This is a genomic window from Burkholderia sp. WSM2232, assembly GCF_000472545.1.
In the GTDB taxonomy this organism is placed as follows: Bacteria; Pseudomonadota; Gammaproteobacteria; order Burkholderiales; family Burkholderiaceae; genus Paraburkholderia.
On the sequence record NZ_AWZV01000022.1, the window covers coordinates 1 to 57,432 of the forward strand.

The 57,432-nt window shown below is 63.6% G+C and carries 50 protein-coding genes (1 of these 50 only partly in view); 22 read left to right on the forward strand and 28 right to left on the reverse strand.

The window, feature by feature from the left end; all coding sequences use genetic code 11:
• Both F757_RS0120225 and F757_RS0120230 read left to right on the forward strand, forming a co-directional pair.
• On the forward strand, positions 1-362 hold a 362-nt coding region (locus F757_RS0120225; RefSeq protein ID WP_027212980.1), incomplete at its 5' end, for a 4Fe-4S dicluster domain-containing protein.
• Between the two features lie 549 nt (positions 363-911).
• Positions 912-2,345: a sialidase family protein gene (locus F757_RS0120230; protein ID WP_027212981.1), complete on the forward strand. Its 1,434-nt coding sequence runs from the start codon at positions 912-914 to the stop codon at positions 2,343-2,345.
• 80 nt (positions 2,346-2,425) lie between these two features.
• On the opposite strand, the gene ppnP is transcribed toward F757_RS0120230, so the two are convergent.
• Positions 2,426-2,746, reverse strand: a complete 321-nt coding sequence (gene ppnP, locus F757_RS0120235; RefSeq protein ID WP_013341965.1) for a pyrimidine/purine nucleoside phosphorylase — start codon at positions 2,744-2,746, stop codon at positions 2,426-2,428.
• Positions 2,747-2,907: 161 nt separating this feature from the next.
• Entirely contained in the window at positions 2,908-3,612 is a 705-nt protein-coding gene (locus tag F757_RS0120240; protein WP_027212982.1) for a hypothetical protein, read from the reverse strand.
• A gap of 246 nt (positions 3,613-3,858) precedes the next feature.
• On the opposite strand from F757_RS0120240, the gene F757_RS0120245 reads away from it, so the two are divergent.
• The 7 genes from F757_RS0120245 to F757_RS0120275 all read left to right on the forward strand — a co-directional run bounded on the left by F757_RS0120245 (position 3,859) and on the right by F757_RS0120275 (position 9,259).
• A complete protein-coding gene (locus F757_RS0120245) occupies positions 3,859-4,320 on the forward strand; it encodes a GNAT family N-acetyltransferase (RefSeq protein WP_027212983.1) in 462 nt (153 codons plus the stop codon).
• Between the two features lie 275 nt (positions 4,321-4,595).
• Positions 4,596-4,883: a hypothetical protein gene (locus F757_RS0120250; protein WP_027212984.1), complete on the forward strand. Its 288-nt coding sequence runs from the start codon at positions 4,596-4,598 to the stop codon at positions 4,881-4,883.
• A gap of 145 nt (positions 4,884-5,028) precedes the next feature.
• On the forward strand, positions 5,029-6,738 hold the full coding sequence (locus F757_RS0120255) for an acid phosphatase (protein ID WP_027212985.1): 1,710 nt from the start codon (positions 5,029-5,031) through the stop codon (positions 6,736-6,738).
• Positions 6,739-6,921: 183 nt separating this feature from the next.
• Positions 6,922-7,281 carry a DUF3564 domain-containing protein gene (locus tag F757_RS0120260; protein ID WP_027212986.1) on the forward strand — a complete coding sequence of 120 codons (360 nt, stop codon included), beginning with the start codon at positions 6,922-6,924 and terminating at the stop codon, positions 7,279-7,281.
• Between the two features lie 378 nt (positions 7,282-7,659).
• Positions 7,660-8,409: a DNA/RNA non-specific endonuclease gene (locus tag F757_RS0120265; protein WP_027212987.1), complete on the forward strand. Its 750-nt coding sequence runs from the start codon at positions 7,660-7,662 to the stop codon at positions 8,407-8,409.
• Positions 8,402-8,662, forward strand: a complete 261-nt coding sequence (locus F757_RS0120270) for a hypothetical protein (protein WP_027212988.1) — start codon at positions 8,402-8,404, stop codon at positions 8,660-8,662. Before F757_RS0120265 ends, F757_RS0120270 begins: the two co-directional genes overlap by 8 nt.
• A 207-nt stretch (positions 8,663-8,869) precedes the next feature.
• A complete protein-coding gene (locus tag F757_RS0120275) occupies positions 8,870-9,259 on the forward strand; it encodes a hypothetical protein (protein ID WP_027212989.1) in 390 nt (129 codons plus the stop codon).
• A gap of 177 nt (positions 9,260-9,436) precedes the next feature.
• Here the strand turns inward: F757_RS0120275 and F757_RS0120280 are convergent, their stop codons facing one another.
• On the reverse strand, positions 9,437-10,150 hold the full coding sequence (locus F757_RS0120280; protein WP_027212990.1) for a Crp/Fnr family transcriptional regulator: 714 nt from the start codon (positions 10,148-10,150) through the stop codon (positions 9,437-9,439).
• A gap of 90 nt (positions 10,151-10,240) precedes the next feature.
• On the opposite strand from F757_RS0120280, the gene F757_RS0120285 reads away from it, so the two are divergent.
• Complete coding sequence (locus F757_RS0120285; RefSeq protein ID WP_027212991.1) at positions 10,241-10,783, forward strand: Mpo1 family 2-hydroxy fatty acid dioxygenase; 543 nt, start codon at positions 10,241-10,243, stop codon at positions 10,781-10,783.
• Between the two features lie 41 nt (positions 10,784-10,824).
• Here the strand turns inward: F757_RS0120285 and rarD are convergent, their stop codons facing one another.
• Positions 10,825-11,715, reverse strand: coding sequence for an EamA family transporter RarD (rarD, locus tag F757_RS0120290; RefSeq protein ID WP_027212992.1), 891 nt, complete (start codon positions 11,713-11,715; stop codon positions 10,825-10,827).
• 500 nt (positions 11,716-12,215) lie between these two features.
• Here rarD and egtD point away from each other — a divergent pair, with 500 nt between their 5' ends.
• Positions 12,216-13,196, forward strand: coding sequence for an L-histidine N(alpha)-methyltransferase (gene egtD / locus F757_RS0120300; protein ID WP_027212993.1), 981 nt, complete (start codon positions 12,216-12,218; stop codon positions 13,194-13,196).
• A gap of 269 nt (positions 13,197-13,465) precedes the next feature.
• On the opposite strand, the gene F757_RS0120305 is transcribed toward egtD, so the two are convergent.
• Positions 13,466-13,759, reverse strand: a complete 294-nt coding sequence (locus tag F757_RS0120305; RefSeq protein WP_027212994.1) for an acylphosphatase — start codon at positions 13,757-13,759, stop codon at positions 13,466-13,468.
• 215 nt (positions 13,760-13,974) lie between these two features.
• Here F757_RS0120305 and hpnA point away from each other — a divergent pair, with 215 nt between their 5' ends.
• The gene (gene hpnA / locus F757_RS0120310) at positions 13,975-14,985 is read left to right on the forward strand and encodes a hopanoid-associated sugar epimerase (RefSeq protein WP_027212995.1); all 1,011 of its coding nucleotides are present in this window, start codon (positions 13,975-13,977) and stop codon (positions 14,983-14,985) included.
• Positions 14,986-15,078: 93 nt separating this feature from the next.
• Positions 15,079-15,687, forward strand: a complete 609-nt coding sequence (locus tag F757_RS0120315; protein ID WP_027212996.1) for a hypothetical protein — start codon at positions 15,079-15,081, stop codon at positions 15,685-15,687.
• Positions 15,688-15,718: 31 nt separating this feature from the next.
• On the opposite strand, the gene F757_RS0120320 is transcribed toward F757_RS0120315, so the two are convergent.
• Positions 15,719-16,900 carry a glycosyltransferase gene (locus tag F757_RS0120320; RefSeq protein ID WP_027212997.1) on the reverse strand — a complete coding sequence of 394 codons (1,182 nt, stop codon included), beginning with the start codon at positions 16,898-16,900 and terminating at the stop codon, positions 15,719-15,721.
• A 338-nt stretch (positions 16,901-17,238) separates the two neighbouring features.
• Between F757_RS0120320 and ispH the strand changes: the two genes are divergently transcribed.
• Both ispH and hpnH read left to right on the forward strand, forming a co-directional pair.
• Complete coding sequence (gene ispH / locus F757_RS0120325; RefSeq protein WP_027212998.1) at positions 17,239-18,183, forward strand: 4-hydroxy-3-methylbut-2-enyl diphosphate reductase; 945 nt, start codon at positions 17,239-17,241, stop codon at positions 18,181-18,183.
• A gap of 10 nt (positions 18,184-18,193) precedes the next feature.
• The gene (gene hpnH, locus F757_RS0120330) at positions 18,194-19,348 is read left to right on the forward strand and encodes an adenosyl-hopene transferase HpnH (RefSeq protein WP_027212999.1); all 1,155 of its coding nucleotides are present in this window, start codon (positions 18,194-18,196) and stop codon (positions 19,346-19,348) included.
• A 159-nt stretch (positions 19,349-19,507) separates the two neighbouring features.
• Here the strand turns inward: hpnH and F757_RS0120335 are convergent, their stop codons facing one another.
• Complete coding sequence (locus tag F757_RS0120335) at positions 19,508-20,113, reverse strand: MlaC/ttg2D family ABC transporter substrate-binding protein (protein ID WP_027213000.1); 606 nt, start codon at positions 20,111-20,113, stop codon at positions 19,508-19,510.
• A gap of 343 nt (positions 20,114-20,456) precedes the next feature.
• On the opposite strand from F757_RS0120335, the gene F757_RS0120340 reads away from it, so the two are divergent.
• Together F757_RS0120340 and F757_RS0120345 are read left to right on the forward strand one after the other, a co-directional pair.
• The gene (locus F757_RS0120340; protein WP_027213001.1) at positions 20,457-23,072 is read left to right on the forward strand and encodes an MMPL family transporter; all 2,616 of its coding nucleotides are present in this window, start codon (positions 20,457-20,459) and stop codon (positions 23,070-23,072) included.
• 2 nt (positions 23,073-23,074) lie between these two features.
• Entirely contained in the window at positions 23,075-24,145 is a 1,071-nt protein-coding gene (locus F757_RS0120345) for an MlaA family lipoprotein (protein ID WP_027213002.1), read from the forward strand.
• Positions 24,146-24,255: 110 nt separating this feature from the next.
• Here F757_RS0120345 and F757_RS0120350 read toward each other — a convergent pair whose 3' ends face one another.
• The 7 genes from F757_RS0120350 to F757_RS0120380 form a co-directional block, all read right to left on the reverse strand.
• Positions 24,256-24,990 carry a phosphorylase gene (locus tag F757_RS0120350; protein WP_027213003.1) on the reverse strand — a complete coding sequence of 245 codons (735 nt, stop codon included), beginning with the start codon at positions 24,988-24,990 and terminating at the stop codon, positions 24,256-24,258.
• A gap of 3 nt (positions 24,991-24,993) precedes the next feature.
• Complete coding sequence (gene shc, locus F757_RS0120355) at positions 24,994-27,075, reverse strand: squalene--hopene cyclase (RefSeq protein ID WP_027213004.1); 2,082 nt, start codon at positions 27,073-27,075, stop codon at positions 24,994-24,996.
• The gene (hpnE, locus tag F757_RS0120360) at positions 27,075-28,382 is read right to left on the reverse strand and encodes a hydroxysqualene dehydroxylase HpnE (RefSeq protein WP_027213005.1); all 1,308 of its coding nucleotides are present in this window, start codon (positions 28,380-28,382) and stop codon (positions 27,075-27,077) included. The genes shc and hpnE overlap by 1 nt, the downstream gene beginning before the upstream one ends.
• 4 nt (positions 28,383-28,386) lie before the next feature.
• Positions 28,387-29,235 (reverse strand): presqualene diphosphate synthase HpnD, encoded by an 849-nt coding sequence (hpnD, locus tag F757_RS0120365; protein ID WP_027213006.1) that lies wholly within the window; start codon positions 29,233-29,235, stop codon positions 28,387-28,389.
• Positions 29,236-29,468: 233 nt separating this feature from the next.
• Positions 29,469-30,407, reverse strand: coding sequence for a sensor domain-containing diguanylate cyclase (locus tag F757_RS0120370; RefSeq protein WP_027213007.1), 939 nt, complete (start codon positions 30,405-30,407; stop codon positions 29,469-29,471).
• Positions 30,404-31,027 (reverse strand): chemotaxis protein CheC, encoded by a 624-nt coding sequence (locus tag F757_RS0120375; RefSeq protein WP_027213008.1) that lies wholly within the window; start codon positions 31,025-31,027, stop codon positions 30,404-30,406. Before F757_RS0120375 ends, F757_RS0120370 begins: the two co-directional genes overlap by 4 nt.
• The gene (locus F757_RS0120380; RefSeq protein WP_027213009.1) at positions 31,020-31,388 is read right to left on the reverse strand and encodes a response regulator; all 369 of its coding nucleotides are present in this window, start codon (positions 31,386-31,388) and stop codon (positions 31,020-31,022) included. The genes F757_RS0120375 and F757_RS0120380 overlap by 8 nt, the downstream gene beginning before the upstream one ends.
• A gap of 679 nt (positions 31,389-32,067) precedes the next feature.
• On the opposite strand from F757_RS0120380, the gene F757_RS0120390 reads away from it, so the two are divergent.
• Both F757_RS0120390 and F757_RS0120395 read left to right on the forward strand, forming a co-directional pair.
• The gene (locus F757_RS0120390; RefSeq protein WP_027213010.1) at positions 32,068-34,350 is read left to right on the forward strand and encodes a hybrid sensor histidine kinase/response regulator; all 2,283 of its coding nucleotides are present in this window, start codon (positions 32,068-32,070) and stop codon (positions 34,348-34,350) included.
• A 254-nt stretch (positions 34,351-34,604) separates the two neighbouring features.
• Positions 34,605-35,855: a hypothetical protein gene (locus tag F757_RS0120395; protein ID WP_027213011.1), complete on the forward strand. Its 1,251-nt coding sequence runs from the start codon at positions 34,605-34,607 to the stop codon at positions 35,853-35,855.
• Between the two features lie 142 nt (positions 35,856-35,997).
• Here the strand turns inward: F757_RS0120395 and F757_RS0120400 are convergent, their stop codons facing one another.
• From F757_RS0120400 to F757_RS0120430, 7 genes are all read right to left on the reverse strand, one after another.
• Positions 35,998-36,552: an NADPH-dependent FMN reductase gene (locus F757_RS0120400; protein WP_027213012.1), complete on the reverse strand. Its 555-nt coding sequence runs from the start codon at positions 36,550-36,552 to the stop codon at positions 35,998-36,000.
• A 374-nt stretch (positions 36,553-36,926) separates the two neighbouring features.
• Positions 36,927-37,058 carry a hypothetical protein gene (locus F757_RS36855; protein ID WP_269660386.1) on the reverse strand — a complete coding sequence of 44 codons (132 nt, stop codon included), beginning with the start codon at positions 37,056-37,058 and terminating at the stop codon, positions 36,927-36,929.
• Positions 37,059-38,061: 1,003 nt separating this feature from the next.
• Positions 38,062-40,473, reverse strand: a complete 2,412-nt coding sequence (gene rpoD, locus F757_RS0120410; protein WP_084530979.1) for an RNA polymerase sigma factor RpoD — start codon at positions 40,471-40,473, stop codon at positions 38,062-38,064.
• Positions 40,474-40,565: 92 nt separating this feature from the next.
• Positions 40,566-42,440 carry a DNA primase gene (gene dnaG / locus F757_RS0120415; RefSeq protein ID WP_027213014.1) on the reverse strand — a complete coding sequence of 625 codons (1,875 nt, stop codon included), beginning with the start codon at positions 42,438-42,440 and terminating at the stop codon, positions 40,566-40,568.
• A 175-nt stretch (positions 42,441-42,615) separates the two neighbouring features.
• A complete protein-coding gene (locus F757_RS0120420; protein WP_013342000.1) occupies positions 42,616-43,062 on the reverse strand; it encodes a GatB/YqeY domain-containing protein in 447 nt (148 codons plus the stop codon).
• A 240-nt stretch (positions 43,063-43,302) separates the two neighbouring features.
• Positions 43,303-43,515: a 30S ribosomal protein S21 gene (rpsU, locus tag F757_RS0120425; protein ID WP_013342001.1), complete on the reverse strand. Its 213-nt coding sequence runs from the start codon at positions 43,513-43,515 to the stop codon at positions 43,303-43,305.
• A 68-nt stretch (positions 43,516-43,583) separates the two neighbouring features.
• A complete protein-coding gene (locus tag F757_RS0120430; RefSeq protein WP_027213015.1) occupies positions 43,584-44,801 on the reverse strand; it encodes an NAD(P)/FAD-dependent oxidoreductase in 1,218 nt (405 codons plus the stop codon).
• Positions 44,802-44,912: 111 nt separating this feature from the next.
• Between F757_RS0120430 and tsaD the strand changes: the two genes are divergently transcribed.
• Entirely contained in the window at positions 44,913-45,941 is a 1,029-nt protein-coding gene (tsaD, locus tag F757_RS0120435) for a tRNA (adenosine(37)-N6)-threonylcarbamoyltransferase complex transferase subunit TsaD (RefSeq protein WP_035467252.1), read from the forward strand.
• Positions 45,942-46,052: 111 nt separating this feature from the next.
• Here tsaD and folE2 read toward each other — a convergent pair whose 3' ends face one another.
• The 4 genes from folE2 to F757_RS0120455 form a co-directional block, all read right to left on the reverse strand.
• Positions 46,053-46,859, reverse strand: a complete 807-nt coding sequence (folE2, locus tag F757_RS0120440; RefSeq protein ID WP_027213017.1) for a GTP cyclohydrolase FolE2 — start codon at positions 46,857-46,859, stop codon at positions 46,053-46,055.
• A 351-nt stretch (positions 46,860-47,210) separates the two neighbouring features.
• Entirely contained in the window at positions 47,211-49,118 is a 1,908-nt protein-coding gene (gene dxs, locus F757_RS0120445) for a 1-deoxy-D-xylulose-5-phosphate synthase (protein ID WP_027213018.1), read from the reverse strand.
• Positions 49,119-49,203: 85 nt separating this feature from the next.
• On the reverse strand, positions 49,204-50,085 hold the full coding sequence (locus tag F757_RS0120450; RefSeq protein ID WP_027213019.1) for a polyprenyl synthetase family protein: 882 nt from the start codon (positions 50,083-50,085) through the stop codon (positions 49,204-49,206).
• Positions 50,082-50,390: an exodeoxyribonuclease VII small subunit gene (locus tag F757_RS0120455; protein ID WP_027213020.1), complete on the reverse strand. Its 309-nt coding sequence runs from the start codon at positions 50,388-50,390 to the stop codon at positions 50,082-50,084. Before F757_RS0120455 ends, F757_RS0120450 begins: the two co-directional genes overlap by 4 nt.
• Positions 50,391-50,678: 288 nt before the next feature.
• On the opposite strand from F757_RS0120455, the gene F757_RS0120460 reads away from it, so the two are divergent.
• Both F757_RS0120460 and F757_RS0120465 read left to right on the forward strand, forming a co-directional pair.
• The gene (locus tag F757_RS0120460) at positions 50,679-51,785 is read left to right on the forward strand and encodes an aromatic ring-hydroxylating oxygenase subunit alpha (RefSeq protein ID WP_027213021.1); all 1,107 of its coding nucleotides are present in this window, start codon (positions 50,679-50,681) and stop codon (positions 51,783-51,785) included.
• 172 nt (positions 51,786-51,957) lie between these two features.
• Complete coding sequence (locus F757_RS0120465) at positions 51,958-52,827, forward strand: sulfurtransferase (protein ID WP_027213022.1); 870 nt, start codon at positions 51,958-51,960, stop codon at positions 52,825-52,827.
• Between the two features lie 106 nt (positions 52,828-52,933).
• Here F757_RS0120465 and F757_RS0120470 read toward each other — a convergent pair whose 3' ends face one another.
• The 3 genes from F757_RS0120470 to polA all read right to left on the reverse strand — a co-directional run.
• Positions 52,934-53,806, reverse strand: coding sequence for a dienelactone hydrolase family protein (locus F757_RS0120470; RefSeq protein WP_027213023.1), 873 nt, complete (start codon positions 53,804-53,806; stop codon positions 52,934-52,936).
• 87 nt (positions 53,807-53,893) lie between these two features.
• The gene (locus F757_RS0120475) at positions 53,894-55,240 is read right to left on the reverse strand and encodes an NAD(P)/FAD-dependent oxidoreductase (RefSeq protein WP_027213024.1); all 1,347 of its coding nucleotides are present in this window, start codon (positions 55,238-55,240) and stop codon (positions 53,894-53,896) included.
• Positions 55,241-55,394: 154 nt separating this feature from the next.
• Positions 55,395-57,432, reverse strand: partial view of a DNA polymerase I gene (polA, locus tag F757_RS0120480; RefSeq protein ID WP_027213025.1) — the 3' portion only. 704 nt of this gene lie beyond the right edge of the window; only the last 2,038 of its 2,742 coding nucleotides appear in the window; the start codon falls outside the window, past its right edge; its stop codon occupies positions 55,395-55,397.

Genomic DNA, 57,432 nt, shown 5'->3' on the forward strand with positions numbered 1-57,432 from the left:
AGCCGTACCTGATCAACGACACGCCGCCGCCGGAGAAGGAGCGTCTGCAGTCGCCGGAAGAGCGCGACGAGCTCGACGGGCTGTACGAGTGCATTCTGTGCGCGAGCTGCTCGACGTCGTGCCCGAGCTTCTGGTGGAATCCGGACAAGTTCGTGGGCCCGGCNGGTCTGCTGCAGGCGTACCGCTTCATCGCCGACAGCCGCGACCAGGCNACGGGCGAGCGGCTCGACAACCTGGAAGACCCGTACCGGCTGTTCCGCTGCCACACCATCATGAACTGCGTCGACGTCTGCCCGAAGGGATTGAACCCGACCAAGGCAATCGGCAAGATCAAGGAATTGATGGTTCGGCGTACTGTTTGACAGCAGCATTGCTGCTTCGGCTGGGGTCTCGTTCTGAGGCTCCAGCATCTTCTCTTCTGCATGACGTCCCCTAGCGCGGGACACATCTGCGTTTCATTCTCCTTCGCATTACCGTGACCCGCGTGCCGCGATTTTTTGATTCGCTTAATTAGTCGCCGCGCGTCGCGATATGTCACGACATGACCCAATCGGAATAGGCGCGTCCGCTGCCGCGTGACGTTGGCGGCAGGTCGAGTCACTGCGCATTCTCTGTTACAAAAAATTCCCGCCGACCGATTTGGTAAGACCTAAATTGCATGGGCATTCATGCTGCCGGTCGTGACCGGCAGCAGAGGGAAGTCGTAGCCGACGCGCTGGCGGTCTCCAGCGCTCGCGGCCTGCAATGGTCCAAGCGGTAGTAAGTCTGGCGAGTAGAACATGCTGAACAAGAAGCGCCGCTGCTGTCGTTGCCACACCTGCAAGCAGGCGCAATCTCCCCACGTCGCTTAGCAACCGCCAGCGTGCTATCGGTCTGCCCGTCACAGGCCGCCTATGGAAGAGGAGTGTTCTATGTCCTGCAACAAGCATGGTGTACTTCTGTTCGGCATCCCGCTCGCCATCGCATTGACGAGCACGACGGGCTGGGCCGCACCGGTTCTGGCGTCGGGTCCGAGTCCGTTTGCCAGTTGCAACATCGGCGGGCCCGGCACCAACTACGTGAATGCCGAGGTCGAGCCCTGGCTCGCCGTGAATCCGGCCAACCCTTCCAACCTGATTGCCGTGTGGCAACAGGACCGCTGGTCGAACGGCGGCGCGCACGGACTGGTGGCGGCCGCTTCGTTCGACGGCGGCCAAACGTGGAAACAAACTCCGCAGCCATTCACCATGTGCGCGAACGGCCTGCCGTACGAACGCGCGTCCGACCCGTGGGTCTCGATCGGACCAGACGGCACCGCGTACTCCGTGTCGATCTCATTCAATCAATCGAACAACAACAACGCAGTGGGTGCCGCGGTGTCGAAGGACGGAGGTCAAACGTGGGACAACCTGCGCGTGCTCATCGCGGATAACGAACCGTCACTGCAGTTCTTCAACGACAAGGAGTCGGTGACGGCGAATCCGGTCCGTGCCGGTGTCGCGTACGCGGTCTGGGACCGGCTCGAACTGCCGAACGGCAATCCGTACGCGAACCTGCACACGGCTGCTTTCCGCGGACCCTCCATGTTCTCGAAGACCACGGACGGCGGCCTTACCTGGAGCACGCCGTCAGTCATCGTGAACGTGCCTTCGCGGCAGCAGACCATCGGCAATCAGATCGTGGTCAACTCGCAGAACGGGACGCTTTATAACTTCTTCGACCTGATCAGCCCACCGTTCTCGAAAGCGGCGGGCAAGGTTGCGTTCATCAAATCGACGGACGACGGCCTCACGTGGACCAACCCGCAAATCATCTCCGGTCTGCAAACCGTGTCGGTTACCGACCCTAACACCGGCGAACCGGTGCGCACGGGAGACATCATTCCCGAGCCTGCAATCGACCCGGCGACGGGTCAGCTCTACGTCGTCTGGCAGGATTCGCGTTTCAACGGCGGCCAGTACGACGAGATCGCGCTGTCTACGTCCACGGACGGCGGCCAGACCTGGAGCGCGCCGGTGCGCGTCAATACGCCGTCTGGGAAGCCGGCGTTCAACCCGAGCGTTCGCGTCAATTCAGCGGGAACGGTGGCCGTTACTTACTACGATTTCCGCACACTCGAGGCAGGCAACACGTCGACGCTGCCAACCGACTATTGGCAAACCACTTCGACGGATGGCGGCAAGACTTTTGGCGGAGAACTGCATGTGGCCGGCCCGTTCGATATGAAGACGGCGCCGAACGCGGGGGGCTTTTTCGTGGGCGACTATCAAGGGCTGGACGCGCGGGGAACGGCCTTCGTGCCGCTGTTCGTGCAGACCAACTCGGGCAACACGGCCAACCGCACGGACGTGTTCGCGGCGCCGTAGTGCGTGAACCCAGTGCTCGCGCTTGCCACCTGAACGCCCCGGAATTTCCGGGCGTTCAGGCAAGGCGGGCCCAGCGGCGCTTACAGATAGCTGCACACGTAGTCGAGCGTCTCGATCACGTCAATGTCGAAGCGGCTCTTGCCGGGCACCGAAAACGACTCGCCCGCGCGATAGGTTTTCCACTCGTCGCTGCCTTCCAGACGGATGCGACATTGGCCCGCCTGCACTTCCATGAGTTCGGGCGCGTCGGTGCCGAAATTGAGCGTGCCCGGCAGGATCACGCCCAGCGTCTTGCGGCTGCCGTCGGCGAACAGGACGGTGTGCGAGACACACTTGCCGTCGAAGTAGACGTTCGCGCGTTTGATAACGGAAACCTGATCGAATTGCGTTGCAGCCGTCATGGCGGTGTTCCTATGAGTCGTCGTGAAGGGATGTGCGGGCGCCGCGGCGCGGCAGCCCCGCTGTAGGCGAGCGGCGCCGACCGATTATGGGAGCTGGCGGTCGGGCGCGAACCCGCCATGATACAGGCGAGCATGGCCGTGGCACGACAGCGGCGCGGCGCTCAATCTGCCGGCAGCCACCGCCCAGAACGCGGACACGTGGTCACCGCTTCGCCATTCAGCAGAACCTGCTCAATACCCGCTTGCAAGCTGCGTGGTGGAGCAACGTCGAATTCGATGTTGAGCGCGCGAGCCAGATGCGCGTCTTCGACTGGCAGTTCCCACGTCAGGAAGATCTGCACGCACTGCGGATTCAACGTGAAGTCGTCTGCGTTGAAACCGCTGCTGCCGCGCCGGACTACGCCGTGGGGTTGGCCGGTGTCGAAGATAACAGCCGTGCCGCGTCTTAACGGAATGCGCTCGCCCGTGGACGCGAAATGCAGGTCGAAGCCCTGGTCTTCAGTAAGAAAGAGATTGCAGAAGGCCGCGCCGCCATACTGTTGTGCGTCGTGGTGATACCTTGCGCCTCGGCAGGCCATCAAGGCCACGTCGCTCGTGACGAGCACTTCGGGCAGTCCGAGCGCGCGAGTCCAGTCCGACATTGCCTGCACGCAGCGGGTGTAATCCGGCCAACGCACGCGGGTTCGCGCAAAAGGCATCGCCTCGACGTCGCCAGCTTCGAGGTCCATTCGTGACGACGTTTCCCTGTCCCAATCCGACAGCACGCGCTGCGATGGCATGGGTATGTCGACGACGCCCGACAGCACGACCTCGCTCACGCGCCGGCTGCGGATGGCCTCGCCACTCGGGTAACAGGAGATCAGCATGTTTGACGCTTACGCACGTTCAGGACCGTTTGGAGGACGAATGATCTGCCATTGTAGTCGTTGCACACGATGCGCAGCATCGGCGCGCCAGCAGCCGGCGGCGTTCGTATCGACGCTCGCATTGCGCCGAGGCATGCATGGTTCCAAATTCGAGTCGCCCGGTGGAGCTAACAATGCAGGCGCAATTTTCTTATGCTGACGGTTTGCCCGCCGACATAACACTGCCGGCATAACAAGGAGCCGCGCATGTCCGACACGATTCAGGTCCGCCCCATCAAGCACGCCGATTTTGACGCATGGTTGCCGCTGTGGGACGCGTACAACGCGTTCTATGGCCGCTCCGGCGAGACCGCGTTGCCGCGGGATATCACGCAACTCACGTGGGGCCGCTTCTTCGACGCGTATGAGCCGATGCACGCGATGGTTGCCGAACGTGACGGCCAGTTGCTGGGCCTCGTCCATTTTCTGTATCACCGCCACACGACGCTCGCCGGGCCGATCTGCTATTTGCAGGATCTGTACACGCTGGAGACCGAGCGCGGCAAAGGCGTGGGCCGCGCGCTGATCGAAGCGGTCTATGCGCGCGCGAAAGCAGATGGCTCGCAGCGAGTCTACTGGCAGACGCATGAGACGAACCATACCGCTATGAAGCTGTACGACGCGGTGGCGGACAAGTCCGGGTTCGTGGTTTATCGGAAGCAGGTCTGAGCTGAAGTCTCAACCCGCGAGGAGGGAGGCGGCAGAGGCAGTGCTTATGCATTGCGCAACGCCACAATTCGGCAGATCGCAACGGGCTTGCCGCGGCACTTTGCCGCCTCCGTAGGCGCCCATTATCCATCTAGCCCGCTCGCCACAGTATTTTGCAATTCATCAATTAGAGACCAGCGCGATAACGCTTCGCGGTGCTATGCTTTGATCCGGTCCGCTGCGCGAGGCCTCGCTGCCACGCCTTCGTTCCGCTCAAGCGTCCGGAGGCCACGCTCATGTCCAATGCCGTGCAGATTCAGGTTGCCGCTTCGCATCTCTACCCCGGTTGCGCCGTGCATATCGCGCACTTGCCCGAACCGGCGCGGGCGGCGTCCGCCACCGTCGAATTCGCCGATGGGTCCGGCGCTCACGCCACGTGCCATTTGCGGGCGCATGACGAACTTGAACTGACCGTAGACGGTTACGCAACGCAACAGCGTCACCCGGTCAACGCCAGACACTGGCTGCTGCTTGCCGTCGATGCAACGCACAACAGCTGGCGGGTCAAGCGCCGCTTGCCCTAGCTGCGCAAACGCCGCATTGCATTCCAACAGCAATCCGGTGCAATCTTGCGCCGGCAGTCCCAACAGAATCCCGTAACTTCAGCCGGCGTCTCGTGCGCCGCCCGAGCCGCATCTCGCGCTCGCCATCCCCACTCGGAACCCACCGATGACAGACCACGACTCCTCCCTGCCGCCCGATGCCGACCGCGCCGATCAAGCCACCAATGCCGCGGACGATCCCCACAACCCCGAGCGCCGCCGTGTGCTCACGGGCCTGGCGGCCGTCGGCCTGGGACTCGCACTGAGCGGCTGCAAGACCGACGACCTCGCAGGCGGCGGCGCACCGCGCAGCGCGGCGGACCTGCGGCTCGACGCCGCGCTGCGCGATCAGGTCAAGCAGATCGTGGTGATCTACGCGGAAAACCGTAGTTTTACGAACCTGTTCGGCAATTTCCCAGGGCTCCAATATCCGCTGGATTCGGTCAGCGCCGAGCGCTATCTGCAACTCGACCGCGACGGCAAGACGCCGCTGCCGCGCTTGCCGGCAATCTGGGGCGGCCTCGTGCCACAGGCGCAGGAAGTGGATGGCAAACGCTACATGATCGGCCAGAAGGACATCGGCAATCTGCGCAACGGGCCATTTCATCTCGCCGACGCGCACGGCGCGCCGCTGCCCACCGGCGTCATCACACGCGACCTCGTGCATCGCTTCTATCAGAATCAGATGCAGATCAACGCGGGGCGCAACAACCAGTTCGCCGCATGGGGCGATTCAGGCGGCCTCGTCATGGGCCATTACCGCAATTCCGCCGACACGCTCAAGCTCTGGAGCCTCGCGCAGCAATACACGCTGTGCGACACCTTCTTCATGGCCGCCTTCGGCGGCTCGTGGCTGAACCACATTTTTCTGATTTCGGCGCAGGCGCCGTTCTATCCCGACATTAACAACAGCCCGGCGAAAAAGCTCGTGTCGGTGGTGGAAGGCGACGATCCAACGGGCGCCCGGCTGAAGCTCGCAGCGGACTCGCCGGCCTCGGCGCTCGACGGCCCGCCGAAGTTCGTCAACGACGGCGCCTTCACTGCCGACGGCTACGCCGTCAACACCATGGCGGCACCGTATCAGCCGAGCAATGTGCGCCCGGCCGAAGGCGGCAACCCTGCATTCGCGGATGCGTCGAATCCGCGCGTGTTGCCGCCGCAAACCTACGCGACCATCGGCGACCGTCTATCGGACAAAAGTGTGGACTGGGCCTGGTACAGCGGCGCGTGGCAATACGCGCTGGAGCATCAGGACACGGGCGCCATCCCCGACTTCCAGTATCACCATCAGCCGTTCAACTACTTCGCCAACTACGCGCCCGGCACGGCCGCGCGGCGCAAATATCTGCGCGACGCCGGGCTGGGCGAAGACGCTTCGACCAGCCATCTGATTGCCGACATCGACGCGGGACGTCTGCCCGCCGTCACCTTCTACAAGCCACAGGGCAATCTGAACATGCACGCCGGCTATGCGGACGTCGAATCGGGCGACCGGCATATCGCGCGCGTAATCGAGCATATTCAGCGCGGCCCACAGTGGGCCAACACCGTGGTGATCGTCACCGTGGACGAAAACGGCGGCTGGTGGGATCCGGTCGCGCCGCCGCTGGGCGACCGCTGGGGTCCGGGCTCGCGCATTCCGGCGCTGGTCATTTCGCCGCTCGCGAAAAAAGGCTTCGTCGATCACACGGTGTACGACACCAACTCCATTCTTCGCCTGATCAGCCGTGTGCACGGACTCGCACCGCTCCCCGGCGTGGTGGCGCGCGACCGTGCGTTCGCACGCAACGGTCTGGCGCCGCTTGGGGATTTGACGGCGCCGCTGGACCTCGCGTGAAGTTCATCGCAACGGGCGACGAAGAACGGTAGGGAGAACGTGCCGGCCAGCGGTGCGTTCCCGACATGGGCCGGCGCCTTTGCATCGACTTTTGCAGCGCGAAAAGTCATACCTTGGTCTTGATTAACCGGCGCTTCGACATAGACTGATAAGGCAATTCTTCGCACTTCGCACGGAACTGATATGCGCCTGACTATCCTGATTAACGGTTCCGATCCCACCGTCAGTCATGACTACGCTGTGCTGTGGCTCGACACCGACGAACATCGGTGGTCGAGAGAAGCGCACCAGGGGATCGATCTGCCTCCTTGGGGCGAACTACGCGACGACAACGGCGTGACGACGCTGTGCGGGCCCAGTAACGAAGCGCCGCTGTGCACGCTGCGCGGCCTGCATGTGGATCGGAAACAGCGCGTGAGCGCGGCTCAGGGCGACGCCGCCTGGACCACGCTGCGCAACCATGCGCCCACCAGCGGTTTCTGGCGTTTGCAAGCGGTCGATCGTCAAAAAGTGAACGCGGAAAACAGCGTGTTCGGGAATTAATTCCACTCAATTCCCGCCTTTCCCCAGTCGGTCGGAAATTCCCACACCGGGCAATCGGCCCGCGCGTGGGCGGCCCTTCGCCGGACTGATGCCTGCGGGCGTCACACCGTGCGAGGCCCGTCCATTCCCCTGTCGTCGGACGACTTCCTTCGCGCACGCCTTTAAGCCGGTCTTAAGTTTGCCTGCGTAGAGTAGGAAATCCACGCATTCGGGTCGCTGCAAGGCGGCCCATTTTTTTCTCCGCCAGATCCCACCCAGGCCTTCTCCTCGTCATGCCGCGTCATGGCGAAGCGACCTTTCACGCGCGCACGAATCGCCACTCGTTGTCGAGCATCGACGCTATACTTTGCGCCCTTTTCCAGCCCTCACGTCCGACACATGAAGAAGTGGCTCCTCTGTCTGCTCGCTGCGTTTGCTGCTACCGCCAGCGCGGCGCCTTCCTGCACCCAGTTCACGCCCAATGCGCAATGGCCGGTTCTGACCAACCAGAAGATGACGCCGAAAACGCGCACGCTCTGCTACAGCGATTTCGCCGTCCTGCACTCCGGCATCACGCACGGTCCGTTGTGGTCTGCCGAGCATCTGACCCGCGACCATATCGAAGCGGCGAAGGACATGGTGCGCACCAACAAGTTTTTCGAAGACGCGCGTCTGCCGGAGGGCGAAGGCGCGACGCTCGCCGACTACAAGCGCAGCGGCTTCGATCGCGGGCATATGAGTCCCGCGGGCAACCGCTGGAATGCCGAGGCGATGGCACAATCGTTTTCGCTCGCCAATGTCGTGCCGCAGAATCGCGAGAACAATCAGCGCTTGTGGGCGCGCATTGAAACGTCGGTGCGCAAGATCGCCATGACGTACGACGATACGTATGTGGTCACCGGCCCAATGTTCAGCGGCCAGCAACTGCAGACAATCGGATCGACGCGCGTGTTCGTGCCGACGCAACTGTTCAAGGCGGTTTATGTGCCTGCGCGGCAACTGGCGTTCGCGGTCGTAGTCGACAACGTGTCGACGAACCGCTATGAAATAAGGACGATTCACGAACTCGAGGCAGCCTCGGGCATCCGTTTTCCGGGCATTCCGGAAAACCTCAAAGATCAGCGACCAGGAGGACTCAAAGGTGTTTAAACCGTATTCGAACGACGACGAGGTGCTGAACATCCAGGGCGACGCGATGACCGTGAGCAACGGCACGACGCGCGTGGTACTGAACGGCACGCTCGAAATCACCCAGGACCAGCGCGGGCTGAAGGCCGCGCTTGCATTGAAGGAAGCCGTGGACGCCGTCGTGGCGGCATTGCAGGCGCACCCCGCACTGCCGGCAAAAGCGAAAGACGAGCCGGATGACAAGCCAGGCGTCGTACAAAACCCGTTCCAGTGATGCGCAAAGATCGTTAGACGTTACGTGGCAAGACGGCAAGCGTATTCAGCACCCCGATATGTTTCTGCGACTGCACTGTAGTTACGTTTTGTCACCAGAGCATCGTCAACTGCGGTCTTGCGGGCTGCGTTAAACCGGCAGCGCTGAACGATTCGGCGCTCACGAATCCGCTCATACGGATTCAACGGTTAAACAAGGAGTCAAACCATGAAGACGCTTTTCGCCGCTCTCGCTTCCGCCCTGCTCGTGTCGACCGCTTTCGCACAAACGGCCGCACCCGCACCGTCGCAATCCGCGCAGCCCGCACAAACGCAGCCCGCCGGCCAGGCGAATCTGAAGGCAAGCACCGACGTGCAAACCGGTGCGTCGGAGCAAAGCGCGGCCACGGCCAAAGCGCCTGCCAAAACAACTGACAAAGCGACTGCCAAATCGCATGTGAAAACGTCTTCAAAGCACGTCACGAAGAAGCATAAAGCCGTGAAGAAAACGCCGACCGATTCCAGCGCGGCAAAAACGAAAACGGACGGCGCGCAAGAGACCAGCAATGCGCCCATGAACGCCGACGGCGCAAAGACCGGCACGACAAAAACGCAATAACACGTGCACGGTTGCGGCGCGCACCGGCCACTCGGGCATTAAAGCTCACAAGGCAGATAATCGGAGCCGGGCCAAGCCGTTCAGGGAGGGGCGAGTCGCATGACTCGCCTTTTTTACGTGCGCATTAGCGTGAACAAATGCGGCGCACAATGTGCGCTGGCAGCGCAGCACATGCTGTCAGTCCCGACGCACTTCCAGCTCCGCAAACTCTGCAAGCCTGCGCGCATCGACGATCTCGATCTCTGCGTAGCCAAGCCTCAACGCGCCATGCGTTTCGAACTGCTTCAGCACCTGGTTGATGGTTTGCCGCGACAGCGCCAGCATCATCGCAAGATCTTCCTGCGGCACGTTGATGACGCGGCGCAGGGCGCCCGCCTCACCATAGCCGCCCGCCATCAGCAGCAACCTGCGCGCTATGCGTTGCGCGGCCGGCAGCAATGCGGCCTCTTCTATTGCCTCGAAGGCGAGACGCAGCTTGTGCGTGAGCAGCAAGCCGAAGCTGTGCCAATACGCCGGCGTGCGTTCGAGCAGCGCAGCGAGTGCCGTGCGCGGCACATGAAACAGTTCGGTGTCGCGTTCGGCATAAGCGTCGTGCGTTCGCGGGCGATTGTCAAACAGCGCGATTTCGCCGAACCAGTTCACCGGTTCGATGACGGCCAGCAGCGCTTCCTTGCCGCTTACACTCGCGGCGCCGATTCGCATCAGGCCGCCGAGCACGCAATAGAGGCCGTCGTCGGCGTCGCCGCGCGTGAAAAGACGCTCGCCGGCAGCGAGGCGCGCTATTCGGCCCGCGTCGGTCAATTGCGCCTGCAACGCAGCCGGCGCCGTGCGGAACCACGCGCTGCCGGCAAGCCGCGCGGCAAGCTCTGTGGATGGAACACTTGCGGTCATGGAGTCGCGCCTGTGCCGATTGTCGGCTACCCGATGGTTTGAAATTCCGATCGCCGCGATTATGCTGGCTTTAACCGAGGAGCGGCATCCATGAGAACGCTGACACAGCAGCTTGCGCAGTATGCGGCTTACCATCGCGACCGGCGCAATATCGCCACGCATTTCGTCGGCATTCCGCTGATCGTGCTGGCGCTGGCGGTTCTGCTGAGTCGTCCGTCTTTCGTACTGGTTGCGCCGTCATTGACCTTATCGCCGGCGTGGCTGTTGTTCGCCGCCGCCACGCTCTACTATCTGGTGCTCGACGTGCCGCTTGGTTCGATAATGGCGGTGGTGTCTGCGCTGTGCGTCGCGTTCGGCCAGTGGATCGCGGCGCAGTCCACACCGGTGTGGCTGGCCACGGGCCTTGTGCTCTTCGTGACGGGCTGGGTGTTTCAGTTCATCGGCCACGTCGCATACGAGCATCGCAAACCGGCTTTCGTCGACGATGTGATCGGCCTTCTGATCGGCCCGCTTTTCGTCCTGGCCGAAGCGTTGTTCGGCATCGGCTGGCGACCCGCATTGCGCGGCGCGATAGAGCGCGAGGCCGGGCCGACACGCCTGAACGAGGACAATGCCGCCGCGCACAGACAATAGAGACAATAGATGCGGCCTCGAACTGCGCAAGCCATGCCGCGTCAGCCGAAACGCACGAACCGCATGCTATGCAGTGCTGTCAGTGCGACCGCTATCCAGATGGGCACGTAGGTCGCCAATAGCGCGGCGCTGAGCGTTTCGCCGAGCAATGTAACTGACACCAGCACCAGCAAAACCGGCTCGACGTAGCCAAGAATGCCAAACAATGCGACCGGCAACAGGCGGCTCGCACTCAGATAGGAAGCGAGCGCGAGCGTGCTCAATGCGCCAAGCCCCGGCAAGAGCAGCAGCCACATATCGAGGCGCCCGGAAATGAGCGGCAGCGATCCGCCGCTCACAACAAACGCGATGGCCGCAGGCAACAACAGGATCATTTCGACGGTGAAGACCGCGAGCGAATCGAACTGTATTTTGCGCCGCAACACGAAGTAAGGCGGATAACCGAGCGCAACCAGCAACGTGGGCCAGGAGAACGCGCCGGTCGCCCACAATTCATGGGCGACGCCCACGGCTGCAGAGAGCACTGCCGCCCACTGCAACGGGTCGAGGCGCTCACGATAGTGGAAGCGCCCCACCAGCACCATGACGAGCGGCAGCAGGAAATAGCCAAGCGACACTTCGAGCATGCGCCCGTGCAGCGGCGCCCAAAGAAAGACCCATAACTGCGCGCCGAGCAACGCGGCGGCCGTGACTGTCGCGACGCCTAGCAGGGGCTGCGTCACCATTCGGTAAACAAGCTGCCGCAAAATCGGCATGCGTTTGCGCAACGCGAGGAGCAGCAGCGCGCCAGGCACGGTCCAGATAATGCGCCAGGCGAAGATGTCGAGGCCGCTAAGGGGCGCGAGCAGCGTCGCGTAGGCCGAGAGCAGCGCGAACATCGCGCAGGCGCTGACTGATAAGGCAATGCCGCGCCGCGGCGAATACTGGTTCATGGTTCGGTCCGCTGCGCTGCGTGGTGACGCATCGCCAGAGGTGTGGTCATGGGAGGTGCAGGGGGCGAGCAACGCCTATGCGCCGCTGTCCGTCATTTCTTCTGACGATGCAAGCCGCGCATTCTAGCCGGTTTGCCCATGCGGCATACGTGTGCATCGTTTTTTCGTGACGTCCAAGCGCGGCACGGCAACGGCAAGGCATCAGGGAGGCAAAGGGCGAGAGCCGCCCCAAAACGGCGGCGAATTAATTCGTGCACATCTCGCGTCGATGGACTAGAACGTAACTTCACGCGCGCGACGCGAGCCGCGCGCCTTCATCGGCCACGCGGCACTGCGCAGCTCAAGCGCGAATCTTGCTTCGGAACCTGCCGCAGCGTTTGCAATATCAACGAGCCGGGCCGGACTGCCGGACCCGCTTTCCTTGCGGCACGCATCGACCTTCACCAGCGTGCCGGCGCCCGGACACCATCCCGCTCATCGAAGTGACTCCTGGAGACAGCATGACCCAGCCAGCCCTCTCGCACGACGCATCACCCGACTTACGCTCGGCTTTCGCCGTCGACGTCCGCGCCGGCCTCACGCACGCGCCGCAGAAAGAGTTGCCGTCCAAGTATCTGTACGACGAAGTCGGCTCGGCGTTGTTCGAAGTGATTACGGTGCTGCCCGAATATGGCGTGACGCGCGCTGAAGAGCGGCTGCTCGCCAAGCACGCTGTCGACATAGTCGAGCACCTGCCGCACGATGTGACGGTCGCCGAACTGGGCAGCGGCAGTGGCCGGAAAACCCGCCGCATTCTCGAAGCACTGTGTAAAAAGCGCCCCACTTCTTACTGCCCGATTGAAATTTCGCGCACCGCGTTGCAGTTGTGCAGGCGCGAGCTGGGCGACATCGAGCGTATTTCGATTGTGGGTTACGAACGCGATTATCTGGCCGGTCTTGCCGAAGTCAGCAAGAAACGCGCAGCGGGCGAGCGCCTGCTCGTGCTTTTCCTCGGCAGTACGATCGGCAATTTCGGCAGACTTGCGGCCACGCGTTTTCTGCGCGACATCCGCAACATGCTCGCGCCCGGCGACGCGCTGCTGCTCGGCACCGATCTCATCAAGCCGACGCCGGTCCTGATCGCCGCTTATGACGACGCTGTGGGCGTGACGGCATCGTTCAACCTGAATCTGCTTGCCCGCATCAATCGCGAACTGGGCGGGGATTTCCCGCTCGACGCCTTTGAGCATGTCGCACGCTTTAATCCGGACGCGCGCAGCATCGAGATGCATTTGCGTGCGAAGCGCGATGTCACCGCGCATGTGGCCGCCGCGAAACTGACCGTATCGTTGAAGGCCGGCGAGACGATCTGGACCGAGAGCAGCCACAAATATCGCGCCGATGAAATGCCGGCCATTGCTGACGACGCGGGTTTCGTGTGCAGCCATCAGTGGGTGGAGAGCGAGTGGGGATTTGCGGAAAGCCTGCTGGTGGCGCGCTAGGCGGCGGAGGGTTTCGCCAGGCGCGACGACTTTCGGGGTAGCGGTTTCGGGGTAGCGGTTTCGAGGTAGCCGTTCCGGGGTCGCGGTTCTAAGGTAGCGGTTCTGAGGTAGCGCAGCGAGGCGGCGTGGCGGGGTCGAGCGGCGCGCTCACGCTACGCGCCGCTTCCTTGCGTCAGTTCGGCCGCCGTGGCGTCTCAGCGAAGCTCAGCTCAACGCGGTCTTGCCGAGCGACTCGCGCCCAGCTACCGGTTCACCGCGCTCGAGTACCCTCAATGCTGCTCGAAACGCTCATAGCGCTTTTCGGTCACCCGCTCTTCGCCGCTCACCTCGCTCACGCGCGCAGCGGGCGGGCCGTGACGCAGCCACGACAACATGCGGTCGACCTGATTGGCCGCGCCCTGCAACACGGCTTCGACGGAGCCGTCGTCGAGATTCGCCACCCATCCCTTGATGCCGAGCGCGTGCGCCTGGCGCACGGTCGCGTGACGAAAGCCGACGCCCTGCACCATGCCGCGCACGCGCACGTAATACGTTTCGATCCGTTCATCCAGATCCGGGGCCATGCCGATTTCTCCTCACAATCTTTCAAGCCGGAATTCTAGTCGGGTCGCGGCGAGCCTGCATGGCGGGCTCGGGTGCTATCGCCTGCAGGGCGCTTGATGAAGGGCGGCATCGGCCATGCAGGCCGGTGTTGTCCGCGAGAACGGGCGCGATCCGCGACATCGGCCCCGCGTGCCACGTACAATCCCCCGACTGTCACGCAGGAAACGGAAACAGAATGACCGAACAGAATCGCGATCTCGTGCTCGTGACCGGCGCATCCGGCTTCGTCGGCTCGTCGGTCGCGCGCATCGCGCAACAGAAGGGCTTCAAGGTGCGGGTGCTGGTGCGCGCCACCAGTCCACGGCAAAACGTAGAGTCGCTCGACGCCGAAATCGTGGTCGGCGATATGCGCGACGAAGCGTCGATGCGCAACGCGCTGCGCGGCGTGCGCTATCTGCTGCACGTCGCCGCGGACTACCGGCTGTGGGCGCCCGACCCCGGCGAGATAGAGCGCTCGAACCTTGAAGGCACCGAGGCGACCATGCGCGCCGCGTTGAAGGAAGGCGTCGAGCGGATCGTGTACACCAGCAGCGTGGCCACGCTCAAGGTCACGAGCTCCGGCAACTCGGCCGACGAGACATTGCCGCTGAAAGCCGATCAGGCCATCGGCGTGTACAAGCGCAGCAAGGTGCTGGCCGAGCGCGCCGTGGAACGCATGATCGCGCAGGACGGCCTGCCGGCGGTGATCGTCAATCCGTCCACGCCGATCGGTCCGCGCGACGTCAAGCCGACGCCGACCGGGCGCATCATCGTCGAGGCAGCGCTCGGCAAGATTCCCGCCTTCGTCGATACCGGCCTGAATCTCGTGCACGTGGACGATGTCGCCGCCGGGCATTTTCTTGCGCTCGAGCGCGGCAAGATCGGCGAACGCTATATTCTCGGCGGCGAAAATCTGCCGCTGCAGCAAATGCTCACGGATATCGCCGCGCTGACCGGCCGCAAGGCGCCGACCATCAGCCTGCCACGCTGGCCGCTTTACCCGCTCGCAATGGGCGCGGAAGCGCTCGCCAAGTTCACGAAGCGCGAACCGTTCGTGACCGTGGACGGTCTTAAGATGTCGAAGAACAAGATGTACTTCAGCTCGGCCAAAGCCGAGCGCGAGTTGGGCTACCGTGCGCGTCCGTACCGCGAGGGTTTGAGCGATGCGCTCGAATGGTTCCGGCAGGCAGGCTATCTGAAGCCTTAGCACACGCATTTTGTTACAAGGTCGCTGTGATTGCGAAAGGTAAAAGCCTACGCGCAGCAGTTAAAATCGTGGGTCTTACCAGAGAAACCTCGCATGAATCTTCACGAACAGCTCGGCGCGCTGGAAGTGGGCGTCGATCAGCTCATTCAGGCTGTCGTGGCCCCGCAGGCCCAGAACATCCCCGAGACACGCAACGCAAACACCGCGCAAGAGGCGTCGGCGGAACACGCTGCGAGCGCGGAAGAAAAAGCGCAAGCGACTGTTGGAGCCGCCGCGGAAACGGAAGCCGCAGCCGTCCACGCGCAGGCCGAAACCGCGCGCAAGGAACCCGCGGCAAACCCGGATGAAGCAGCGACAAAGCCCGTTGAACCCGCTGCCCGGCCCACGCTCGAGATAAATCGTCCGGCGCAGAACGAAATCACCATGACCATCGGCGGTCAGACGGTCGCGCTGCAGCCGGAGCAGATTGGCCAACTGATCGAAGAACTGTCGAACGCGCGCGCCTCCATGACGCCGGAACCACCGCCGGGCATTCCCCCGGGCTGGCGTTTCGTGTCGACCAAAAATCCGGTCATGGCCGTGCAGAAGCAGTCGAACGGCGACCGTCTATTGGTCATGCGCCATACGGGTCACGGCTGGGTGCCGTTCACCTTTTCGCCGGATATGGTGATTCAGCTATACATGATGCTCACGCAGCGCTAAACGAAAAAGCGGCGCCTGTGCGCCGCTTTTTTCACCGTTCCTGCACAGGCGCCTGAACCCGCGCCTTCCACTGCCCACCCTTGCCGCGCCAGTAACGCAGCGCCGAAGCGAACGTCGCGCCGACATAAAACAGCGCGACGAGCGGCAGAAACGGCGCCCACAGCGGCGAGCGGCGGTAATAGCTCAGCATCGGCGCATACGCGCAGCACATGGCGGCCCACGCGAGCCACGCCGGCCAGCCCGTGGGCCCGAGCACCAGCGCAGCCACCGGCGGCACGAGGTAGATGATGGTCATGCCGGCCAGCGTACCCGCGAGCAGCAGCGGCGAATAATGCAGTTGCGTGAAGGCCGTGCGCGCAATCATGTTCCAGATGTCGCGCCAGCTGTCGTAAGGGCGCAGGGAGACGCTGCGCGCGGCCACGTCAAGCCGGATTGCATGCCGCCCGGTGCCGCGATGCTTGATGCGCGCCGCAAGACTGCAATCGTCGATCAGTTCCGCGCGGATCGATTCGATCCCACCCGCTTCCTCCAGCGCGCTGCGGCGCACGAGCATGCAGCCGCCGGCCGCAGCCGCCGTGCGATTGCGCGGGTTGTTGACCCAGGCGAACGGATACAGCTTCGCAAAAAAGAAAACAAAGGCCGGGATCAGCGCCTTTTCCCAGAACGAATCGCAGCGCAGTCGCACCATTAGCGAGACAAGATCGCGTTTTTCGGCGTCGGCGCGGGCAACCAGCTGCGTGACGGCGTCCGCCGGATGGCCGATGTCGGCGTCCGTCAGCAACAGAAAGTCGGCCGGCAAACCGAGCGTGCGCACGGCCTCGATGCCCTGCGATTGCGCCCACACCTTGCCGGACCATCCGGGCGGCAGCGGCTTCGCGCTCAACACGGTAAGCCGGTCGGGGCATTGCAGTTGCAAAGCGGCTGCGCGGGCAGCGTCGGCGGTGCCGTCCGTGCTGTGGTCGTCGACCACGATCACGTGAAACTCGCCGCGATAGTCCTGCTCAAGCAGCGTCGTGACGGCCTGCGCGATCACATCCACTTCGTTGCGGGCGGGCACGACCGCGACTACCGCCGGCCACGCGGCGCGCGGCGCGAGCGTGAGCGGCGCGGTCGGGCGGGCGCGCCAGAAACCGCCGCGCGCAAACAGCAGCACGGCCCAGATCAGCAAAGATAAACAGGAAAGAAAAAACAGAATTACCGACGCCAGGCCCATTAATCGTCACCCTTTATTTCCGGCAAGCGCCGGAATTATTTTCGACGTGGGGCGAAGCGCTCCACGGGACGCCGTAGTTTAAGGGTTCCGCCAAAGCGGTGCAGCGTGCAATTATTGCCGCACGAATTGCCGGGGCTGCCCTGCACGAGTGCCGCGTGCGCCCAACACTGCATCGGCGCGCCAAAGCAAAGCTGGCCCGATAGCGTTAGAATGCGCGTTTGGTTTTCCTTACCGGCACGCCGCCGGAGCTCAAGACGTTAATTAATTAGATGGTCGCGGCGATAAAGTCAGAATTTCCGGCTTCCTCGAAACCCGCGTCAGTCGGAGTCCGCCAACTTATGCGAGTCATCCTTGCCCAACCCCGCGGCTTTTGTGCGGGTGTTGTTCGTGCAATCGAGATTGTTGATCGGGCGCTGCAGCAGCACGGCGCGCCCGTGTATGTGCGCCACGAAATTGTCCACAATCGCCACGTGGTCGACAATCTGCGCCAGAAAGGCGCGCGTTTCGTCGAAGAACTCGATGAAGTGCCGCAAGGCGCCGTGGCGATTTTCAGCGCGCATGGCGTCGCCCAAAAGGTCGAGCGCGATGCGCAGGCCCGCGGGCTCGACGTGCTCGACGCAACCTGCCCGCTCGTCACCAAAGTGCACGTGCAGGGGCGCCAGTACGTGGCAGCCGGGCGCACGCTGATCCTGATCGGCCACGCCAGCCACCCGGAAGTGGAAGGCACGATCGGCCAGATCCCGGGCAAAGTGCTGCTGGTGCAGAGCGAAGCCGAAGTCGAGCATCTGGACCTGCCGCTCGACACGCCGCTCGCCTATGTCACGCAAACCACCCTTTCCGTCGACGACACGCGCGGCATCATCGACGCGCTGCTGCGCCGCTTCACCGACATCGTCGGGCCGGATACGCGCGACATCTGCTATGCGACGCAAAACCGTCAGGCCGCGGTGCGCGAGTTGAGCAAGCAGGTCGACGTGCTGCTCGTAGTCGGCGCAACCAATAGCTCGAACTCCAACCGGCTGCGCGAAATAGGCAGCGAAAGCGGCGTGGCGAGCTATCTCGTCGCCGACGGTTCGGAAGTGAGGCCGGAGTGGTTCGCCAATGCGCAAACCATCGGTATCACGGCGGGGGCTTCGGCTCCCGAAGAAATGGTCAAAAACGTAATTGATGCGCTGAGCGCAATGGGACCCGTCGACGTCACGACGATGGCGGGCCGTGAAGAGAAAGTCGAATTCAAGTTGCCATCGAAGTTGATGCAACCACTCGCCGCACGCGAAGTTTAAGGAGGACGTCTTGTCTATTCCGCTGCTACAGAAAGTCCGGGTCGGCGCATACATCATGCGTCAGCACCTGTCCGGCAACAAACGCTACCCGCTCGCCCTGATGCTGGAGCCGCTGTTTCGCTGCAATCTCGCCTGCAATGGATGCGGCAAGATCGACTATCCGGACCCCATCCTGAATCAGCGCCTGTCGCTGGAAGAATGTCTTGGCGCTGTCGACGAATGCGGCGCGCCGGTGGTCTCGATTGCAGGCGGCGAGCCGCTTCTGCATAAGGAAATGCCGCAAATCGTCAAAGGCATCATCGCGCGCAAGAAGTTCGTGTACCTGTGCACGAATGCGCTGCTGATGGAAAAGAAAATGGACGACTACGAGCCGAATCCGTACTTCGTCTGGTCTGTTCACCTGGACGGCGACCAGCAGATGCACGACCACTCGGTCTCGCAAGACGGCGTGTACGACAAGGCGGTCGCGGCCATCAAGGAAGCCAAGCGCCGTGGTTTCCGCGTGAACATCAACTGCACGCTGTTCAACGACGCTGTGCCGGAGCGCGTGGCCGCGTTCTTCGACACGGTCGGGCCGATGGGCGTTGACGGCATCACCGTCTCGCCGGGCTATGCGTATGAGCGTGCGCCGGATCAGCAGCACTTCCTGAACCGCGAGAAGACCAAGCACCTGTTTCGCGAGATCTTCAAACGCGGCGACAACGGCAAGAAATGGTCGTTCAGCCAGTCGGCCATGTTCCTCGACTTCCTCGCCGGAAACCAGACCTACGAATGCACGCCGTGGGGCAACCCGGCGCGTACGGTGTTCGGCTGGCAAAAGCCGTGCTATCTGGTCGGCGAAGGTTACGTGAAGACCTTCAAGGAACTGATGGAAACCACGGACTGGGACAAGTACGGAACCGGCAACTACGAAAAATGCGCCGACTGCATGGTCCATTGCGGCTTTGAAGCAACGGCCGTGATGGATACGGTTGCTCATCCGCTGAAGGCCCTGAAGGTGAGCATGCGCGGCCCGAAGACCACGGGTGCCTTCGCCAAAGACATTCCGCTGGACAAGCAGCGCCCGGCTGAGTACGTGTTCTCGCGCCACGTCGAGATCAAGCTGGAAGAGATCAAGGTGAGCGGCAAGGGCAAGAAGGTGCAAACGGCTACGGCCGCGCACTGAGCATACGGGCGGCGCGGTCGGCGTGTCCGCATGAGCGCCGCTTGCAGGCTCGCATTGCAAGATCCACAAAAAAGCGCGGTGGCCTCACGGGCCACCGCGCTTTTTTTGCGCTTCGGTTTGGCAGCGCGGGAGGCCGACGCAAAAGCCTCCTGCCTTGGATCAGCCCGCGCTGCGTGCGTTATGCGCGGTGAGGAACTTGATCAGACCGTCGACCCCGCCCTTGGAGAGCTGATCGGCAAATTGCGTTTGATAGACCTGGATCAGCCACGCGCCCATCATGTTGATGTCGTAGATCTTCCAGCCGGACGGTCCCTTGGTGAGCCGGTAGTCGATGGCGTCGTCGCCGCCGTTGCTGATGACGTGCGACTGCACCACGACGTCTTTCGCGCCGCCAGGCACATTGGCCGGCAGGAACTTGAACTTCACGTCCTGATCGCGCAGTTGCGAAAGCGACGAAGCATACGTGCGCACGAGCAGCAGCGTGAACTGGTCATAAAGCTGCTTCTGCTGTTCGGGCGTGGCGGTGCTCCATGCTTTGCCCACCGCGATACGGGTGGTGCGCTGAAAGTCCGTTGCCGGCACGAAGCGCGTCTCGACCAGTTGCGTGATCTTCGACATATCGCCGCCCCGCGCTTGCGGATCGGCCTTCATGGCCGAGACCGTACCTTCCACGGCACTTTTTACGACCGCGTCGGGCGCGCTTTGCGCAAACGCAGCCGTTGAGACTAAAGCCGCGGCCAGAAAAGCAGACAGATAACGTTTCATACGCTCAGGTAACCTGAAAAAAGTGTGCACCACCGGCCAACGCTCATAAAGCAGCCACGAAGACCACGCAGTTGCCGGGAAGCAAGTCGGGCAGGCCGGCCGCCAAAGCTGGATAGACCAGTATACCGGCATTGCGTTCCCGCCCCACCCCGCCGTGCCGGGCAGCCGCCCGTCCGGGAGCCGCATTTGCTACGGGCTTGGTCGGCCCCGACTCGTCAGTCCGCAATGCTAACTGCGCGCAGGCTGCGCGGATTGCCGTCGAATGCAGTCTGGTTTGCTCCGGCTCTGTATACTTGTGCACTTTCGTCAAAATGCCACCCGTGATAAGGCCAGTTCCGCCTACATGCTGAAGTCATCTATTGTTCGCCTCGTCGCCTATTCGGTGCGCCATCCGTTACGGATCATCGCCCTGTCGATCGTGCTCGCCGTTCTGAGCGTGATCTATGTCGCGCATCACTTCAAGATCAACACGGACATCAGCCGTCTCATCGAAACCGACAAGGAATGGTCCACGCTCCAGCATGCGATGGACCAGGCCTTTCCCGACCGCGGCGAAACGGTGCTGGTGGTCGTCGAGGCACGCGCGCCAGAGTTCGCCGACGCCGCCGCGAATGCGCTGACGGCCGCGCTCAAGGCGGAGCCCAAGCAGTTCGTCGCGGTCTCGCAGCCCGCCAGCGGGCCGTTCTTCGAACACAACGGCCTGCTGTTTCCGTCGACGGAAGAAGTGATGTCCACCACCTCGCAGCTGGTGCAGTCGCGGCCGCTGGTGAACACGCTTGCGCACGACCCGAGCCTCACGGGACTTGCGGGCACGCTCACCACGAGCCTGTTGCTGCCGCTGCAGATTGGTCAGGTGAAGCTCTCGGACATGAGCCGCCTATTGTCGCAAAGCGCGAACACGCTCGATCTGGTGCTGGCGGGCAAGCCCGCTGCTTTCTCGTGGCGCGCGTTCGTCGATAAAAGCGCGTCCACAAATCCGGCGCGCGCGTTCGTAGTGGTGCAGCCCGTGGTGAACTACGACGCGCTCGAGCCGGGTGCGGCGGCATCGCAGCGCATCCGCGACACGGCCGCTTCGCTGCATCTGGACTCGCGCTATGGCGCGACGGTCCGGCTGACCGGCGAACAGCCGCTTGCCGATGAAGAATTCGCGTCGGTCAAGGACGGCGCGGTGCTCAACGGCATCGGCACGTTTATCGTCGTGCTGGTGATCCTGTGGCTCGCGCTGCGCTCCGGGCGCATGATCGCCGCGGTGTTCATCACGCTGTTCGTGGGACTGGCGATTACCGCCGCCCTCGGCCTGATGATGGTCGGCGCCCTGAACATGATCTCGGTCGCGTTCATGGTGCTGTTCGTCGGGCTCGGCGTCGATTTTGGCGTGCAGTTCGGCGTGAAGTATCGCGAGGAACGCAATCGCGACGACCGTCTGTCCGCCGCGCTCGCCCATACCGCGCATAGCATCGGCGTGCCGTTGACGCTTGCTGCGGTCGCGGTCGCGCTGAGCTTCTTTTCGTTCTTGCCGACCGCGTACCGCGGCGTGTCCGAGTTGGGCGAGATCGCCGGCGTCGGCATGTTCGTCGCGTATCTGACCAACATGACGCTGCTGCCGGCGTTGCTCAAGATCTTCAACCCGCCGGGCGAACCCGCTTCGCCGGGCTTCAGGCAGCTTGCCCCCGTCGACGATTTCCTCGCCCGCAACCGTAAGCCGGTGCTCATCGGGACGTTGATCGTCGTGATCGGCGCCACGCCGCTGCTCACGCGCCTGCACTTCGACTTCAACCCGCTGCATCTGAAAGATCCGCATACCGAGTCGATGGCCACGCTGCTCTCGCTGAAAGACTCGCCCGAGGCCGCGGTGAACAACGTGCATGCGCTCGCGCCCTCGCTGGCGGACGCCGACCGCATGGCCGAGCGCCTGCGCGCGTTGCCGGAAGTGGGCCGCGTCACGACCCTCGACACCTTCGTTCCCCAACAGCAGCAACAGAAAATGATGCTGATTGCGAGTGCCGCGCAGCAACTGCTGCCGGCGCTGCAACAGCAACCCGCGCCGCAGGCCACGGACGCGGTGCGCGTCGCGGCGCTCAAGCGCGCGTCGAACCAGCTCTCGCTCGCCGCCGACGACCACCCAGGCCCAGGAGCGGCCGAAGCAAAGCACCTCTCCGCCACGCTGCAAAAGCTGGCGGCCGCAGACGCCGCCACGCGCGACCGTGCGGAAACCGCGATGTCCGAGCCGCTGCGCATCGCGCTCAAACAACTCGAAAACCTGCTGCAGCCCACCGAAATCACGCGCGACAATCTGCCGAAGGAAATTTCCAAAGGCTGGATTTCGAAAGACGGCCGCGCGCTCGTCGACATTTCGCCGAGGGTCACGCCCGGCGCCGATCCGAACGACGACGTCGCGCTCGCACGCTTCGCGCATGCCGTGAAGAAAGCCGAGCCGGGCGCGATCGGCGGACCCATTTCGATCCTTCATTCTGCGCAGACCATCATCAAGGCGTTTCTGCAGGCGGCCTGCTGGTCGCTGCTGTCCATCGCGATCCTGTTGTGGGTCGCGCTGCGGCGCCTCGGAGACATGCTGCGCACGCTCGTTCCGCTGCTGGTGTCGGCGCTCGTTACGCTCGAGCTATGCGTGGTTTTTGGCATGCCGCTGAACTTCGCGAATATCATCGCGTTGCCGCTGATGCTGGGCGTAGGGGTGGCCTTCAAGATCTACTTCGTGATGGCGTGGCGCAATGGGCAAACCGGCCTGTTGCAATCGAGCCTGACGCACGCTGTGCTGTTCAGCGCGGCGACCACCGCGACGGCATTCGGCAGCCTCTGGCTATCTCATCATCCGGGGACGTCCAGCATGGGCCGCCTGCTGGCGCTATCGCTCTTTTGCACGCTCATCGGCGCAGTGGTTTTCCAACCCGTGTTGATGGGCAAGCCGCGCCCACGTCGCGCGAAGTACAAGGGAATATAAGCATGAAACTGCGTACCACTGTGCTGGCGGTTGCCGCCGCCAGCCTGATAACCGGCTGCGCGACCGGTCCAGACCGCAAGCCCGGCGACCCGTTCGAGCCGATGAACCGGGCGGTCTTCACGTTCAACGACGGCCTCGACCGCTATGTCGCCGTACCCGTGGCGAAGGGCTACCAGAAGGTCACGCCGCAGCCGCTGCGCACGGCCGTGAGCAACTTCTTCTCGAATCTCGGCGACCTGAGCAATGCCGCGAACGCGCTACTGCAACTGAAGATCACCGACGCCACCGAGGACATTGTCCGCTTCGCGTTGAACTCCACCTTCGGACTCGGCGGCCTGCTCGATTGGGCAACGCCCGCCGGCCTGCCCAAGCATCATCAGGATTTCGGGCTGACGCTCGGGCACTGGGGCATTCCGTCGGGGCCGTATCTCGTGCTGCCGCTGTTCGGCCCGAGCACCGTGCGCGACAGCATGGGGCTCGTGGTGGACGTCAAGTTCAATCCGTTGAACTACGTGGAGCCCGCCGTGCGCAATCCGCTGTACGTGCTGCAGTTCGTGAGCGTGCGCTCCGACCTGCTTGGCGCGACGGACCTTTTGCAACAGGCGGCGCTGGACAAATACTCGTTCGTGCGCGATGCCTATACGCAGCAACGGCGCGCCCGTCTGCGCGGCACGGGCGACAACGCCGCGCCGCTGCCGGAATACGACGATCAGGGCGACTCGAGCGCCGTACCGTCGCCGGCGAAGGGCAGCGCGGCAGGGGCACCCGCAGCGTTGCCGAATTACGCCGACCCGGGCGATACGGCCGAAACGCCCGAGGCGGCGTCCGGAGCCGCCGGCGCGCCGGCTGGCGTGCCCGATTACACCGATCCTGGCGATGCGCCGGCGAGCGGTGCGGCGGGTTCGGCGCCGGGCGGGTCGACGGCAGCGCCGGCTGCACCGCCATCATCGGCTGCACCGGCTTCATCGGCTTCACCGGCTGACGCCCCGGCCTCAAGCCCGGCGACCACGTCAGCTCCTCGGCGGGCGCCCGCCGGGACGGCGCAGCCCGCCTCAGCGCCGGCAGCGCAATAACGCCCGCGGGGATTCAGACCAGGAAAGGCGTGTGCCGCGAAGGATGACCAGCCAGGTCGGCCTCCGCTGGCCACGCCACAAGAAGGCGCTGCCGCTCAGCCTCGAAGACGTCAGGCGACGCGCATATTCAGCGCTCGCGCGGCGCCCAATGCCTGGCGCGCCTGCACCAGCGAAAGACGGGCCGCGCGAGCGTCGAGGGCTACCTGAATCAGCGCGCCGATCTGCGACGGCTGCCGCAGCAGCTCACGCAGAATCGGCGCGAGCGCGGTGCTGCCGTCGTCGCGCAATCCGGCTGTCGCGGCGGACGGCAAGGTGCGCCACGCCGGGTCGACAATCGCGCGGCACACGGCGAACGGCAAGCTGCGCGCCGCGGCCACCGCGCCCGCCAGATGCGACTCCATATCCACAGCCAGCGCGCCCGTCGAACGATGCAGCGCGCGCTTGTCATCGGCGGACATGAGCGGGGCGGCGACCGCTGCCATCAGCCCGCGTTGCACGCGCGACGCGAGCGGCCCCTCCCCGGACAGCGCGGCGGCGAGCCGGTCGGCCCAGCCCGCATCGGTCGGAATGCGGCCGAACGGACCGACAACCGCATCCGCCACGATCAGCGCGCCTGGCTGCAAATCCGGCGCGAGGCCGCCCGCCGTCCCGAAGCTGACAATACCCGAGCAACCGCGCGCCACCGCCGCGTTCAACGCTCGTTCGAGCAGATCGGCGCGCGCCGCATAGACCACCTCGACGCCCTCGCCGCGCGCAATGCGCGCTTCGAAGGCCATGCCCGTCACGACGATCACCGGCGGATTGCCGGAGCCGGCAGCGACGCGCGGGTCGTTTGAAAGCGACATCCGTTACATCCCGACCGCGACGCGCGTCAGCCCGTTGCGCTTCAAGTGACGGAAGCGCGCCAACGCCCACAGCGGGAAGAACTTGCGATAGCCGTGGTAACGCAGATAGAACACGCGCGGGAACCCGGTCGCCGTAAAGCGCGTTTCGTCCCACAGGCCGTGCTCGCGCTGTTCGCGCTGCAAATAGCCGATGCCGCGTGTGACCGCCTCGTTATTCACTTCGCCGGCCGCCATCAGGCCCAACAGCGCCCATGCGGTTTGCGAGGCGGTGCTCGGGGCACGCTCGTAGCCGCGATAGTCCAGCTTGTAGCTCTCGCCGCCCTCGCCCCAACCGCCGTCTTCGTTCTGAATCGACAGAAGCCATTGGACGGCGCGCCGGACGCGCGGATCGTCGTGCGGCATGCCAGCCGCGTTCAGCGAACAGAGCGCGGTCCACGTGCCGTAGATGTAGTTCAGGCCCCACCGACCGTACCAGCTGCCGTCCGGTTCCTGCTCCTTGAGCATGTAGTCGAGCGCGCGTTGCGCCGGTTCGCTGTTCTGCGGCAGTTCCCCGAGTTGCGCGAGCATCGACAGGCAACGGCCCGACACGTCCGCGGTCGGCGGATCGAGCAACGCGCCGTGGTCCGAGAACGGAATGTTGTTCAGGTAGTACTGCGTGTTTTCCGGTTCGAACGCGCCCCAGCCGCCGTCGCTGCTCTGCATGCCGACGACCCATTCGCGCGCCCGCGCAATCGCCTCGCGATCCACGTCCGACTGCGTGAGCGCCCCCGAACGATGCATCGCCATCGCGACCACCGCCGTATCGTCGACATCGGGGTAATACGCGTTGTTGTACTGGAATGCCCAGCCGCCCGGACGCACGTTCGGCCGGCGCGAAATCCAGTCGCCGCGCACGTCGAGAATCTGCAATGGACGCAACCACGCGAGTCCGCGTTCCGCCGCCTGCTCCGCGCGCAGCTCGCCCGTTTCGAGCAGCGCGTGCGCCGCGAGCGACGTGTCCCACACCGGCGACAGACACGGCTGGCAATACGCTTCGTCGTCCTTGATGACGAGCAGCTTTTCAATCGACTGGCGCGCGATAGCCCGGTTCGGATGATCGGCTGGATAGCCGAGCACGTCGTACATCATCACCGAGTTGGCCATAGCCGGGAAGATCGCGCCGAGGCCGTCTTCGCCGTTCAGCCGTTCGTCGACGAACGCCACCGCCTGCCGCACGGCGCGCTCGCGCGTGGCCTTCGGGAACAGCCCGTCGACCGCGCGCAGCACCGTGTCGACCACACGGAAAAAGCGGAACCAGCCGACGTGCTGATGCGGCGCACGCGCCGGCATGCCGGTATTCACCGGCGCGCCGCGGAACAGTTCGTCGATGCGCACGCGGCGCGGATTGCGCGCGAGCGGGCGCTTCGCGTTGAGCACGAGCAGCGGCACGATCACGGTGCGCGCCCAGTACGACACCTTCGACAGATGGAACGGGAACCACATGGGCAGCAACGTGATTTCCACCGGCATCATCGGCACGGCGCGCCACGACACCACGCCGAAAAGCGCGAGCAGAATGCGCGTAAAAACGTTCACGGCCTCCGCGCCGCCGTGCGCGAGTATCGCCTCGCGCGCGCGGACCATGTGCTCGGCATCCACCGGGTCGCCGATCATCTTCAGCGCAAAGTACGCCTTCACACTTGCGCTGACGTCGAGCGCGCCGTCGGTGAAAAGCGGCCAGCCGCCGTCCGGCAACTGGATACGCCGCAGGTAACGCGCGATCTTCCGCTCGAGTTCGAGGTTCGGCGCCTCGCCGAGGTAATGCACGAGGAGCACGTATTCGGCGGGAATCGTTGCGTCCGCTTCCAGTTCGTAGACCCAGTGGCCGTCCGCATTCTGCGCAGCGAGGATCGCGTCGGTCGCGCGCGTGATGGCGGCGTCGAGCGCGGGAGCAACCCCGGCGGAGGCGGCGGCGCTTGCCGTTGCGGTTGCCGTTGCAGGCGCGGTTGCGGTCGCAGTGCTCGCCGCAGCCGGCGCAGTCCCGTTTTCGCCGGCGTTTTCGGGCCCGGCGGCGGCCAGCACATGAGCTTGAGATAGGTCGTTCATCAGCGTTCCATCGGTTGATTCAGCAGCGTATCCGCGGCCTTCTGGCCGGAGCGGATCGCGCCTTCAATCGTCGCGGGCAGGCCGGTAGCCGTCCAGTCGCCCGCGAGCATCAGATTGTTCCAGCGAGTCCGCGTGCCGGGACGCAGCGTTTCCTGGTCCGGCAGCGCGGCGAATGTCGCGTTTCTGTCGATCACGACCTGGTAGGCCGGCATCGCCGCGGCGGGCAGATTGGCCGCCTGAGCGACCTCGGCCCATACGCGTGCGGCGAGATCTTCGGCCGGCGTGTCGATCAGTTCCTGAGCGCCGTAGACCGTCGCCGCAAGGCGTCCGTCGAACGCAAACAGCCATTGCGCCGTTCCGTTGACGAGGCCCGTAACCGGCGCGAGCTTGAACGGCGGCTCGATGCTGAAATGCACGCTGACGGTCGCGGCAAAGCGGGTCGGCGCACGCAGACCTGGAACGAGCGTCTGCGCGACGTCCGGCGAAACCGCGAGGATCACGGCATGGTTCCTGTCGAGCGCAATGCTGCCTGCCGCGAAATTCAGCGCCTCGACGCGGCTGGAAATTGCCTGAGCGTTGGCGTGAGCGTTGGCGTTGGCTCGTGCGTGCGCGGCATACACCATTTTCTCCAGCCGCGAATCCAGTTCGATAGTCGCGCCGCCATGCTGCAGCAGCCGCAACGCCGGGTCGACGAACGCGCTGCTCAGGCCGTGGCGCGCGACCAGCGTCCTGGTTGCCTGACCGCCCGAGATCAGCATCTCGCGCACCGCCGCCGCAGTCATTTCCGCCGACGCCTCGCGCGGCTCCACATTGAGCAGAGCGCGAAACAGCGGCGCGAGCAGGCGGTCCCACAGCGGGCCGTTGCTGCGCATGGTCTGGGCGACACTGCGGCCAGGCTTCGCGAAAAGCAGCGGCACCACGTTCAGATAATCGCTCGGGCCGGTGTTCGGCACGCGCATGTTCGGATCGAAGATCCACCACGGCAGGCGGCCAGGCGACATGCGCACGGTCCAGCGCGCGCGGCTGGCCAGGTCGACGAAAGGGAATTCCGGCAGCGCCGGTCCCGTCAGTTCGTCCGCAGAGCCGATCGCCCGCAGATAGTTCAGCGTGGCGGCATTGCCCGACATGATCAGGTGATTGCCGCTGTCGATCGTCGCGCCGAGTTTCGCGTCGTAAAACGAACGGCAACGGCCGCCGGCCTGCGCGGCCGCCTCGTGCAACACGACCCGCGCGCCGCGCCGCTGCAACTGCACCGCGGCGGCGAGGCCGGCGAGGCCCGCGCCGACCACATGTACGAGCCTCGACATCAGCTCAGAAAAGCGCGTAGCGCGCGACGATCCATAGCAAGCGCAGCTTCGGCTTACTGACCTTCGTGCGCGGAATGTCGAAGCCGCGCTCGAGCGTGCGCTCGAGCAGCACATGGTAGACGCCCGACATGATGCGCGGCGCGCGCACCTGGCTGCGCGGCTCGCGGTCCATGATCGCATCGGACGCCGCAAAGTGTTCGCGTGCGCGCGCGGCAAGCGTCGCACACACGCGCGGCAGCGAGGGGTCGTCGGCGATCTGCGCCGGGTTGGTGATCGCGATGCCTTCGCGCGCCAGCAGCTCGCGCGGCAGATAGCAACGGTTGATGCCGGCGTCTTCGTCGATGTCGCGCAGAATGTTCGTGAGCTGCAGCGCGCGGCCCAGATGGTGCGCCAGCAAACGGCCTGGCTCCTCCTGCATCCCGAATATTCTCACCGAAAGGCGGCCCGCTGCGCTCGCGACGCGGTCGCAATACAGGTCGAGCGTGGCTTCGTCGGGCGCGCAGATGTCGGCAGCCGCGTCCATCGCCATGCCGTCGATCATCGCGTGAAAATCTTCGCGCTGCAGATGGAACGTGTGAATGTGCCGCGTCAACGCGCGCAACGAAGCGCGCGGCGCGCCGGCATAGCACGCGTCGATGTCGGCGCGCCAGCGCTCCAGCGCGGCGGCACGGTCGGCGCGCGGCAAGTCGCTGTCGGCAATGTCGTCGACCGCGCGGCAGAAAGCGTAGACCTGATACATCGCGTCGCGTTGCGCGGCCGGCAGGATGCGCATTGCGAGATAGAACGAGCTGCCGGACGTGGCGGCAGCGGCGTCGATTTCAGTATCGTCCACGACAGGATTGGAAACAGCCAAGACGATCTCCGCAGGAGGGCGCCCGCTGAAAGGCGTTCAGTAATTGTTATGCCTCGCCGCAGGGCGGGCGGCCCGCGCGCGCGGACACGCGCGAAACAGACGGCTGGGATGCCGGAAACGGCGAAAAGTATATCAACGTTTGTGAGACGCCGCAGTTTCGCCCGCCCAAACGTGAACAAAGCGGTGGACAAAGCGGCCGACTCGGCGCGCCAGATCGCGCGCCGCCGCGCGTCTCAGGTCAGTGCGACGCAGCGGTTGCGCCCCTGGCGCTTGGCGCTGTAGAGCGCCGCGTCGGCCTCGTTGATCAACACATCGTAGGCGGGCAAGCCGGGCCGCGCCGCCGCGCCGCCCACACTCGCGGTTACCGGCACGCTGGTGCCCTGCACTTCCACCGGCGTATCCGCGATCGTGCAGCGGATTTTTTCGGCGACGCGCATCGCGTCTTCGAGCGGCGTGCATGGCAGCAACAGCGCGAACTCTTCGCCGCCGAAACGCCCGAAGGTGTCCTGCGCCCGCACGACGCCGGCCACGCGCTGCGCCATCGCGCGCAGCACCGTGTCGCCAACGCCGTGACCAAACTGGTCGTTGATCTTCTTGAAGTGGTCGAGATCGAACAGCAGCACCGACATATCGCCGCCATAGCGCTGCCAACGCGTGTATTCGTCGAGCAGCCGCGCCTCGAAATAGCGGCGGTTGGCAATGCCGGTGAGTCCGTCGCGGTCCGCGTACTCCTGCAGCTTGGCCACAGCCTCCTCGCGCTCGCGCTGCACGATGCTCACGTGCGTGACATCCGAGATCGTCACGCAAACGGCCACCACTTCGCGTTCGCGCGTAAGCGGCATGAAGGTGCAGTCCTGCTGCATGTAGTCCACGCCGCCGGTGATGGGCCGGTCGTGATCGAACTTGAACAGGTACGGGCGCTGCTCCCATGAGCTGAACGCAAAACTGCCGAGTTGAAACACGCTTTCAATCTTGCGCGACAACCACACGCGCGGCAGTTCCGGAAAATGCGTGAACAGCGATTTGCCGACCACCTGCTCCGCCGACAACCCGCTGTGGTCTTGCATGAAGCGATTCCACATGAGCACGTTCATGTCGCGGTCGAGCACGAAGATGCCAAAGCCGACCCGCTCCACCACCATATCGCTCAACGACTGCACGGGCGAACTCATAGGCTGGACAGCAGCGCGTCGAGCGCGTCGTTCATGTGGCGGATGGACTCTTCCGCCATCAGCATCACGAGGTGCGCGCGGAAGCTCTGATCTTCCAGCGTGAAATTGACCTCGACGAGCAGCGCGACTTCCCATTGCAGCACGCCGGGCTGGAATACTTCGTCGAGCGTGAGCGCGTCGCCGAGCAGGCCCGGCGCGGAGAACACCGGGGTACGGCCAAGCTGGTCCAGGATGCACGACACGCACGCACCGGTGAGCACGTTCGCGACGTCGAACATCAGTTCCTTCTGACTCACCGATTCGTATGCCGAGCGCGAGTAGGGATCGCTTACGAGCGCGCACAGGTCGTCCACGCTGTCGCTGCGGCAAATTACCAGCGCCTCGCCCTTGATGTCCGAACGAAAGCCCTGACGCACGGCGCTCACCGGGTCCTGGATGCCGGTCATTTCCCTCAGCGCCTGCGCTGCCTCGGTCACCGCTACCACCCTGACGCGCGGCACCGACAATTCGATGAACGAATCGAGCAGCCGCGCGAGACGCGTCGCGGCTTGGCCCATCGCCAGATTGGCGACCTCTTGCAGCGCGTCGCGCTGGTCTTCGTTGAGGACTGGCTCAGACATACAACCCGTACTCCTTGAGGATGGGCAGTACCGCCTCCGGCGTCACGGGTTTGGCGATGAACGCCGCGGCGCCAAGCGCGCGCACGCGCGCCTGCGCCATCGGCTGGATATCGGCCGAGACGACGATGACGAAGGTGTTCAGGTCCTCATGCTGCAACGCCTCGAGCACCTGGTAGCCGTTCATGTCAGGCATGGTGAGGTCGAGGAACATCACCGAGGCTTTCCCTTGACGATATAAAGCGAGCGCTTCGCGTCCGTTCGATGCGTAAGACACGTCCACGTCCCAATCCGGCGGCAATGCCTTGGTGAGCACCTTGCGGGCAAGCAACGAATCATCGGCGATCACGATAGGCAAAGGCATGGCGGTCTACAGACGGAATAAGCTCGTGCGGGTTAACGGCGGATAGCCCGAACTCTTTAGGGTGACGTGCGACGGCGCGCGTCGCGATGCGCGTGCGCCTGCTGGGAGGCGGCTTGCAGACAGGCGGGAATGAGGCGCGGCGAGGCGCGTTTGGCGCACGCCTTGCTCGCGCGGAAACGCGCGTACGTGCGGCGGACGACGGTTATGACCGGCATGTTGAGCCTACCCCGTATAGAATCGGCGCGGCTCGCTGGAACCTGGCTGATCCCCGTGCCGCGCGCGCGTGGTTTCCGCGAACGCCGGCACTCACGCGCGTACGCATGATCCGGTGCCCTCGCGGCGCGTGCGTTCGAACATGGCGGACGCACTTTTTGTCGTGGGATCGATTCTCAAAGCAATACCGCCGAAAAGCAATACGCGGTATTTTTCACCAGCTAACAATATCTTCCTGAGTTAGTCGCTTTAGGAAAACATACACGCTGCATAATTATAGTTTTTATACCGTTTATACTTTTGTGTACGTTTGCGCTTGCCAGTTTGTCACTGTTTTAAAAGGCTGATGAATTGCGCCCGAAAACTGCGAACACCAGCCATTACGGTAACTTCTACCGCCGTTCAGCGACTATGCTTCACGTATCATTCCTGTGTCTTTACGTTTTGAAAGGCCGAGCGTTTAACAATGACATCTGACCGGTTCGATCCGCACCGAGCGAGCCGCCTTTCCAACGACGGGCAGGGCGACGCGGTGTTTCCCAGCGTGCCGGAGCAGAACTTTCACGTGCGGCGCATGACGTTGATCGCGCTGCTGGTCGCCGCGATCGTGCTGCCGTGCCTTTACGTCGCGGCCATGGCGTTCAACGACATGCGCAGCCGCGAAGCCGACGCCACCGACATGACGCTGCGCACCGTGCGCATCGCCGAGGAACACGCGCTCAAAGTGTTCGACATGAACGAAACGCTCGACACGCGCATCGTCGATTTGACGGAAGGCCTCGACGACGCGAGCATACGCGCACGCGAGGCCGCCATTCACCAGAAAGTCCGCACCATGGGCGGCGGCTATCCGCAGGTCGCCGCGGTGTCCATTTTCGGCCGCGACGGCACCTTGCTCGTGAGCAGCCGGTTCTATCCGGCGCCGCCGGTGTCGATCGGCGACCGCGAAGACTTCGTCGGCCTGCGCGAAGGCCGCGACCTCGAACATGTGTCGAAAGTAATGTCGGGGCACGTCGCCGGCGAGCAGGTGTTCAATTCCGGCATCGAGCGGCGCGCGCCCGACGGCACGTTCGCCGGCGTGGTGTCGGTCGCGCTGCGCCCGAGCTATTTCGACGCGTTCTACCGCGAGCTGCTGGGCGGCAACGACGGCGTGCCGATGACCATGAGCCTCGTGCGCGCCGACGGCGCCGTCCTCGCTCACTACCCGCGCCGCCCGGGCGAACCCACCGCCGTCGCTGCCGACTCGCCGTTCGCCGGGGCCATGAAAGAGGGACGGCGCGCCGGCGTGACGCGCATGCGCTCGAATATCGACGGCGACAACATGATCGTCGCATTCCGGCATGTCGGCTCGTATCCGGTTTATGTGATGTGCGGCTATCGCGCGTCGGCTATGTGGGCCGCGTGGTATCGGCACCTTGCGGTGCTGGTTCTGTCGATATTCACGCCGTCCGTCGCCCTGTGGTGCGTGATCTGGCTTTCCTTGCGGCGGCTCGGCGCCGAGGAAGAAGCCTGGGAGCGCTGGCAGGCGGAAGCCTCCATGCGCCGGTCCATCGAATCGGCGTACCGTCAGTCGCGCAAGATGGAAGCGCTCGGCACGCTGGTGGGCAGCGTCGCGCACGACTTCAACAATCTCTTGATGATCCTTTCGGCGAACGTTCAGATTGCGCGCCGGCGCGGTGCGAGCGGATTGGATCGCGAGCTGTCCGCCATGGAGCGGGCGCTCAAGAGCGGGCAATCGCTCACCCGGCAGTTGCTGGGTGTCGCACGCAAGCAGCCGCTGCGCAACGAAACCGTCGCGCTCGAACGCTGGCTGCCGGCGTGCCGCGACCTGCTGCGCGCGTCGCTCGGGGCCAAGGTTTCGCTGGTTATCGATATCGGCGTCGGCCTCTGGCCGATGCGCGTGGACGTCGCCGAGCTTGAGCTCGCGCTCATCAACATCGCCGTGAACGCGCGCGACGCCATGCCCAACGGCGGACGTTTCACCGTGCGCGCGACCAACATCACGTTCCGTCACGAAGACGGCTTCCCGCTGACCGGCGAGTTCGTCCAGGTGTCGCTGGAGGACACCGGCGTCGGCATGGCGCCCGAGGTGCTCGCGCGCGCCTTCGAGCCGCTTTTCACGACCAAGGCAAAGGGCATGGGCACGGGGCTCGGTCTGCCGCAGGTGTTTGCCTTCTGTGAGCGCTCGGGCGGGCTGGCCGCGATCGACAGCGCCGTCGGCGCGGGCACCTCCGTGCGGCTCTATCTGCCGCGCGCGACGGAAGAGCCGGTAGTCGACGGGCCGGCCGAAACCGGCACCGAAGACCTTGACGCCTCGCACGGACTACGCGTGCTGCTTGTCGAGGACAACGAGGAAGTGGCCGCGGGCACCGAAGCACTGCTGCAGATGATGGGCCACCACGTCACGTGCGTGCCGAATGCGGACATGGCCTTGAGTCTGCTGGAGGATGCGCGCGCGCAACACACTCGCAGCGGCGAGCCGCTGCCGTTCGACGTCGTGCTGTCGGACATTCATATGCCGGGGGCGCTCAACGGCATTGACCTGGCGGAAGCCATCCGCGGGTTCGACATCAACCTGCCGGTCATTCTCGTGACCGGCTACGCGGAAGAGCTCGACCGCGCGCGGCAGGTCAATGTGCGGGTGCTGTCCAAGCCCTTCGACATCGCTCTGCTGGAAAGCCTTCTGGAGGGCATTCAGCGCGAACTCGCGCACAGCGGGCTGGATCCGGCGACGCATCAGGTGCTGTAGCGGGCGTTTCCGGCCCGGTTTGCCGTTTCTTTCGCCGTTTCTTTCGCCGTTTCGTTCGCCGTTTCGTTCGCCGTTACGCCCGATTGTAAAAATGCGCGGGCTGCTGCCCGTTGTGCGAGCCTTGGCAGCGGTTTTTAGCGCAAGCCCACGGCGGCGGGCGCCGTGCGCGCCGCATGTCCGGCATGAAGGTTGCGGCGCTGGTCGGGAATGGGGACGGCGCACCGCGCGCTGTCCTACCCCAAAGGGAGACAGCCATGCGACATACCGTGATTGGTCTATTCAACACCTATGCAGATGCCGAAGCCGCGCGCGATACGCTAGTGCAGACCGGTTTTGCTCGGGACGCCATCGATTTGCAGGCGAACGCCGAGCCCTCGGTCGGCTCGGCGACTGACGAAGTGGCCGGTTCCGGCGTGCTTGCCAATATCGAACGTTTTCTGTCGAGCCTGTTTGCAAGCGGCCCGCGCGCGCCGGAGACCGCCCGCTATACCGAAGCGGTGCGCCGTGGCGCGGTGCTCGTGGTGATCGACGCTGCCAGCGAATCGCACGCAGAACTCGCTCGCAACACGCTGACGCGGCTTGGCGCAACGGATATTGGCGAGCGCTCGGCCGACTGGAGCACGCACACGGCCACCGAAAGCGCGCGCGAGCATTCGTTGCTGGATGAGCTCGGAATCGGCACCGTAACCACAGCCGCGCCGCGTGGCGCAGAAAGCGGATTCGGCGAAGCTGCAGACCGCGACACGATGACGTCCGCGGGAACGGGAATGGGCGCGGCGATGGGCACCGGCGGGCCAGGCACAGCGACGTGGACGTCGCCTCCGGAGGCCACTGGGACCGGGACTGGAATTGGAACTGGCGCGGGTACGTCTGTGCCCGCCGGCACTGGCGCGGCGGCAATGACAACCGGAACGCCGGCAACGCCTGCCAGCAGCGTCAGCTCGCCTGCCGCTCCCGGCTCCGGCGCGGCCACGCACGCGGCCACGGCGGCGGATCCACTGTACACGGCGCCCCCGCGCAGCACCGACGCCGAACCGTTCGTGCCGCCGCCGATCAGCGAGCGTCCGGCCACCGATCCGCTGAACGAACCCATGCGTGATCCTCTAGCCGACGACGCCGGGCGCAGCGCCATTGCCGCTGGTTCGGCGCCGGGATCGGGCGCAGTCATGCAGCCATCGGAAGTGGTCTCCAGCGCCGCACATCCTACGTCGGGTTTGAGCGGACAGATTCCCAACGAATATCTCGAGTACGAGGAAGACTTTCGCACGCATTACGACGAGCAATATTCGGCTGACGACTCGCGTTACGAGGACTATGTGCCGGCTTACCGCTACGGTGCCGAGATCGGCCAGGACGTGCGTTATCGCGACAGGGCGTGGGACGACGTGGAACCGGAGGCGCGGCGTCACTGGGAATCGACGGCGGCGGACAACAGCACGTGGGAGCGCTTCAAGCTCGCCGTGCGTCATGGCTGGGAACGCGTGACGGGACATCATCACGTGTAGAAGCAGGAAGAGCTAGGCGGCGCGGCGGCGCGCCGGGAAACTTCGGGCGCGCCGCCGCATTCAACACCAGTTGAGATCGCGGACCGCCGTGGGCAAGGCCAACGGTTAGCCGCAAACGCTACAGGTCAACTCCAGGGCAACCTCAGGCAGCGGCATGCCGCTTGACCCACGCGACGTAGCGGTCGACAAAACCCTGCAAGAACTTGCGCGTGCCGTCGTTGAGAATCTCGCCTTTCTCGTTGATGACCGCCGGATCGTGCTTGATGAACACCTCTGGCTGGCCGAGCGTCGCGACGTCCAGATAGGCCAGCACATTGCGCAGATGCTGCTGCGCGAGCGCCGAGCCAGTCGCGCCCACCGAGGTGCCGATCACCGCGCCCGGCTTGTTGCCCCACGAATTCGCACCCCACGGACGCGAGCCCCAGTCGAGCGCGTTCTTCAGCACGCCGGGTATCGAGCGGTTGTATTCGGGCGTGACGAACAGCAGGCCGTCGGCGGCTTCCACGCGCTGTTTGAGCTGTCTGGCGGTCTCGGGGAAATCGGCGTCGTACTCCTGGCTGTAAAGGGGCAACGAACCGATATCGATGAACTCGAACGTGAGATCAGGCGGTGCGAGGGAAATGACCGCTTGGGCCAGCTGACGGTTGAACGACTCGCGGCGCAGGCTGCCGACGACGACTGCGATATGTAGGGCCATGATTCGCTTCCTCTGTATTAGGCGCTCTAGGCGCGAAGGGGTACGAACTGCCCATCATAAGCAAAAAGCGCAGTTGCGGTGCTCGCGGAAGGCAATCTCTCGGCCAAATGTCGGTCGCGCGGCGGTTTTCACCGGAGGCGGTGGATAAATTCCGGCCGCGCAAAAGTTATCCACAGATTTACTGAATAACCTTGTGGATAACTGGTACTTTTGCCTTGTCAATCAAGCCTGCCTTCGGCCTGTCCCGATTGGAGGCAACGGTAATTTGCTGGCGCCTGTCGTCCACCGCGGTTTGACACGCATAAACCGTCCAGATGTGGCAAGGGCGCCGCTACGGGCGCCCTTGTTGGCCGGCTAACGGCACCGATGGCCAGTTAGTTGCCGAAGAATACGTTGCAGTACGACGCGGGCCCGTTGCACTGCGAAGGCGCTGCGGCATGAGCGGCGCCCGAAGCGGCGGCGAACAGGGCGATGGAAGCGATCAGGGCAGAGAGAATGCGTTTCATGGTGCTACTCCTATTGAATGTGGCTGGCGATCCCGGTGATCGATGGCCGAAGAATAGCGATTCAGCGTTCCCCTAAAAACAGGCAAGACCGGAAGACTTCTTTTCACTTTCTGAAATGATCGGCAGGGCTTGAATGCCGACAAAAGACCTGCCCCGCTACTGGCGTGCCTTTGCGGGCCGGTGGTTGCGCGAATGCAACTACCGACGGTGCGTTTTCAAATCGCGCAATAATCCATTTCCGTCGGCATTACCTGGTGTCACTGGCACGCGTAAAAGTAAGGCGAATCTGTGTGAGCGGCACGCGGGGAAGGGCTACCTCGTCCTCTTGAAGAAAGGTGCCGTCTTACGCGTGAAGTGAAAGCCGTGCCCGCGGACTAGCGGGCACGGAAGGCGAGAAAGTGTCCGGGCGGACAACTCATGCCTGATTGTGCACAGCCGCTCCGTAACGAGCGGCGCTGCGATGTTTGGTGGGCCTCCCGTGAGTCGAACACGGCACCAACGGATTATGCTAACCAGCTACGGCTTTCGCCGCCCCTTTCGGGTTTGTGGTCTGGACTGTCTCTTGTCTTTACGACCTGCCCGTTCAGTCTCTACACGTTCTCTCTAAGAGAGCTTCGCTCGGGATTGCCACGCTGCGAAAACAGCAGAGGTTTCCCCGAATTTGAGCAGTTCTACCAGGGGGCAGAGCTAACTTACCCCAAGGCAACCCATTCATGACTCACCATGCCGAACTGCAGGGTTTAGGTGAGTCTTTGCTAAGTCCGCTGCTCTAACCAAGCATGAGCTAGAGGCCCCGAGAACTCGAAATTCTACCGTACGGAAGACGAACAACGAAAGGACCTTTGCAGTCCGCGCCTGTTCGCCGATTGGCCGCCATACTACACGAAAAAGGGGCCTCCGCAATCGCTTCACTGGTGTGAGACGACCGGGAGGCCCCTTGGGATCGGCTACTGGCAGACGCTAGTTCTTGCAGCGCTGCGAACCGCAACGAGCAGCGCGTCGATCAGTTGCCTTCAAGGAAAGACTTCAGCTTGTCCGAACGGCTCGGGTGACGCAGCTTGCGCAACGCCTTCGCCTCGATCTGACGGATCCGCTCACGCGTCACGTCGAACTGCTTGCCGACTTCTTCGAGCGTGTGATCGGTGCTCATTTCGATACCGAAGCGCATGCGCAGCACCTTCGCTTCGCGCGGCGTCAACGAATCGAGCACGTCCTTCACGACATCGCGCATGCTCGCGTGCAGCGCGGCGTCCGCCGGCGCGACAGTATTCGTGTCTTCGATGAAGTCGCCGAGATGCGAATCGTCGTCGTCGCCGATCGGCGTTTCCATGGAGATCGGCTCCTTCGCGATCTTCATGATCTTGCGGATCTTGTCTTCCGGCATTTCCATCTTCTCGGCCAGAGTTGCCGGATCCGGCTCGAGGCCGGTTTCCTGCAGGATCTGACGCGAGATGCGGTTCATCTTGTTGATCGTCTCGATCATGTGAACCGGAATACGGATCGTGCGCGCCTGGTCCGCAATCGAACGCGTAATGGCCTGGCGAATCCACCACGTGGCGTACGTGGAGAACTTGTAGCCCCGACGATATTCGAACTTGTCCACCGCCTTCATCAGGCCAATGTTGCCTTCCTGAATCAGGTCGAGGAACTGCAGACCCCGGTTCGTGTACTTCTTCGCAATCGAGATCACGAGACGCAAGTTCGCCTCGGTCATTTCGCGCTTGGCCTGCCGCGCCTTCAGTTCGCCCGCCGCCATCTGACGGTTGGTTTCCTTCAGGTCCTTCAGCGGCAGCACCACACGCGCCTGCAAATCCAGCAGACGCTGTTGCTGCTCGCGAATGGCAGGAATGTTGCGCGTGAGAATCGCGCTATACGAATGACCTTCGCTGACGATCTTGTCGGCCCATTCGAGGTCCGTTTCGCTGCCCGGGAAACGTGCGATGAATTCCGCACGCGGCATGCCGCACTTGTCGACCACCGTATGCAGAATCTGACGCTCGACCTGGCGCACCTCGTCCACCTGGGCGCGCAACGTGTCGCACAGCCGCTCGACAGTACGCGCGGTGAAGCGAATGGTCATCAGCTCGTTCTGGATGGTTTCCTGCGCCTTCAGGTAGGACTTGGACTTGTAGCCTTCCTTCTCGAACGCGCGGCGCATCTTGTCGAACCACTCGCTGATGAGGGCGAACTTTTCGAGCGACGCACGCTTGAGCGCTTCCATTTGCGCTGCGTTGGCCGTGGCCTGCGCCGTGCCGTCGTCTTCTTCCTCGTCGCCTTCTTCCTCTTCCTCTTCTTCCTCGTCCTCGCTCTCGATGGCTTCCGCCTCCTGCACCGAGAAGCCGTCCGCGTCTTCCGCGTCGGCGTCGATCAGGCCATCGACCAGTTCGTCGATGCGGATTTCCTCGTTGGCGACGCGCTCGGCCATGGCCAGAATGTCGGCAATCGTGGTCGGACAGGCCGAGATGGCCATCACCATGTGCTTCAGGCCGTCTTCGATCCGCTTCGCGATTTCGATTTCGCCTTCGCGCGTGAGCAACTCGACCGTGCCCATTTCACGCATGTACATGCGCACCGGGTCGGTCGTGCGGCCGAATTCGGAGTCGACTGTGGACAGCGCGACTTCGGCTTCCTCTTCTACTTCGTCGTCGGACGAAGCGGCGGGCGCGTTGTCGTTCAGCAGCAGCGTTTCCGCGTCGGGCGCCTGCTCGTACACAGCCACGCCCATGTCGTTGAACGTGCTGATAATGCCTTCGATCGCCTCGGTCTCTGTGAAATTGTCCGGCAGGTGATCGTTGATTTCGGCGTACGTGAGGAAGCCGCGCTCCTTGCCGAGCTTGATGAGCGCGCGCAATTTCGAGCGGCGCTCTTCGAGTTCCTCGACCGTGCCGGGCTGCGACGACGAAAACGCGTCTTTCAGCAGCGCCTTTTCCTTGGCGCGACGGTCGCGAGCCTTGGCCTTTTCCACTTTGCCGGAAGCGGCCACTGGGGTTTCTTCGCTCTGGGTTGCGTCGTCATCGACGGGTACTTCATTCAGCTTTTTCGTCATGGAGTTCGCCGTACCGGCTGTAGTCTCGACTCGCGGCTGGTGGACAACAGCCGGTTGAACCGTGGATACTGGAGTCTCGCGCACTGCCGCATCGTCCTGCGCGACAGCCGCTTCCCTTGCGCTTCTGACACCCGGCCGCCTCTCAGCCGGAGGTGGCACGGCTTGCGCCGACTTCGCCACCGCCTTTGCCACTCCTGTTGACTCCGCTCGCGCGGCCGAAGTGGTCGAGGACTTTCTCCCGGCAGCGGGTGTAACGCTGGCAGCAGACGCTTTCCGGGGGGAAGAAACTAGCTTGGCCGAAGTGACCTTTCCGGTCTGCTCCGTGGAGCGTGGGCCAGTTTTGCTCTTTCCACCTGTCGTCTTTGCCATCGCATCGCCTTTTCGCCTTTGCTAGGAAAACCCTTTGAAAAACAAACCGCTGGAAACCTTTAATTATACCACCCAGGTTTCTGCGCCTCCGCCTACAAGCCAAGCTGGCGCTTCATGTCAGCCCGCTTCCGGTTGAGCTCGGCGAGTTCCGCGAACTCCTCCGGCGTGTGCCGGGATTGCCGCGAAAGCTGCTCCAGACGGTCGCAATAAGCGTCGTAACGCATCTTGAAAATCGCCGCTTTCAATTCCTCTCCGACAATCCTTTCCTGCTCGCGCCGCTCCTCGATGACGGTCGCATCTTCCGGGTCCTTCAGCAACAAATCCCGGACATTTTCATCATAGTCCAGAATTTTGCGAAAGATTTCCTCGAAAGTTGGGGCGTTTGCCCCGTTTCGCAATAGGTCGGAGAGCAACTGGAACTCCGCCGAATCGCCAAGTGCGCGCGCGTGTGTCGTCACTTCCTCGAACAGTTCGCCGTGCCGCGTCACGGTGAGGAGCGCCTGCTCGGCCTCCTCGTCGAGCACGGCGACGGTGCGCGGATACATCACAAGATTGCGCAACGTCTTTTCTTCGATGCCCGTCACGCTGCGCCGGTCCTTACGCGCGGGCGCCGAGCGCGCGGCCGCCGCGATGCGCGAATCGACCTCGCAGAGCGCGGCCACCTCGTCGAACGGCACGTCGAGCCGGTCGGCGAACATATGCATGATCTGCGCGCGCAGCGCGTTGGCGGGCAGCGCCTGCAACAGCGGCTTCGCGTCGAAGAGCGCGCGCGCCTTGCCTTCCGGCTGGTCGAGTTCCTTGCCGGCAAGCACTTCGTTGAGCATGAACTGTGACAGCGGCATGGCCCGTTCGACCTGCTCGGCGAACGCCGCAGTGCCGAACTCGCGCACGTAGCTGTCCGGGTCGTGCTCCGCGGGCAGGAACAGGAAGCGGATGGTCCGGTTGTCCGCCGCGTGCGGCAGACAGGCGTCCAGGGCGCGGCGCGCCGCGCGCCGGCCGGCTGAGTCGCCGTCGAAACTGAAGATGACCGTGTCGGTCTGGCGCATCAGTTTCTGCACATGCACCGGCGTGCAGGCCGTGCCGAGCGTGGCGACAGCGTTCTGAAAGCCCAACTGGGCCAGTGCGACCACATCCATATAGCCTTCGACGACCAGCACGTAATGCTGTTCCCGAATCGCGAGGCGCGCCTCGAAGAGGCCGTAAAGCTCGCTGCCCTTGTTAAATAGCGGCGTTTCCGGCGAATTCAAATACTTGGGCTCGCCGCCGTCGAGCACACGGCCGCCGAAGCCGATCACCTGCCCCTTCACATTACGTATGGGGAACATGATCCGCTCGCGAAAGCGGTCGTAGCGGCGGTTCTGACCCTGAGCGTCCGATTTTTCGCTGACGATCACGAGACCGGATCCGACCAGTGCGTCGTCGCGATAGTTCGGGAAAGCGGCTTCGAGGTTTTGCCAGCCGTCCGGTGCATAGCCGAGCCCGAAGCGCGCAGCAATTTCGCCGGTCAAGCCGCGCTTTTTCAGATACTGGATGGCCGCTGGCGCGCCGCGCAGTTGCTTGCGGTAGTAGTCGCAGGCTGTCTGCATGACGTCGGAAAGCGCGGTGGTGACAGCCTTGGAAGCCGCGGGCGAGTAGCCGCCGCCCGACGCGCCCCCGCCGCCATAGCCGGGCGAGGGTTCATTCGGCACCGTCAGGCCGACGGACTGCGCGAGCTCGTTGACGGCCTCGGGAAACGAGGCGCCCACGTGCTCCATCAGGAAACCGATTGCCGTTCCATGCGCGCCGCAGCCGAAGCAGTGATAGAACTGCTTGGTAGGGCTCACCGTAAACGACGGGCTTTTCTCGTTATGGAACGGACACAGTCCCATGAAGTTCGCGCCGCCCTTTTTCAACTGCACATACCGACCCACCACGTCGACGATATCGACGCGGTTGAGCAGGTCCTGCAGGAATGACGGAGGAATCACGGTGAATGGCGCTGCCGGAAGGAATCAATAAAGCTCAATACGACTCGGTGGGCTCAACGGCCTCAACGAGGCTTGACGACGTTCGATGCTCGGGGCACGAGCCTGCGCGCCGCGCCCTGCCGTCTGCGGCGGGCACGCGCATCGCAAGGCGCGCACAATCACCCGAGCACACGCGTTACTTCGCCAGCGCTGCCTTGACCTGAGCGGAAACCGCCGTCATGTCCGCACGGCCGGCGAGCTTCGGCTTCAGCACGCCCATCACCTTGCCCATGTCCTGCGGACCGGCGGCACCGGTTTGCGCGACCGCGGCCTGCACTTCGGCAACGATTTCCGCGTCCGTCATCTGCTCGGGCATATACGCGGCGAGAATGGCCAGCTCGGCCTTTTCCTTGTCGGCCAGGTCCGTGCGGCCTGCGCTTTCGAACTGACTAATCGAGTCCTTGCGCTGCTTGATCATCTTGTCGACGACAGCGGTAACCGCAGCGTCGTCGAGAGTCACGCGCTCGTCCACTTCGCGTTGCTTGATCGCGGCGAGCAGCAGCCGGATCGTGCCAAGACGCTCAGTCTCACGTGCCCGCATGGCGGCTTTCATATCGTCGTTGATCCGGTCTTTGAGGCTCATCACTCACCCTGAATGCGTTGAAAATTGAGAACCGGCCGCGTCGGCCACGCAAGAGTACGCGCATGAACACGAACACCCGCTTGGGACGGCTTCCTCAAGCGGGTTTGCGCAATGTGCGTAGTGGATGCGACCCTGCCGGCTGGTCTGAAAAGACCTGTTAGGACGGCGGCACGCGTTCTGTGTGCCTTCGCCCGTTGGATGTCGCCGCTCCGTTTGCCCGGAACAGCGGCAACACCAGAATCAGTAGAACTTTTTTGGCAGCATCTGGCTGCGCAGACGCTTGAAATGACGCTTCACCGCGGCCGCCTTCTTGCGCTTGCGCTCAGCCGTAGGCTTTTCGTAAAACTCGCGCGCACGAAGTTCCGTCAGCAAGCCGTTTTTCTCCATGGTGCGCTTGAAACGGCGCATGGCGACTTCAAACGGCTCGTTGTCTTTTACGCGGATGGTCGTCATTTTTCAATAACGGAACTTTGTAAAGGTTCAGGAGTATAGCAGAGCTTTTACACAAAGCCACTCGCCCGTCAAGCCCCACGGACGTACTCTGCGGCCGCCTGGCCGGCCGCCACGCCCGACGCCCAGGCCCACTGAAAATTGTAGCCGCCAAGCCAGCCGGTCACATCCACTGCCTCGCCGATGAAGTACAGGCCCGGGGCGCGTGTGCTCATCATCGTGGTCGACGAAAGATCGCGCGTGTCCACACCGCCGCGCGTCACTTCGGCCTTGCGATAGCCTTCGGTGCCGTTCGGCGTCAGCGTCCAGCGCGACAGCGCTTCGCCGATGCGCCGCAGCGCCTTGTCCGGCAGATCGGCCACCCGGGCTTCCGCGGGAATCTGGTGGGTTTCCAGCCACACGTGGGCGAGCCGCTGCGGCACCCATTCCGACAACAGATTCGCAATCTGCCGGCGGGTTCCGTTCTTCGCTTCCAGCAACGCGGCAACGGCGTCCTGGTTCGGCAGCAGGTCGATGTGGATCGGCTCGCCGGGCTGCCAGTAGCTCGAAATTTGCAGCACGCCGGGCCCGGAAAGGCCGCGGTGGGTGAGCAGCAAATCCTCTTCGAACTGCGCGCCGGTCTTCTTGTTGCCCGTCGCGAGCCGCACTTCCAGCGACACCCCCGAAAGCGCAGCAAACGGCTCCCAGTCTGCTGCCGCAAAGGTCAGCGGGACCAGCGCCGGGCGCGTGTCGATCAGCTTGTGACCAAACTGCTTGGCCAGACGAAAAGCAAAGTCAGTCGCGCCGATCTTCGGAATGGACAGGCCGCCGGTCGCGACGACAAGCGCCCGCGCCGCAATCGGCCCGCCATTCGTGTCGAGCATGAAGCGGCCTTCGGCGTCCTGCCTCACCTGTTCCACCGACAGCGGCGTGCGCCAGGCGACGCGCCCCGCGTCGCACTCGCTTTTCAGCACGTTGATGACGGCGTCGCTCGACTCGTTGCAAAAGAGCTGCCCCTTGTGCTTCTCGTGCCAGGTCACGTGATGGCGCCTGAGCAAGCCCATGAAGTCGCGCGGCGTGTAGCGCGCCAGCGCCGAACGGCAAAAATGCGGATTCGCCGACAGATAGTTCGCCGGACCCGCATACAGATTCGTGAAGTTGCAGCGGCCGCCGCCTGAGATGCGGATCTTTTCCGCAAGACGCTGCGAGTGATCGATCAGCACGACATGCCGGCCCGATTGCCCGGCCACGGCCGCGCACATCATGCCGGCCGCGCCTGCGCCGATTACCGCGATATCGAAGGATTCCATGGGGCCGCATTGTACCTGCGCGTCTGCGGCGGCTTGCCTGCGCTGCTATACTTTGAGGCTTACCTTTTTGCGTTTCGGGCTTCTGTGAGAAGCCCGGCAAGCTCACCTCCCATGCTCGTTCTCGGCATCGAAAGCTCCTGCGACGAAACCGGCCTTGCGCTCTACGACACCGAGCGCGGCCTGCTCGCGCACGCGCTTCATTCGCAGATCGCGATGCACCGCGAGTATGGCGGCGTGGTGCCGGAACTGGCCTCGCGCGACCATATCCGGCGCGCGCTGCCTTTGCTGGAAGAGGTCATGGCGCGCGCAGGCGCGGCGCGCGGCGACATCGACGCGATTGCCTACACGCAAGGCCCCGGTCTCGCGGGCGCGCTGTTGGTGGGCGCGAGCGTCGCGAATTCGCTTGCCATGGCGTGGGACAAGCCGACCATCGGCATCCATCATCTGGAAGGGCACTTGCTGTCGCCGTTGCTCGTCGACGAGCCGCCGCCCTTCCCCTTTGTCGCTTTGCTGGTGTCGGGCGGCCACACGCAACTGATGCGCGTGACCGACGTGGGCGTCTACGAAACGCTCGGCGAAACGCTCGACGACGCCGCCGGCGAAGCCTTCGACAAAACCGCCAAGCTGCTGGGCCTCGGCTACCCGGGCGGACCGGAAGTGTCGCGCATGGCCGAGTTCGGCACCCCCGGCGCGGTGGTGCTGCCCCGTCCCATGCTGCACTCCGGCGACCTCGATTTCAGCTTCAGCGGCCTGAAGACGGCGGTGCTGACGCAAGCAAAAAAACTCGGCGGCGCGAACATCTGCGAGCAGGCGAAAGCAGATCTCGCGCGGGGTTTCGTCGACGCAGCCGTGGAAGTCCTCGCCACCAAATCGCTTGCGGCGCTCAAGCGCACCAGGCTCAACCGCCTCGTCGTGGCGGGCGGCGTGGGCGCAAACCGGCAGTTGCGCGAAGCGCTTTCCGCGGCGGCCCAGAAGCGCAACTTCTATGTGCATTACCCGGACCTGTCGCTTTGCACGGACAACGGCGCGATGATCGCGCTCGCCGGCGCTTTGCGTTTGAAGCGCTGGCCGGAACAGTCGGGCAAGGATTACGCTTTCACGGTGAAGCCGCGCTGGGATCTAACGTCGCTCGCGCGCTGAAGCCTTGCATTGCGCGACGCGCGTTAGGCCGACAAAAAAACCGCTCCTGGAGAGCGGTTTTTTTCGGGGCGTTTGTGACTTACTGCAGATAGGGCAAGCCGGGAAGCCGGATCACAGCACCCGTTTGTCGCGCTCTATCAACGCATACGCGCTGTGATTGTGAATGGACTCAAAGTTTTCTGCCTCGAGCACATAAGCCACGATACGTTCGTCCGCATTCAGACGCTGCGCGACATCGCGCACCAGGTCTTCCACAAACTTCGGATTTTCGTATGCGCGCTCAGTTACGAATTTCTCGTCCGGCCGCTTAAGCAGGCCCCACAGTTCGCACGACGCTTCTTCTTCGGCAATGCGAATCAGGTCTTCCACCGCGACGTCGCCGGCCAGTTCGGCATTGATCGTGACATGGGAGCGCTGGTTGTGCGCGCCATATTGGGAGATTTTCTTCGAACACGGGCAGAGGCTCGTGACCGGCACCAGTACTTTCAAATAGAGGCGCGTCGCGCCGTTGCCGGTGTCGCCGGTCAACGTCACTTCGTAGTCGAGCAGACTTTGCACGCCCGACACCGGCGCGGTCTTGTTCACGAAGTAAGGAAACGACACTTCGATGCGGCCCGCTTCGGCTTCGAGCTTCTCGAGCATTGCGGCGAGCATCGTGCGGAACGTTGCGGCTTCGAGCGGCGCCTTGTGCTCCTCGAGCAACGCGACAAAGCGCGACATGTGCGTGCCCTTCTGGTCGGCGGGCAGGTGGACATCCAGATTCCAGGTACCGACCGTGGGCTGCGCCTCACCGCTCGCCGTGCGTACGGTCAGCGGATGGCGCACCGCCTTGACGCCAACCCGCTGAATCGGAATCTGGCGGGTATCGGGCGTGCTTTGCACGTCGGGCATCACAAAGGCGGGATTCATCTGATTCATGTTGTTGTCCTTTCAGGAAGACGCTGACGCGCTCCCATGGTCCGCTTCGCAGGCATTCTCACTGCGGGAAAACTTGCCCTGATGAACGATCGCACCGCTGCGCGTTCTGAAAGCAAAAGGTTCGGGAGACCTCCGCGGCGGCGCGAAGCAGAATCCGCAACGGCAAACGCCGGCCCCTGCCGGCGTTCGATAATGAGCATCAGCCCATCGACTCTGTTCAAGCATTCCGTTGACCGCCGGACTGATCGCCAGACCGGCGCGCCGCAAACGATCCGCTAAGCGCGTTGCCGGAGTAACGTGCTTCATCACCCCGCTCAGGCAACGCAGTTATGCGCTCATCGAGCGACTTGCTCAGGCGACGCGCTTGACCGACGATTGCCCCCCGAGCGCGCCGCTCGACACAAAGCGCTCGCGAATTGACTTCGCGATGCCCGCTGCGTCCAGCCCGCACGCGGCGAGCAGCTTGGCCGGATCGCCGTGATCGATGAAGCGGTCAGGAAGGCCCAATTGTAGTACGGGCCGCATAACCCCACTCTCGAGCAGGGCTTCGACGCATGCGGAGCCTGCGCCGCCCATCACGCAGCCTTCTTCGACGGTGACAATCGCGTCGTGCGTTTCCGCCAGTCGGCGCACGAGGTCTGCATCGAGCGGCTTCACGAAGCGCATGTTCGCCACCGTCGCATCGAGCTCCTCGGCAGCAGCAAGCGACGGCGCGACCATCGTGCCGAACGCGAGAATTGCAATGCGCTTGCCCGCCGGTTGCGAGGTCTCGCGACGCACTTCGCCTTTGCCGACCGGCAGCGCCGCCATTTGCTTGACCGTTGCCACGCCCGTGCCGGCGCCGCGCGGATAACGCACCGCCGTCGGACAGGACTGCTGCAACGCCGTGTACAGCATCTGACGGCATTCGTTTTCGTCCGACGCGGCCATCACCATCATGTTCGGAATGCAGCGCAGGAACGCGAGGTCATAAGCGCCCGCGTGCGTCGCACCGTCAGCGCCGACGAGACCCGCACGGTCGATCGCGAACACCACCGGCAAATTCTGCAGCGCGACGTCGTGAATCAACTGGTCGTAGGCGCGTTGCAGGAACGTCGAGTAGATCGCGACGACCGGCTTCATGCCCTCGGCGGCAAGGCCGCCGGCGAACGTAACCGCGTGCTGCTCCGCAATGCCGACGTCGAAGTAACGGTCCGGAAAGCGCTTCTCGAACTCGACCATGCCCGAACCTTCGCGCATGGCCGGCGTAATGCCGACTACGCGCGCGTCGAGTTCGGCGGCGTCGCACAGCCACTCGCCGAACACTTGCGTGTAGGTTTTCTTCGACGGCGACACAGCCGGCTTGATGCCTTCAGCCGGGTTGAACTTGCCCGGCCCGTGATACAGCACTGGATCCGCCTCGGCGAGCTTGTAGCCCTGGCCTTTCTTGGTCACCACGTGCAGGAATTGCGGGCCGCGCAGTTCCTTGATGTTTTGCAGCGTGGGAATCAGCGAATCCAGATCGTGGCCGTCTATCGGGCCGATGTAGTTGAAGCCAAATTCCTCGAACAGCGTAGCCGGCACGATCATGCCCTTCGCGTGCTCTTCCAGCTTGCGCGCCAGATCGAGCATGGGCGGCGCGACGCGCAGCACACGCTCCACGCCCGCGCGCGCGGCGGCGTAGAAGCGGCCCGACATCAGACGCGCGAGATGGCGGTTCAGCGCGCCGACGGGCGGCGAGATCGACATGTCGTTGTCGTTCAGGATGACGAGCAGCGGCACGTCGTCTTCAACGCCCGCGTTGTTCATTGCCTCGAAGGCCATGCCCGCGGTCATTGCGCCGTCGCCGATAACGGCGATGCCCATGCGGTTGTCGCCCTGCAGCTTGCTCGCGATGGCCATGCCGAGCGCCGCCGAAATCGACGTACTCGAATGCGCGGTGCCGAACGTGTCGTACTCTGATTCGTCGCGCTTCGGGAAGCCCGAGATGCCGCCCAACTGGCGCAGCGTGTGCATCTTGTCGCGGCGGCCCGTCAGGATTTTGTGCGGATAGGTCTGATGGCCGACGTCCCACACGATGCGGTCGTGCGGCGTGTCGAACACATAATGCAGAGCAATGGTCAACTCGACCGTGCCGAGGTTGGACGAAAGATGGCCGCCCGTCTGCGACACGCTGTCGAGCACAAAGGCGCGCAACTCGTCGGCAAGCGGTTGCAATTGGCGGCGATCGAGGCGGCGCAGAGCTGCCGGGTCGTCGATGGTTTTCAGCAAGTCGTACATCGTCGTTCCATTGTAGGAAAACTTACGCGCCCGCACTTCATACATGCACCTTGTGGGGACGGTGCGCGGCGGCGGGCTTTCGCGTTCAGCTGACCCGGTTCACCACCAGATCGGCCAATTCGGCAAGACGCTGCGCGCGCGCACCGAACGGCGCCAGTGCGGCGTGCGCGTCGCTGCGCAACTGAGCGGCGAGCGCGCGCGATGCGTCGAGCCCAATAATCGACACGTAGGTCGGCTTGCCGTCCTTCGCGTCTTTACCTGCTGTTTTGCCGAGCGTCGCGGAGTCGGTCGTGACGTCGAGAATATCGTCGACGACCTGAAACGCGAGGCCGACCGCGGCCGAGTACGCGTCGAGCGAACGCATGGCGTTCGCGTCGGGCGCCTCGCCCGCCAGCGCGCCCATGCGCACCGCGGCGCGCAGCAACGCGCCGGTCTTCATGCGGTGCATGGTTTCGAGCTGCGCACGCGTAAGCGTGTGACCGACGCTCGCCAGGTCGATAGCCTGACCGCCGCACATGCCGACCGACCCGCTTGCGAGCGCCAGCTCGCGGACCAGCGCGGCCTGCTGCGCGGGCGCGAGAACATCGGATGTCAACGAGACGAACGCCTGCGATTGCAACGCGTCGCCGACCAGCAGCGCCGTGGCTTCGTCATACTTGACGTGTACAGTGGGCTTGCCGCGACGCAGTGCGTCGTCGTCCATGCAAGGCATGTCGTCGTGCACAAGCGAATAGACGTGGATCATTTCCAGCGCTGCCGCGGCCGCGTCGAGGCATTCGGCGCGCGCCCCGGTCAGTTCGCCGGCCGCGTGGCACAGCAGCGGGCGCACCCGCTTGCCGCCGCCCAGCACCGCGTAACGCATGGCCTCGTGCAGCTTCGCCGGCTCCGCGCTTTCAGCGGGCAGATAGTGTTCCAGTGCCGCTTCGACGCGCTCGAGTACCCCGCGCGTCCATTGTTCGAATGTCATAGGTCGTCCCCGCTCTCAGTAGCGGCTGTTCCTGCTGTATTCACGGGCAAGGGCCTCAGCGTCTCGCCGTCGAGCACGCGCACCTGCTGCTCGACCTTCTCGAGCTGCTGCTGGCAGAACGCCACCAGAGCCGCGCCGCGCCGATAGGCGCCAAGCGACTCCTCAAGGCTCAGGTTGCCGCTTTCCATGCGAGCAACGAGCCCCTCCAGCTCCGCCTGCGCCGCCTCGTAGTTCTCGGGCAGCGGCGTATTGTCGACGCCCTCGGCCGGCGCCGCAGCGGTATCGTTCGACGCGGTCTTCGCCATGAATAGTCGCAAAAATTAAAACAAGTCGGACATTCTACGGCAAAAGCGCCAAATCCGATCTGTCAACCCACCTTCGAACCCCGCTCCCCTGCGCGGGCGCCCTGTCAGTCTCGCAGAAAAAAATTGATCGGTCTGTGTCGAAAAGACCGAACTTTCCCGACAATTTTGACCCAAATCAGTGACTTAACTGTCCCAAGGAGGGGGAAACAGGTATAATCTCGGGCTCCCTAAATCGATTCTTCGATGGTTGGGTTGTTCACTGCTTTCACGTCTTCATCGGGAGTGGGAATGTCCAATCTGAGCAATGCATTGCAGTTGCGGTCTGTTCACAGCCAACTGCCAGTCACGGCTTACTTTGACGACGCGCTTCTCACGCGCGAAATCGAAACCCTTTTCAAGAAAGGTCCCCGTTACGTCGGGCACGATCTCATGGTGCCGGAGGTGGGGAATTATTTTGCCTTGCCCAGCGAACGCGAGGGGCGGGTACTCGTGCGTAACCAGCAATCGCAAGTCGAACTGCTGTCCAACGTGTGCCGCCATCGTCAGGCCATCATGCTGAACGGCCGCGGCCACACGGAGAACATCGTGTGTCCGCTGCACCGCTGGACGTACGACCTCAAAGGCGAGTTGCTCGGCGCTCCGCATTTTGCGGACAACCCGTGCCTGAACCTCGGCGCCACCGCGCTGCAGAACTGGCAGGGGTTGCTGTTCGAGGCGCAGGGCCGCAACGTCGCGCGCGATCTGGCCAACCTCGGCACGAAGCAACACTTCGACTTCTCGGGCTTCATGTTCGATCACGTCGAGGTACACGAGTGCAACTACAACTGGAAGACCTTCATCGAGGTCTATCTGGAGGACTACCACGTCGCGCCGTTCCATCCGGGCCTTGGCAGCTTCGTCAATTGCGACGACCTCACGTGGGAGTTCGGCGAGTGGTACAGCGTCCAGACGGTCGGCGTGCACAAAGACCTGGAGCAGCCGGGCAGCCCCACGTACCGCAAATGGCACGACGAAGTGCTGCGTTTTCGCGGCGGCAATCCGCCGGAGTTCGGCGCTATCTGGATGGTGTACTACCCGGGCATCATGATCGAGTGGTACCCGCACGTGCTGGTCGTGTCATGGCTGATTCCGCGCGGTCCGCAGAAAACCACCAACGTCGTCGAGTTCTATTATCCTGAGGAAATCGCTCTGTTCGAACGCGAGTTCGTCGAAGCGGAGCGTGCCGCCTATATGGAAACGGCTCGCGAAGACGACGAAATCGCAGAGCGCATGGATGCAGGCCGCCGTGCGCTGATGGAACGCGGCGAATCGCAGGTGGGTCCGTACCAGAGTCCCATGGAAGACGGCATGCAGCACTTCCATGAGTTCCTGCGGCGCGAGCTGGGCACCATCTGATTCAGTCTCGGGCCGACCTTGGCCGCACGGGCGTGCGAACACCGGCGCCGACATGGAAAGACGGGCTTCGGCCCGTCTTTTTTGTTTAGACTAACGAGGAAGCCCGGCCATCCGGCCGCGTCATGAGGCCGCCGGCAACAAAAGCCGCCATCGCCTGCATCGAGGAGACGTCATGCCCCACACTCACTACACCACTTTGATCTCCGCGACGAACCTCGCCGAACGGCTAGCCGATGCGCCGGGCAGCGTGTTCGTGATCGACTGCCGCTTCGATCTGGCCGACCCGGAAGCCGGCGAAAAGGCGTATCTCGCCGGACATCTGCCGGGTGCGCATTATCTGCATCTCGACCGCGATCTGTCGGGGCCGAAGAACGGTACGAACGGGCGCCACCCGTTGCCGGATCGTGCGCGGCTCGTCGAAACGCTAGAATCGCGCGGGCTGAAGCAAGGCCAGCAGGTTGTCGCCTACGACGCGCAAGGCGGCATGTACGCCGCGCGGGCATGGTGGCTGCTGCGCTGGCTCGGCCATGATGCCGTCGCGCTGCTCGACGGCGGACTGCAGGCGTGGGAAGCCGCGCATCAGCCGCTCACGCAGGACGTGCCCCCGCAAAACACCGGCGACTTCAAAGCGGGCGCCCCGCTTTCGGTTACCGTGGACGCGCAGATGCTGGAGCGCAATCTCGGCGCGAAGGAACGCGTGGTGGTCGACGCGCGCGCGGCCGACCGCTATCGCGGCGAAAACGAGACGCTAGACCGCGTGGGCGGCCATATTCCGGGCGCCCTGAATCGCTTCTTCAAGGACAACCTTACCGCCGACGGCCGCTTCAAGCCGGCCCACACCCTGCGCGAGGAATTTCATGCGCTGCTGGGCGACACGCCGCCCGAACATGTCGTTCTGCAATGCGGCTCGGGCGTGACCGCGTGTGTCAATGCACTGGCGATGGAAGTGGCCGGCCTGCACGGTGCCGCGCTTTACGCCGGCTCATGGAGCGAGTGGAGTTCGGATCCGAAGCGGCCGGTCGCTACCGGGCCGAATCCCTAGCCGAACGCCCGGTATTCGCGAAAAGATAAAGGCCGTTGCCGCCAGCAAGCGACGACGGCCTTTTTCATGAAGCCAACGCCGCGCGTTTCGGCAACTCGGTGAAGCGTCAAGCCACTCCATGCTGTTTGAACCATGCGAGCGTGCGACGCCAGCCGTCCTCAGCATCGGCCTTCTTGTAGCTCGGCCGGTAATCCGCAAAGAACGCATGGCCCGCATCGTCGTACACGACGAATTGCGAGCCGCGTGCGACCTGCGGCCCTTGCGCGATTGCCTGCTTCATCTGTTCGAGCGAGTCCTGCGGAATGCTCTGGTCTTGCAAGCCGTACAGACCTAGCACCGGCGCGCGAAGATCGGCCACGCGGTCGAGTGGGTTGGCCGGATTGGTGGCCGTGCGGTCGCCGACCACCCGCCCATACCATGCAACCGCCGCTTTTAGCCGGGGCTCGTGTTCGGCATACAGCCAGGCCATGCGGCCGCCCCAGCAGAAACCCGTCACACCCAGACGCTTCAGATCGCCCCCGTGCTCGCCGGCCCACGCGACGGTCGCGTCGAGGTCGGCAAGTGCCTGCTCGTCCGGCACCTTGTTGAGAATCTGCTGGCTGATCTGCTGGATGCTGGGAAGCGCCATCGGGTCGCCCTCGCGAACGAACAGATCCGGCGCGATGGCGAGATAGCCAAGCTTGGCGAAGCGCCGGCAAACGTCGGCGATATGCTCGTGCACGCCGAACGCCTCATGAATCACGATGATTACCGGCAAATGCGTCTTGCCCTTCGGCTGCGCGCGGTACGCGGGCACCAGCGTGCCGCCCGAGCGCACCGCAATCTCGCCCGCTTCCAGGCCTTCGGCATCTGTATGGATGGTTTGCGCCGACACCGGCAACACGGCAGCCGCAAAGCCGGTGCCGAGCGCGGCCTTGATGAAGGTGCGTCGATTGAAGGGAACGTGCGGGACGAGGCTGTCGACATCGGGATTCAACATGCGGGCGCTCCTCATGAACGGTGGAGGCAACAGGATACGCCTCGGGCGCGTCCTGTTGCAGAAGCAGGCCGCGCGGGTGCGGCGCCGTCAGTGCAGCTTGACGCGCGGCAACGTGGTGCGCCGTAGCCAGTGCGCGAAGGTGTCGAGCACCATCCGCGCGTAGCCGTGCAGCGCCGCGATATGCAGCCGATACAGCGACATATACATGAAGCGCGCGAAGAGGCCCTCGATCAGCATGTTGCCGCCGATCACCCCGCCCATCAGATTGCCCACCGCGCTAAAGTGCCCAAGCGACACGAGCGAGCCGAAGTCGCGATACGTGAATTCCGGCAGCGGCCGGTTGTCGAGCCGTGCCGCCAGCGCCTTCAGCAGAAAACTGGCCTGCTGATGGGCCGCCTGCGCACGCGGCGGCACGTTCTTCTCGTTGCCCGGCCACGGGCAGGCGGCGCAATCGCCGAGCGCGAACACGTTGTCGTCAATTTCCGTTTGCAGCGTGCGGCGCACGTTGAGCTGGCCGAGCCGGTTGACCGGCAGGCCGTCAAGTTCGCCGAGAATGGCCGGCGCCCTGATGCCCGCCGCCCACACGGTCAGGTCGGCGCGCACGGTCTTGCCGCTCGCCGTGCGAATGATGCCGGGCGCGACTTCCGCCACTGTCTCGCCCGTCATCAGCTTCACGCCGAGCTTGCCGAGCAGCTCTGCCGTGGCCGTCGACACGCGCTCCTGCAAAGCCGGCAGAATGCGCGGCCCTGCTTCGATCAGCACAATGCCCACGTCATGCCGCGGATCGAGCTTATGCAAGCCATACGCGGACAACACCTGCGCTGTATTGCGCAGTTCCGCAGAAAGCTCCACGCCCGTCGCGCCGCCGCCGACAATCGCGACCTGAATGCGCGGCTCGGAAGAAGGCGACGTGCCCGGCCCCGACTCCACCGGCTCGTGCGCCTGATGCTCGGCCCGCATGCAAGCCGCGATCAGGCGCTTGCGAAAACGCTCGGCCTGGCTGACGGTGTCGAGTGCAAGAGAAAATTCCGGCGCGCCTTTCACGCCGAAGAATGCCGTCGTGCTGCCGATCGCAATGACCAGCGTGTCGTACTCGAGCACGCGCACGGGCAACAGTTCGGCGCCGTCGTCGTCCACTACGGGAGCAAGCGTGAGGCGTCTGTTCGAGCGGTCAAGACCCGTGAGTTCGCCCTGTTGGAACTCGAAACCATGCCAGCGCGCTTGCGCCGCGTATTCGAGCTCCTGCGTGAACGGGTCCATGCTGCCGGCCGCCACTTCGTGCAACAACGGCTTCCAGATATGAGTCGGATTGCGGTCGACGAGCGTGACCTGCGCCCGCGTTGCGCCCCGGCTCTTGTGACCATAGCGATCGCCCAGCCGGGTTGCCAGTTCCAGCCCGCCCGCACCTCCGCCGACGACGATAAAACGATGCATTGAACTCTCCGTGTTTGCCGATGGGTTGTGCGTCGTAAGCACGCGCGAACGCGTGTCTTTTTACCGATTGTCCGCGAGTCGCGCGGTTTGTCACAAGTCGCCATAACGCATGTGTGACATGCACACGACGATATCGCGCGCCGTCACACGGCGGTCAATGCGCTTCTTCCCAGTTGAGCCCCGCGCCGACTTCGGCGACGAGCGGTACTTTCAGCGCGGCGACACCGCACATCAACTCGGGCAGACGCTTGCGGACCTCGGGCAATTCTTCGTCGGGAACTTCGAGAATGAGTTCGTCGTGCACCTGCATGATCATGCGAGTGCCGATATTGGACTCTTCGATCCACTTCTGCACCGCGATCATGGAGAGCTTGATGAGGTCAGCGGCCGTGCCTTGCATTGGCGCGTTGATGGCCGCGCGCTCCGCGGCCTGGCGTCGCGGACCGTTGCCGCCGTTGATCTCGGGCAACCACAGTCGGCGGCCGAACACCGTTTCGACATAGCCTTTGGCTTTCGCGCTCAAACGCGTCTCGTCCATATAGCGGGCGACGCCTGGATAGCGCGCGAAGTAGCGGTCGATATACAGCTTCGCGGCGTCGCGCGTAATGCCGAGATTCGACGCGAGGCCGAACGAGCTCATGCCGTAAATCAGCCCGAAGTTGATGACCTTCGCCACACGCCGCTGATCGTTCGACACCTCGAGCGGCGTCACGCCGAAAATTTCCGCAGCGGTTGCCCGGTGAATGTCCTCACCCTGCGAGAAGGCGCGCAACAACGATTCGTCGCCGGAAATATGCGCCATGATGCGCAATTCGATTTGCGAGTAATCCGCGGAGACCAGCTTGTGGCCCGGCGGCGCTATGAAGGCTTCGCGAATGCGGCGCCCCTCGCCCGTGCGCACAGGAATGTTCTGCAAATTTGGATCGTTCGAAGCAAGACGCCCCGTAACCGCGACGGCCTGCGCGTAGTTCGTGTGCACGCGCCCCGTACTTGCGTTGACCATGCGCGGCAGCTTGTCGGTGTAGGTGGACTTCAGCTTGGACAGTCCGCGATGTTCCAGCAGGATTTTGGGCAGCGGGTAATCTTCGGCGAGCTTTTGCAGCACTTCTTCGTCGGTGGACGGTGCGCCGCTCGGGGTCTTTTTCACCACCGGCAACTCAAGCCGTTCGAAGAAGATCTGCCCGATCTGTTTGGGCGAGCCGAGATTGAATTCGCCGCCGGCCAGCACATACGCTTCGCTTTCCAGCTCGATGAGCCGCGCGGCAATTTCACTACTTTGCAGACGCAGCTTCTCCGCGTCGATCAAAACGCCAGCGCGCTCCATTTTGCGCAATACGCGCGACGTAGGGACTTCAATGTCGCGGTAAACATTCTCGAGCGTTTTTTCCGCAGCGAGTTGCGGGTACATCGTTTGATGCAAACGCAACGCAATGTCCGCGTCTTCCGCCGCGTATTCGGCGGCCTTTTCCAGCGCCACTTCATCGAAACCGATTTGCTGCGCGCCCTTGCCCGCCACGTCTTCGTACTTGATCGTCTTGACGCCCAGATGGCGCAACGCGAGGTTGTCCATGTCATGCGGGCGGTGCGATTCGAGCACATACGATTGCAGCAGCGTGTCGTGCTCGATGCCGCGCATTTCAATGCCGTAGTTCGCGAGCACCTGCTCGTCGTACTTCAGATGCTGGCCGACCTTCTTGTGCTCGGCGCTTTCGAGCCAGGGTTTGAGCTTCGTGAGCACTTCTTCGCGCGGCAATTGCACGGGCGCGTCGGGGCCGCGATGGGCAACGGGCACATAAGCGGCATGTCCGGCTTCAACGGAGAACGATAAACCCACGATCTGCGCGGTCATGGGATCGAGCGAAGTGGTTTCCGTGTCGAACGAAGTGAGCTCCGCCGCGTTGATCCGTTGCAGCCACGCGTCGAATTGCTCCCACGTCTGCACGGTTTCGTAGTGACGTTCGTGGTCGACGGTGAGCGCGGGCGGCACGTCGGTTTCCGGACCCTCTACCGCGTCGGCAATTTCGACCTCGCGCAGCCACGTCTTGAAACCGTGGCGGGTGAACACGTCGCGCAGTTCTTCCCGCGATTCCGGGCGGCTCTGCAAATTTTCCTCGATCGACGTGATGTGTTCGGTCAGATCGCAATGGCGCTCCACCGTAACGAGCTTGCGCGCCATCGGCAGAAAGTCGAGC

Bases quoted from the DNA above. Each gene is read 5' to 3' on its own strand.
- F757_RS0120230 (WP_027212981.1), top strand. From the start codon at position 912: ATGTCCTGCAACAAGCATGGTGTACTTCTGTTCGGCATCCCGCTCGCC.
- ppnP (WP_013341965.1), bottom strand. From the start codon at position 2,746: ATGACGGCTGCAACGCAATTCGATCAGGTTTCCGTTATCAAACGCGCG.
- F757_RS0120240 (WP_027212982.1), bottom strand. From the start codon at position 3,612: ATGCTGATCTCCTGTTACCCGAGTGGCGAGGCCATCCGCAGCCGGCGC.
- F757_RS0120245 (WP_027212983.1), top strand. From the start codon at position 3,859: ATGTCCGACACGATTCAGGTCCGCCCCATCAAGCACGCCGATTTTGAC.
- F757_RS0120250 (WP_027212984.1), top strand. From the start codon at position 4,596: ATGTCCAATGCCGTGCAGATTCAGGTTGCCGCTTCGCATCTCTACCCC.
- F757_RS0120255 (WP_027212985.1), top strand. From the start codon at position 5,029: ATGACAGACCACGACTCCTCCCTGCCGCCCGATGCCGACCGCGCCGAT.
- F757_RS0120260 (WP_027212986.1), top strand. From the start codon at position 6,922: ATGCGCCTGACTATCCTGATTAACGGTTCCGATCCCACCGTCAGTCAT.
- F757_RS0120265 (WP_027212987.1), top strand. From the start codon at position 7,660: ATGAAGAAGTGGCTCCTCTGTCTGCTCGCTGCGTTTGCTGCTACCGCC.
- F757_RS0120275 (WP_027212989.1), top strand. From the start codon at position 8,870: ATGAAGACGCTTTTCGCCGCTCTCGCTTCCGCCCTGCTCGTGTCGACC.
- F757_RS0120280 (WP_027212990.1), bottom strand. From the start codon at position 10,150: ATGACCGCAAGTGTTCCATCCACAGAGCTTGCCGCGCGGCTTGCCGGC.
- F757_RS0120285 (WP_027212991.1), top strand. From the start codon at position 10,241: ATGAGAACGCTGACACAGCAGCTTGCGCAGTATGCGGCTTACCATCGC.
- rarD (WP_027212992.1), bottom strand. From the start codon at position 11,715: ATGAACCAGTATTCGCCGCGGCGCGGCATTGCCTTATCAGTCAGCGCC.
- egtD (WP_027212993.1), top strand. From the start codon at position 12,216: ATGACCCAGCCAGCCCTCTCGCACGACGCATCACCCGACTTACGCTCG.
- F757_RS0120305 (WP_027212994.1), bottom strand. From the start codon at position 13,759: ATGGCCCCGGATCTGGATGAACGGATCGAAACGTATTACGTGCGCGTG.
- hpnA (WP_027212995.1), top strand. From the start codon at position 13,975: ATGACCGAACAGAATCGCGATCTCGTGCTCGTGACCGGCGCATCCGGC.
- F757_RS0120315 (WP_027212996.1), top strand. From the start codon at position 15,079: ATGAATCTTCACGAACAGCTCGGCGCGCTGGAAGTGGGCGTCGATCAG.
- F757_RS0120320 (WP_027212997.1), bottom strand. From the start codon at position 16,900: ATGGGCCTGGCGTCGGTAATTCTGTTTTTTCTTTCCTGTTTATCTTTG.
- ispH (WP_027212998.1), top strand. From the start codon at position 17,239: ATGCGAGTCATCCTTGCCCAACCCCGCGGCTTTTGTGCGGGTGTTGTT.
- F757_RS0120335 (WP_027213000.1), bottom strand. From the start codon at position 20,113: ATGAAACGTTATCTGTCTGCTTTTCTGGCCGCGGCTTTAGTCTCAACG.
- F757_RS0120340 (WP_027213001.1), top strand. From the start codon at position 20,457: ATGCTGAAGTCATCTATTGTTCGCCTCGTCGCCTATTCGGTGCGCCAT.
- F757_RS0120345 (WP_027213002.1), top strand. From the start codon at position 23,075: ATGAAACTGCGTACCACTGTGCTGGCGGTTGCCGCCGCCAGCCTGATA.
- F757_RS0120350 (WP_027213003.1), bottom strand. From the start codon at position 24,990: ATGTCGCTTTCAAACGACCCGCGCGTCGCTGCCGGCTCCGGCAATCCG.
- shc (WP_027213004.1), bottom strand. From the start codon at position 27,075: ATGAACGACCTATCTCAAGCTCATGTGCTGGCCGCCGCCGGGCCCGAA.
- hpnE (WP_027213005.1), bottom strand. From the start codon at position 28,382: ATGTCGAGGCTCGTACATGTGGTCGGCGCGGGCCTCGCCGGCCTCGCC.
- F757_RS0120370 (WP_027213007.1), bottom strand. From the start codon at position 30,407: ATGAGTTCGCCCGTGCAGTCGTTGAGCGATATGGTGGTGGAGCGGGTC.
- F757_RS0120375 (WP_027213008.1), bottom strand. From the start codon at position 31,027: ATGTCTGAGCCAGTCCTCAACGAAGACCAGCGCGACGCGCTGCAAGAG.
- F757_RS0120380 (WP_027213009.1), bottom strand. From the start codon at position 31,388: ATGCCTTTGCCTATCGTGATCGCCGATGATTCGTTGCTTGCCCGCAAG.
- F757_RS0120390 (WP_027213010.1), top strand. From the start codon at position 32,068: ATGACATCTGACCGGTTCGATCCGCACCGAGCGAGCCGCCTTTCCAAC.
- F757_RS0120395 (WP_027213011.1), top strand. From the start codon at position 34,605: ATGCGACATACCGTGATTGGTCTATTCAACACCTATGCAGATGCCGAA.
- F757_RS0120400 (WP_027213012.1), bottom strand. From the start codon at position 36,552: ATGGCCCTACATATCGCAGTCGTCGTCGGCAGCCTGCGCCGCGAGTCG.
- F757_RS36855 (WP_269660386.1), bottom strand. From the start codon at position 37,058: ATGAAACGCATTCTCTCTGCCCTGATCGCTTCCATCGCCCTGTTCGCC.
- rpoD (WP_084530979.1), bottom strand. From the start codon at position 40,473: ATGGCAAAGACGACAGGTGGAAAGAGCAAAACTGGCCCACGCTCCACG.
- F757_RS0120420 (WP_013342000.1), bottom strand. From the start codon at position 43,062: ATGAGCCTCAAAGACCGGATCAACGACGATATGAAAGCCGCCATGCGG.
- rpsU (WP_013342001.1), bottom strand. From the start codon at position 43,515: ATGACGACCATCCGCGTAAAAGACAACGAGCCGTTTGAAGTCGCCATG.
- F757_RS0120430 (WP_027213015.1), bottom strand. From the start codon at position 44,801: ATGGAATCCTTCGATATCGCGGTAATCGGCGCAGGCGCGGCCGGCATG.
- tsaD (WP_035467252.1), top strand. From the start codon at position 44,913: ATGCTCGTTCTCGGCATCGAAAGCTCCTGCGACGAAACCGGCCTTGCG.
- folE2 (WP_027213017.1), bottom strand. From the start codon at position 46,859: ATGAATCAGATGAATCCCGCCTTTGTGATGCCCGACGTGCAAAGCACG.
- dxs (WP_027213018.1), bottom strand. From the start codon at position 49,118: ATGTACGACTTGCTGAAAACCATCGACGACCCGGCAGCTCTGCGCCGC.
- F757_RS0120450 (WP_027213019.1), bottom strand. From the start codon at position 50,085: ATGACATTCGAACAATGGACGCGCGGGGTACTCGAGCGCGTCGAAGCG.
- F757_RS0120455 (WP_027213020.1), bottom strand. From the start codon at position 50,390: ATGGCGAAGACCGCGTCGAACGATACCGCTGCGGCGCCGGCCGAGGGC.
- F757_RS0120460 (WP_027213021.1), top strand. From the start codon at position 50,679: ATGTCCAATCTGAGCAATGCATTGCAGTTGCGGTCTGTTCACAGCCAA.
- F757_RS0120465 (WP_027213022.1), top strand. From the start codon at position 51,958: ATGCCCCACACTCACTACACCACTTTGATCTCCGCGACGAACCTCGCC.
- F757_RS0120470 (WP_027213023.1), bottom strand. From the start codon at position 53,806: ATGTTGAATCCCGATGTCGACAGCCTCGTCCCGCACGTTCCCTTCAAT.
- F757_RS0120475 (WP_027213024.1), bottom strand. From the start codon at position 55,240: ATGCATCGTTTTATCGTCGTCGGCGGAGGTGCGGGCGGGCTGGAACTG.